The organism is Aeromonas sp. 3P, assembly GCF_051919745.1.
GTDB lineage: Bacteria > Pseudomonadota > Gammaproteobacteria > Enterobacterales > Aeromonadaceae > Aeromonas > Aeromonas veronii.
In genome coordinates, this window is record NZ_JBQBED010000001.1 from 2,340,001 (window position 1) to 2,397,671 (window position 57,671).

The 57,671-nt window shown below is 60.0% G+C and carries 48 protein-coding genes, 6 tRNA genes, 3 pseudogenes and 1 riboswitch (2 of these 58 only partly in view); of the genes and pseudogenes, 16 read left to right on the plus strand and 41 right to left on the minus strand.

The features are described from left to right. Positions 1-2,415: the 3' portion of an RNA polymerase-associated protein RapA gene (gene rapA, locus ACTG19_RS10675; RefSeq protein WP_113740418.1), read on the plus strand. 453 nt of this gene lie to the left of the window's left edge; only the last 2,415 of its 2,868 coding nucleotides appear in the window; its start codon lies beyond the left edge, outside the window; the stop codon is at positions 2,413-2,415. Positions 2,416-2,530: 115 nt separating this feature from the next. Next, positions 2,531-3,187 carry a bifunctional tRNA pseudouridine(32) synthase/23S rRNA pseudouridine(746) synthase RluA gene (rluA, locus tag ACTG19_RS10680; RefSeq protein ID WP_111809435.1) on the plus strand — a complete coding sequence of 219 codons (657 nt, stop codon included), beginning with the start codon at positions 2,531-2,533 and terminating at the stop codon, positions 3,185-3,187. Positions 3,188-3,259: 72 nt separating this feature from the next. On the opposite strand, the gene ACTG19_RS10685 is transcribed toward rluA, so the two are convergent. The 5 genes and pseudogenes from ACTG19_RS10685 to treR form a co-directional block, all read right to left on the minus strand. Further along, positions 3,260-3,448 carry a hypothetical protein gene (locus ACTG19_RS10685; protein ID WP_005336040.1) on the minus strand — a complete coding sequence of 63 codons (189 nt, stop codon included), beginning with the start codon at positions 3,446-3,448 and terminating at the stop codon, positions 3,260-3,262. A 120-nt stretch (positions 3,449-3,568) separates the two neighbouring features. Further along, the gene (locus ACTG19_RS10690; protein WP_113740417.1) at positions 3,569-4,168 is read right to left on the minus strand and encodes a sugar O-acetyltransferase; all 600 of its coding nucleotides are present in this window, start codon (positions 4,166-4,168) and stop codon (positions 3,569-3,571) included. A gap of 3 nt (positions 4,169-4,171) precedes the next feature. Then, complete coding sequence (gene treC, locus ACTG19_RS10695) at positions 4,172-5,833, minus strand: alpha,alpha-phosphotrehalase (protein WP_113740416.1); 1,662 nt, start codon at positions 5,831-5,833, stop codon at positions 4,172-4,174. Between the two features lie 66 nt (positions 5,834-5,899). Continuing rightward, positions 5,900-7,329 (minus strand): annotated as a pseudogene (gene treB, locus ACTG19_RS10700) (PTS trehalose transporter subunit IIBC). A 191-nt stretch (positions 7,330-7,520) separates the two neighbouring features. Next, positions 7,521-8,468 (minus strand): trehalose operon repressor TreR, encoded by a 948-nt coding sequence (gene treR, locus ACTG19_RS10705; protein WP_439989064.1) that lies wholly within the window; start codon positions 8,466-8,468, stop codon positions 7,521-7,523. 137 nt (positions 8,469-8,605) lie between these two features. On the opposite strand from treR, the gene ACTG19_RS10710 reads away from it, so the two are divergent. The 6 genes from ACTG19_RS10710 to pbpG all read left to right on the plus strand — a co-directional run bounded on the left by ACTG19_RS10710 (position 8,606) and on the right by pbpG (position 14,311). Further along, a complete protein-coding gene (locus ACTG19_RS10710; protein ID WP_439989599.1) occupies positions 8,606-9,556 on the plus strand; it encodes an AEC family transporter in 951 nt (316 codons plus the stop codon). Between the two features lie 164 nt (positions 9,557-9,720). After that, entirely contained in the window at positions 9,721-9,915 is a 195-nt protein-coding gene (locus ACTG19_RS10715) for a heavy-metal-associated domain-containing protein (protein WP_005357810.1), read from the plus strand. Between the two features lie 130 nt (positions 9,916-10,045). Further along, positions 10,046-11,104 carry an L-asparaginase 2 gene (ansB, locus tag ACTG19_RS10720; RefSeq protein ID WP_439989065.1) on the plus strand — a complete coding sequence of 353 codons (1,059 nt, stop codon included), beginning with the start codon at positions 10,046-10,048 and terminating at the stop codon, positions 11,102-11,104. 243 nt (positions 11,105-11,347) lie between these two features. Then, positions 11,348-12,640, plus strand: a complete 1,293-nt coding sequence (locus tag ACTG19_RS10725; protein WP_274161769.1) for a hemolysin family protein — start codon at positions 11,348-11,350, stop codon at positions 12,638-12,640. A gap of 18 nt (positions 12,641-12,658) precedes the next feature. Beyond that, the gene (locus ACTG19_RS10730) at positions 12,659-13,324 is read left to right on the plus strand and encodes a DedA family protein (protein WP_439989066.1); all 666 of its coding nucleotides are present in this window, start codon (positions 12,659-12,661) and stop codon (positions 13,322-13,324) included. Between the two features lie 159 nt (positions 13,325-13,483). Then, complete coding sequence (pbpG, locus tag ACTG19_RS10735; protein WP_005348750.1) at positions 13,484-14,311, plus strand: D-alanyl-D-alanine endopeptidase; 828 nt, start codon at positions 13,484-13,486, stop codon at positions 14,309-14,311. A 343-nt stretch (positions 14,312-14,654) separates the two neighbouring features. Here pbpG and ACTG19_RS10740 read toward each other — a convergent pair. From ACTG19_RS10740 to pncC, 12 genes are all read right to left on the minus strand, one after another. Then, positions 14,655-14,731: transfer RNA gene (locus ACTG19_RS10740), tRNA-Arg, on the minus strand. Between the two features lie 28 nt (positions 14,732-14,759). Then, positions 14,760-14,836: transfer RNA gene (locus ACTG19_RS10745), tRNA-Arg, on the minus strand. Between the two features lie 29 nt (positions 14,837-14,865). Further along, a tRNA-Arg gene (locus ACTG19_RS10750) sits at positions 14,866-14,942 on the minus strand. A gap of 25 nt (positions 14,943-14,967) precedes the next feature. Then, positions 14,968-15,044 (minus strand) — tRNA-Arg (locus ACTG19_RS10755). Between the two features lie 100 nt (positions 15,045-15,144). Further along, positions 15,145-15,221, minus strand: a tRNA-Arg gene (locus tag ACTG19_RS10760). 3 nt (positions 15,222-15,224) lie between these two features. Beyond that, a tRNA-Ser gene (locus ACTG19_RS10765) sits at positions 15,225-15,317 on the minus strand. Positions 15,318-15,532: 215 nt separating this feature from the next. After that, positions 15,533-15,721 carry a carbon storage regulator CsrA gene (gene csrA, locus ACTG19_RS10770; protein WP_005336053.1) on the minus strand — a complete coding sequence of 63 codons (189 nt, stop codon included), beginning with the start codon at positions 15,719-15,721 and terminating at the stop codon, positions 15,533-15,535. 103 nt (positions 15,722-15,824) lie between these two features. Beyond that, complete coding sequence (locus tag ACTG19_RS10775) at positions 15,825-17,063, minus strand: aspartate kinase (protein ID WP_206901015.1); 1,239 nt, start codon at positions 17,061-17,063, stop codon at positions 15,825-15,827. Positions 17,064-17,079: 16 nt separating this feature from the next. Continuing rightward, entirely contained in the window at positions 17,080-19,704 is a 2,625-nt protein-coding gene (alaS, locus tag ACTG19_RS10780) for an alanine--tRNA ligase (RefSeq protein WP_042033273.1), read from the minus strand. 295 nt (positions 19,705-19,999) lie between these two features. Beyond that, the gene (locus tag ACTG19_RS10785) at positions 20,000-20,509 is read right to left on the minus strand and encodes a regulatory protein RecX (protein WP_043822097.1); all 510 of its coding nucleotides are present in this window, start codon (positions 20,507-20,509) and stop codon (positions 20,000-20,002) included. 44 nt (positions 20,510-20,553) lie between these two features. Beyond that, positions 20,554-21,618 (minus strand): recombinase RecA, encoded by a 1,065-nt coding sequence (gene recA, locus ACTG19_RS10790; RefSeq protein ID WP_113740410.1) that lies wholly within the window; start codon positions 21,616-21,618, stop codon positions 20,554-20,556. An 80-nt stretch (positions 21,619-21,698) separates the two neighbouring features. After that, entirely contained in the window at positions 21,699-22,190 is a 492-nt protein-coding gene (pncC, locus tag ACTG19_RS10795; RefSeq protein ID WP_042052756.1) for a nicotinamide-nucleotide amidase, read from the minus strand. 250 nt (positions 22,191-22,440) lie between these two features. Between pncC and mutS the strand changes: the two are divergent. Continuing rightward, positions 22,441-25,031 (plus strand): annotated as a pseudogene (gene mutS / locus ACTG19_RS10800) (DNA mismatch repair protein MutS). Between the two features lie 76 nt (positions 25,032-25,107). Here mutS and ACTG19_RS10805 read toward each other — a convergent pair. The 4 genes from ACTG19_RS10805 to ACTG19_RS10820 all read right to left on the minus strand — a co-directional run bounded on the left by ACTG19_RS10805 (position 25,108) and on the right by ACTG19_RS10820 (position 28,306). Beyond that, a complete protein-coding gene (locus ACTG19_RS10805; protein WP_113740408.1) occupies positions 25,108-25,971 on the minus strand; it encodes a patatin-like phospholipase family protein in 864 nt (287 codons plus the stop codon). A 277-nt stretch (positions 25,972-26,248) separates the two neighbouring features. Continuing rightward, positions 26,249-27,148 (minus strand): hypothetical protein, encoded by a 900-nt coding sequence (locus tag ACTG19_RS10810; protein ID WP_113740407.1) that lies wholly within the window; start codon positions 27,146-27,148, stop codon positions 26,249-26,251. A 74-nt stretch (positions 27,149-27,222) separates the two neighbouring features. Then, positions 27,223-27,912 (minus strand): LrgB family protein, encoded by a 690-nt coding sequence (locus ACTG19_RS10815; RefSeq protein ID WP_005357793.1) that lies wholly within the window; start codon positions 27,910-27,912, stop codon positions 27,223-27,225. Further along, positions 27,905-28,306, minus strand: a complete 402-nt coding sequence (locus ACTG19_RS10820; RefSeq protein WP_113740422.1) for a CidA/LrgA family protein — start codon at positions 28,304-28,306, stop codon at positions 27,905-27,907. Before ACTG19_RS10820 ends, ACTG19_RS10815 begins: the two co-directional genes overlap by 8 nt. A 134-nt stretch (positions 28,307-28,440) precedes the next feature. On the opposite strand from ACTG19_RS10820, the gene ACTG19_RS10825 reads away from it, so the two are divergent. Next, complete coding sequence (locus tag ACTG19_RS10825) at positions 28,441-29,325, plus strand: LysR family transcriptional regulator (RefSeq protein ID WP_113740406.1); 885 nt, start codon at positions 28,441-28,443, stop codon at positions 29,323-29,325. On the opposite strand, the gene ACTG19_RS10830 is transcribed toward ACTG19_RS10825, so the two are convergent. The 4 genes from ACTG19_RS10830 to ybaK form a co-directional block, all read right to left on the minus strand. After that, entirely contained in the window at positions 29,319-30,203 is an 885-nt protein-coding gene (locus tag ACTG19_RS10830) for a hypothetical protein (protein WP_439989067.1), read from the minus strand. The two genes, ACTG19_RS10825 and ACTG19_RS10830, sit on opposite strands and share 7 nt — an antisense overlap. 112 nt (positions 30,204-30,315) lie before the next feature. Further along, complete coding sequence (locus ACTG19_RS10835; RefSeq protein ID WP_439989068.1) at positions 30,316-31,107, minus strand: substrate-binding periplasmic protein; 792 nt, start codon at positions 31,105-31,107, stop codon at positions 30,316-30,318. A 68-nt stretch (positions 31,108-31,175) separates the two neighbouring features. Next, entirely contained in the window at positions 31,176-32,069 is an 894-nt protein-coding gene (locus tag ACTG19_RS10840; protein WP_439989069.1) for a hypothetical protein, read from the minus strand. A 136-nt stretch (positions 32,070-32,205) separates the two neighbouring features. Then, positions 32,206-32,670: a Cys-tRNA(Pro) deacylase gene (gene ybaK / locus ACTG19_RS10845; RefSeq protein ID WP_005336092.1), complete on the minus strand. Its 465-nt coding sequence runs from the start codon at positions 32,668-32,670 to the stop codon at positions 32,206-32,208. A gap of 219 nt (positions 32,671-32,889) precedes the next feature. Between ybaK and ACTG19_RS10850 the strand changes: the two genes are divergently transcribed. Continuing rightward, complete coding sequence (locus tag ACTG19_RS10850; protein WP_439989070.1) at positions 32,890-33,324, plus strand: GNAT family N-acetyltransferase; 435 nt, start codon at positions 32,890-32,892, stop codon at positions 33,322-33,324. A gap of 130 nt (positions 33,325-33,454) precedes the next feature. On the opposite strand, the gene gapS4b is transcribed toward ACTG19_RS10850, so the two are convergent. The 11 genes and pseudogenes from gapS4b to ACTG19_RS10905 form a co-directional block, all read right to left on the minus strand. Then, a complete protein-coding gene (gapS4b, locus tag ACTG19_RS10855; protein ID WP_257725755.1) occupies positions 33,455-34,567 on the minus strand; it encodes a GapS4b family protein in 1,113 nt (370 codons plus the stop codon). Further along, on the minus strand, positions 34,560-35,507 hold the full coding sequence (gene gapS4a, locus ACTG19_RS10860) for a GapS4a family protein (RefSeq protein ID WP_199416171.1): 948 nt from the start codon (positions 35,505-35,507) through the stop codon (positions 34,560-34,562). The genes gapS4b and gapS4a overlap by 8 nt, the downstream gene beginning before the upstream one ends. 598 nt (positions 35,508-36,105) lie before the next feature. Further along, complete coding sequence (gene thiH / locus ACTG19_RS10865; RefSeq protein ID WP_439989600.1) at positions 36,106-37,326, minus strand: 2-iminoacetate synthase ThiH; 1,221 nt, start codon at positions 37,324-37,326, stop codon at positions 36,106-36,108. 20 nt (positions 37,327-37,346) lie between these two features. Then, on the minus strand, positions 37,347-38,114 hold the full coding sequence (locus ACTG19_RS10870) for a thiazole synthase (protein WP_024945667.1): 768 nt from the start codon (positions 38,112-38,114) through the stop codon (positions 37,347-37,349). Between the two features lie 85 nt (positions 38,115-38,199). Further along, positions 38,200-38,406: a sulfur carrier protein ThiS gene (gene thiS, locus ACTG19_RS10875; RefSeq protein WP_439989071.1), complete on the minus strand. Its 207-nt coding sequence runs from the start codon at positions 38,404-38,406 to the stop codon at positions 38,200-38,202. Continuing rightward, complete coding sequence (locus ACTG19_RS10880; RefSeq protein WP_439989073.1) at positions 38,403-39,197, minus strand: HesA/MoeB/ThiF family protein; 795 nt, start codon at positions 39,195-39,197, stop codon at positions 38,403-38,405. The genes thiS and ACTG19_RS10880 overlap by 4 nt, the downstream gene beginning before the upstream one ends. After that, the gene (gene thiE / locus ACTG19_RS10885; RefSeq protein WP_439989074.1) at positions 39,187-40,794 is read right to left on the minus strand and encodes a thiamine phosphate synthase; all 1,608 of its coding nucleotides are present in this window, start codon (positions 40,792-40,794) and stop codon (positions 39,187-39,189) included. Before thiE ends, ACTG19_RS10880 begins: the two co-directional genes overlap by 11 nt. Beyond that, positions 40,791-42,782, minus strand: coding sequence for a phosphomethylpyrimidine synthase ThiC (gene thiC / locus ACTG19_RS10890; protein WP_439989075.1), 1,992 nt, complete (start codon positions 42,780-42,782; stop codon positions 40,791-40,793). The genes thiE and thiC overlap by 4 nt, the downstream gene beginning before the upstream one ends. A 279-nt stretch (positions 42,783-43,061) precedes the next feature. Continuing rightward, positions 43,062-43,172, minus strand: a riboswitch (TPP riboswitch). Positions 43,173-43,443: 271 nt separating this feature from the next. Then, a pseudogene (aerA, locus tag ACTG19_RS10895) lies at positions 43,444-44,906 on the minus strand (aerolysin AerA). Positions 44,907-45,166: 260 nt separating this feature from the next. Beyond that, positions 45,167-45,652, minus strand: coding sequence for a hypothetical protein (locus ACTG19_RS10900; RefSeq protein ID WP_201992870.1), 486 nt, complete (start codon positions 45,650-45,652; stop codon positions 45,167-45,169). Positions 45,653-45,738: 86 nt separating this feature from the next. Then, the gene (locus tag ACTG19_RS10905) at positions 45,739-46,161 is read right to left on the minus strand and encodes a hypothetical protein (RefSeq protein ID WP_005340092.1); all 423 of its coding nucleotides are present in this window, start codon (positions 46,159-46,161) and stop codon (positions 45,739-45,741) included. Positions 46,162-46,249: 88 nt separating this feature from the next. On the opposite strand from ACTG19_RS10905, the gene ACTG19_RS10910 reads away from it, so the two are divergent. Both ACTG19_RS10910 and ACTG19_RS10915 read left to right on the plus strand, forming a co-directional pair. Continuing rightward, on the plus strand, positions 46,250-46,918 hold the full coding sequence (locus tag ACTG19_RS10910) for a response regulator transcription factor (RefSeq protein ID WP_111900303.1): 669 nt from the start codon (positions 46,250-46,252) through the stop codon (positions 46,916-46,918). After that, positions 46,915-48,159 (plus strand): sensor histidine kinase, encoded by a 1,245-nt coding sequence (locus tag ACTG19_RS10915; protein ID WP_439989076.1) that lies wholly within the window; start codon positions 46,915-46,917, stop codon positions 48,157-48,159. Before ACTG19_RS10910 ends, ACTG19_RS10915 begins: the two co-directional genes overlap by 4 nt. A 95-nt stretch (positions 48,160-48,254) precedes the next feature. Here ACTG19_RS10915 and rimK read toward each other — a convergent pair whose 3' ends face one another. Continuing rightward, positions 48,255-49,151, minus strand: coding sequence for a 30S ribosomal protein S6--L-glutamate ligase (rimK, locus tag ACTG19_RS10920; RefSeq protein ID WP_005340088.1), 897 nt, complete (start codon positions 49,149-49,151; stop codon positions 48,255-48,257). A 231-nt stretch (positions 49,152-49,382) separates the two neighbouring features. Beyond that, positions 49,383-53,078: a methionine synthase gene (gene metH / locus ACTG19_RS10925; RefSeq protein WP_439989601.1), complete on the minus strand. Its 3,696-nt coding sequence runs from the start codon at positions 53,076-53,078 to the stop codon at positions 49,383-49,385. A gap of 216 nt (positions 53,079-53,294) precedes the next feature. On the opposite strand from metH, the gene ACTG19_RS10930 reads away from it, so the two are divergent. Together ACTG19_RS10930 and ACTG19_RS10935 are read left to right on the plus strand one after the other, a co-directional pair. Beyond that, positions 53,295-54,572 (plus strand): cation:proton antiporter, encoded by a 1,278-nt coding sequence (locus tag ACTG19_RS10930; protein WP_021231596.1) that lies wholly within the window; start codon positions 53,295-53,297, stop codon positions 54,570-54,572. Positions 54,573-55,073: 501 nt separating this feature from the next. Beyond that, positions 55,074-55,250, plus strand: coding sequence for a hypothetical protein (locus ACTG19_RS10935; RefSeq protein ID WP_005340085.1), 177 nt, complete (start codon positions 55,074-55,076; stop codon positions 55,248-55,250). Between the two features lie 156 nt (positions 55,251-55,406). Here ACTG19_RS10935 and ACTG19_RS10940 read toward each other — a convergent pair whose 3' ends face one another. Next, a complete protein-coding gene (locus ACTG19_RS10940; protein WP_107682222.1) occupies positions 55,407-55,904 on the minus strand; it encodes a GNAT family N-acetyltransferase in 498 nt (165 codons plus the stop codon). 128 nt (positions 55,905-56,032) lie between these two features. Then, a complete protein-coding gene (locus ACTG19_RS10945; protein ID WP_005357745.1) occupies positions 56,033-56,854 on the minus strand; it encodes an HDOD domain-containing protein in 822 nt (273 codons plus the stop codon). A 169-nt stretch (positions 56,855-57,023) separates the two neighbouring features. On the opposite strand from ACTG19_RS10945, the gene ACTG19_RS10950 reads away from it, so the two are divergent. Continuing rightward, complete coding sequence (locus ACTG19_RS10950; RefSeq protein WP_005348674.1) at positions 57,024-57,290, plus strand: hypothetical protein; 267 nt, start codon at positions 57,024-57,026, stop codon at positions 57,288-57,290. Positions 57,291-57,362: 72 nt separating this feature from the next. Here the strand turns inward: ACTG19_RS10950 and aphA are convergent, their stop codons facing one another. Next, on the minus strand, positions 57,363-57,671 hold the 3' portion of the coding sequence (gene aphA / locus ACTG19_RS10955; RefSeq protein ID WP_113740388.1) for an acid phosphatase AphA. 411 nt of this gene lie beyond the right edge of the window; 309 of the gene's 720 nt are visible here — the last part of the coding sequence; the start codon falls outside the window, past its right edge — the gene reads right to left on this strand; it ends in the stop codon at positions 57,363-57,365.

A 57,671-nucleotide genomic window follows, 5' to 3' on the forward strand; every position in this document is an offset into this window, starting at 1 on the left:
AGCCTGATCCCGCACCAGCTCTATATTGCCCATGAAGTGGGTCACCGCTACGCTCCGCGTGTATTGCTGGCTGACGAGGTGGGTCTGGGCAAGACCATCGAAGCGGGCATGATCATTCATCAGCAGCTGCTCTCCGGCCGCGCCCATCGGGTGCTTATTCTGCTGCCCGAAACCTTGCAGCACCAATGGCTGGTCGAGATGTTGCGCCGCTTCAACCTGCACTTCTCCCTGTTTGACGAGGAGCGCTGCATCGAGGCGTTCGCCGATGCGGAGAACCCCTTCGAGACCGAACAGCTGGTGATCTGCAGCCTCGACTTCCTGCGCAAGAAGCGTCGTCGCTTCGAGCAGGTGCTGGAAGCCGAGTGGGATCTGCTGGTTGTCGACGAAGCCCACCATCTGGAGTGGAGTGAAGAGGCGCCGAGCCGGGCCTATGAGATGGTGGAAGCGCTGGCCGAACAGGTGCCGGGCGTGCTGCTGCTGACTGCGACCCCGGATCAGCTGGGCCACCAGAGCCACTTTGCCCGTCTGCGCCTGCTCGATCCCGAGCGTTTCTACGACTACGAGGCCTTCCTCGCCGAGGAGCAGGCCTATGGTCAGGTCGCCAGCGCAGCGCAAGAGCTGCTGGATGGCGAGACCCTGAGCGATGAAGCCAGACAGACCCTCGCCAGCCAGCTGGAAGGGTTGGACTTGAGCGATGCCGCCGCCCGCCAGCAGGCGGTCGCCAAGCTGCTGGACCAGCATGGCACCGGCCGGGTGCTGTTCCGCAACAGCCGCGCCAATATTCAGGGCTTCCCCGAGCGTCACCTCAACGTCTACCCCATGCCGCTGCCGGAGCAGTACAAGACTGCCATCAAGGTGATGGGCATGATGGGTGGCAACGGTGGCGATCTGCAGACCCGCGCCCTGCGCTACCTCTATCCCGAGAAGATCTTCCAGCAGTTCGAAGGCGACAACGCCACCTGGACCCAGTTCGACCCACGCGTTGAATGGTTGCTGGAGCTGCTGCTCTCTGCCCGTCAGCAGAAGGTGCTGGTGATCTGCTCCGAAGCAGCGACCGCCATCGCGCTGGAAGAGGCGCTGCGTACCCGTGAAGGGATCCGTGGTGCCGTGTTCCACGAAGGGATGTCGATCCTTGAGCGGGACAAGGCCTCCGCCTATTTCGCCCAGCAAGAGGGTGGCGCCCAGGTGCTGCTCTGCTCCGAGATCGGCTCAGAAGGGCGCAACTTCCAGTTTGCCAGCCATCTGGTGCTGTTCGATCTGCCCCTCAACCCGGATCTGCTGGAACAGCGTATCGGCCGACTGGATCGTATCGGTCAGCAGAATACCGTCGAGATCCACGTTCCCTACCTGGAAGGGACTGCCCAGCGCGCCCTGCAGCTCTGGTATCACGATGGTCTGGACGCGTTCGAGCAGACCTGCCCGACAGCTCGCCCGGTATTCGAAGCGGTACGTGAGGAGCTATTCGAGCTGCTGGCCGCCAACACCGGCGATCAGGCAGCCCTCGACGCCCTGCTGGTCAAGACCCGCGAACTGCACGAGCCGCTCAAGGCCCGACTGGAGCAGGGCCGCGATCGCCTGCTGGAGATCCACTCCAGCGGTGGCGCCGCCGCCCAGCAGCTGGTCGACAAGCTGGCCGCCGAAGATGACGACACTGGCATGATCTCCTTCGCTCTCAAGATGTTCGACGAGATCGGCGTCAATCAGGATGACCGTGGCGAGAACGCGCTGGTGCTGACCCCCGGGGATCACATGCTGGTTTCCAGCTTCCCGGGCCTGCCGCAAGACGGCATGACCATCACCTTCGATCGCAACACAGCCCTGTCGCGGGATGACATGGCGCTGCTCTCCTGGGATCACCCCATGATGCGCGGCGGTATCGACCTGATCCTGGGCTCCGAGATCGGTGCCACCTCGGTCGCACTGCTCAAGAACAAGGCGCTGCCCATCGGCTCCATCCTGCTTGAGCTGATCTTCGTTGCCGAGTCTGCGGCCCATCCCCAGCTCTACCGCTTCATGCCGCCGACGCCGATCCGTCTGCTGATGGACAAGAACGGCCAGAATCTGGGTGAGAAAGTGGCGTTCGATGCCTTCAACCGCCAGCTGACTCCGGTCAACCGCCACCTCGGCAGCAAGCTCGTGACTGCATCCCAACCGGTGATCCACGGTCTGATTGGCAAGGGCCAGGCCATTGCCGAAGAGCTGAAAGCCGGGATTGTCGACAAGGCCCGTGCCCAGATGGCGCAGACCCTGCAGCAGGATCTGGATCGTCTGGAAGCGCTCAAGGCGGTCAACCCGAACGTGCGAGACAGCGAACTGGATTATCTGCGCAATCTGCAGGCAGAATTGCACCACCTGATCGATCAGACCCAACTCAAGCTGGATGCCATCCGCTTTATCGTGGTCACCCATAACTGACAAGGTACCGACCGACAGCGGCCAGAACCAGCTCAAACTGGATACCCAAGGCCACTTTGTCGTGGTTACCCATAACTGATGGGGGCTTGCCCCCACCTTCTGATGCGAGACATTTATGTTTGAATACTCACCGCCTCTGGAACCCTGGCTCGATATCCTGTTCAAGGACAAGGACATCATGGTGGTCAACAAGCCCACTGGCCTGCTAAGCGTCCCCGGGCGCGGCCCCGAGAATGAAGACAGCGTCCTGCATCGGGTGAAACAGCAGCACCCCAAGGCGGCTGCTGCTCATCGCCTCGACATGTCCACCACTGGCGTCATTGTCATTCCCCTCAATCCCAACTCTCATCGGGAACTGAGCCGACAATTTCGCGAGCGGGAGACCGAGAAGCACTACCTCGCCTGGGTGTGGGGCGAGCCGGAAGCAGAGTCGGGGCAGGTTGACCTGCCGCTCTGCGTCGACTGGCCCAACCGCCCGAAGCAGAAGGTGGATCACGAGGAGGGGCGTCACGCTCTGACCCTGTGGCAGAAACTGAAAGTGGAGAACGGCAACAGCCTGATCAAGCTAACCCCCATCACAGGTCGTTCGCATCAGCTGCGCGTCCATATGCTGGAGCTGGGGCACCCGATCCTGGGTGACAACCTCTACGCCCATCCGGATGCGCTGGCGGCGGCACCGCACCTTTATCTGCATGCGGCCAGTCTGACCATCAGCCACCCCCGCAGCGGCGAGCGGATGACCTTCGAGGCGCCAGCCCCCTTCCCGCTCTGAGCGAAAGAGGCTCGCGCCAAATCGCAGAGATAAAAAAGCCCCCATCGCGAGATGGGGGCTTTTTCATTAGGGTCAGACGCGAATATCGATCTTGCTTCCCAGAGAAGCACTGGCCGATGTCGGTGCAACCGGCGCTGATTGCGCTGCGTTTTGCAGCAGCTTCAGCGCAGCTTCGCCCTCTTGGGTCTGCTGTTTCTTGGCCAGACTGGCCGTCATCAGAGCAGAACCAAACGACGCATTTGCAGAACTTGATATATCCATAGGGTTCCTCCTGCACTCAACAGTATCGGCCAAGCGGCCCCGAACATAAGCACTGAATGCAAAACAATCTGAAATTCGCTTTTCTATCAATCAGATAGCACTAGCATTCATGGCCCCTGTTCACTGCTGGATGGCGCCTTCAAGCTCCTGTGCCGTCATCGGCCGAAGCACCTTGCAAGGGTTGCCAGCCGCCACCACATTGGCGGGCACATCTTTGGTCACCACCGAGCCTGCGCCGATGACGCTGTTGTCACCGATAGTAACGCCGGGGCAGATGACGGCGCTGCCGCCAATCCAGACGTTGTGACCGATCCGCACCGGCTTGCCAAACTCCACCCCCTTGATACGTGGCGCCACCGCCACCGGGTGAGCGGCGGTGTAGATCTGCACCCCGGGCGCCAGCAGCACGTTGTCGCCGATGTGCACCTCGCAGACGTCGAGGATGGTGCAATTGACGTTGGCGTAGAAGTTCTCGCCGACGAAGATGTTGGCGCCATAGTCGCAAAAGAACGGCGGATTGATGGCGCACTCCTGGCAGCAGCTACCGAGCAGGTCGTGCAGCAAAGCATCCCGCGCCGGTTTCTCCTGCCAGCTGGTGTTGAAGGTGTGATAGAGCCGGCGGCAGCGCTCGCGCGCCGCTTTGAGCTCAGGGTCAGCCGCATCATAGGGCTCCCCCGCCACCATCTTCTGCCACTCGGTACCGCGCACCACCTTCTCCATTACCTACTCCATCAGCCAGATCAGGGATTCATAAGGGCGCAGCATACCCGATTGCGGTTGGGCCGGGCTATCGGGGTAGTTGCCGAGCAGCAGCCGACCTTGCCCGCTTTGTAGCTCGGCAGGCAAGGCAAACTCAACCGGCTCGCCGTAGAAGTTGCTCACCACCAGCAGGGTCTGACCGTTGGCACGGCGGGCATAGGCCCAGATCTGCGGGTGCCCGGTCAACAGCTCCTGATAATCCCCCTGAGTGAAGATGGGGTGCGCCTTGCGAAGGGCGATGAGATCCCGATAGTGCCAGAACACCGAGTTCTGGTCGGCCAGCACCGCCTCGGCATTGATCTCGGGATAGTTGGCGGCAGGCTTGAGCCAGGGCGTTCCTTGGGTGAAACCTGCATTGGCCGCTGCGCTCCACTGCATCGGCGTGCGCGAGTTGTCGCGGGACTTAGCGCCGAGAATGGCGAGGATCTCGGCCTCGCTCATCCCTTCCGCCTGCTTGATGGCGAAGATGTTGCGGCTCTCCACATCCTGATAGTCGTTGATGTGCTGATAGCCGGGGTTGGTCATGCCTATCTCCTCCCCCTGATAGATGTAGGGGGTGCCTTGCAGGCCATGCAGCGTGCTGGCCAGCATCTTGGCGGCGACCACCCTATGCTCACCCTCGTCACCGAAGCGGGAGACGATGCGCGGTTGGTCGTGATTGCACCAGAACAGCGCCGACCACCCCTTGCCGTGCATACCGCTCTGCCAGTGGTTGAAGATGCGCTTGAGTTCGAGGAAATCGAACGGCGCCTTGGTCCACTTGTCGCCGTTGGGGTAATCCACCTTCAGATGGTGGAAGTTGAACACCATGGAGAGCTCGGAGCCATCGAGGGCGCCATAGCGCTGGCAGTGTTCCAGACTGGTGGAGGACATCTCCCCCACCGTCATGGCGCCGACCGGGGCAAAGACATCGCGGCTCACATCCTGCAGGAATTCGTGGATGCGCGGCCCGTCGGTGTAGAAGCGGCGGCCATCGCCAATCTCGTCGTTCGGGAACGTCTGATCCTTGGAGATAAGGTTGATGACGTCGAGGCGGAAACCATCCACCCCCTTGTTCGCCCAGAAGTGGATGATCTTTTTGACCTCGGCGCGCACTGCAGGATTTTCCCAGTTGAGATCCGCCTGCTCGCGGGCAAACAGGTGCAGGTAGTACTGGCCGGTGGCGGGATCCAGCTCCCAGGCGCTACCACCAAACTTGGATTGCCAGTTGTTGGGCACGCCGCCATCTACCGGATCACGCCAGATGTAGTAGTCGCGGTAGGGGCTGTTCTTGTCCCCCAGCGCCGACTTGAACCAGGCATGCTCGGTGGAGGTGTGGTTCACAACTATATCCATCACGATACGGATGTCCCGCTCGTGAGCGGCAGCCAGCAGCTCCTCGAAATCTTCCATGGTGCCGTAGGCGGGGTCGATGGCGTAGTAATCGGCGATGTCGTAACCGTTATCCACCTGCGGGGAGACGTAGACCGGGGTCAGCCAGAGGGCATCGACCCCCAGCGTCTTGAGGTAGTCGAGGCGGGCCATGATCCCCTTGAGGTCGCCGGTGCCACGGGCCGCGGAATCCTGAAAGCTCTTGGGGTAAATCTGGTAAATCACGGCACTCTGCCACCAGGGTGTTTGGCTCATGGGTCTTTCTCTTGTCTCGAATAGAAAATGGAGAGGGCGACCCGCGGGTCGCCCTGATAATCAGTGTCAGGCGCTGGCTTGGGTCAACTTGCCAGCGGCTTGCTGGCGCTTGTAGACCAGCAAGGTCAGCACCACCGGCACCACAATGGCGACCAGCATGGCGATGGCAAACACCGCCCAATATTGCGGCTGGATGGAGAGGATGCCGGGCAGGCCGCCTACCCCGATGCCGTTTGCCATCACCCCGGCAAAGCCGCAGATGAGGGCCGCGAGGCTTGAGCCCACCATGGCGCACAGCATGGGAACTTGTACTTGAGGTTGATGCCGTACATGGCCGGCTCGGTCACCCCGAGGTAAGCGGAGATGGCGGCAGGTACCGAGATCTCCCGTTCGTTCTCCTTGCGGCTAATCAGAATGATGCCGACGACCGCAGAAGCCTGGGCGATGTTGGAGAGGGCGATCAGCGGCCAAATCGGGGTGCCACCCATGCTCTGCATCAGTTGCAGATCCACCGCGTTGGTGGTGTGGTGGATGCCGGTGATGACCAGCGGCGCATAGAGGAAACCGAACAGGGCGGCACCGATAGGGGCGAAGGAGCCGGTCATGGCGGCCTTGGCAGCGAAGCCGACGCCCTCACCAATCCAGCGGCCGAACGGGCCGATAAAGGCGTGGGCCACGATCACCGCCAGCAGCAGGGAGATGAAGGGGACTATGACCAGGTAGAGGTAGGCCGGGATGATGCGCTTCAAGTTAGTCTCGACCCAGGCGAGGAAGACCCCCGCCAGCAGAGCCGGAATGACCTGCGCCTGATAACCCACCTTTTGGATGACGAACAGACCGAAGTCCCACACCTCGGGGGTCTGTTGGCCGATGCCATAGGCGTTCATCAGCTGGGGCGACACCAGTGTGATACCGAGCACTATGCCCAAAATCTCGGAGCCGCCCATCTTCTTCACCGCCGACCAGCAGACGCCCACCGGCAGGAAGTGGAAGATGGCCTCACCCAGCAGCCAGAGGAAGGCGTGCACCTGGGCCCAGAACTGGCTGATCTCGGTGAGGGTATGAGTGCCATCGTCGAACATCTTGATGTCGCCGATGACGTTGCGAAAGCCCAGGATCAGACCGCCGGTGATGATGGCGGGCAGCAGGGGCACGAAGATCTCCGCCAGGTGGGAGATGCCCCGCTCCAGCGGATTCATGTTCTGGCGCGCCGCCTGCTTGGCGGTCTCCTTGCTGCCGCCGCTGACGCCGCTCTCTTCGGTCAGCGCCTTGTACCACTGCTCCACCTCGTTGCCGATGACCACCTGGAACTGGCCGCCCTGGGTGAAGCTCCCCTTCACCGCCGGGATGGTCTCGATGGCCTTGCTGTCGGCTTTGGCCGGATCGTTGAGGACGAAGCGCAGCCGGGTCAGGCAGTGGCTGACGGTGGCGATATTCTCCTTGCCGCCGATCTTGTCGATGAGCGTGGCCAGATGTTGTGTGTTGATCTTGGACATGAGCCTTCCCTCTGTGACTCCATTGATAGTGATCTGCCTCGCCCTTCTGAGCCAGTCTGCCGGCTCGAGCGTTATTGGTATCGTTCCCAATCAGCATGACGGCAATTTGGCCAGATCAAAATGGGAACGTTCCCATTTCGTGGTCAGCGTCACAAAAAGCGCGTTTTTTGTGCAGTGCTAAGTGATGGGGTTCACAGGGTATGACAGGGAGCTATGGTCGCCAGCGGGCAGCACTCCTGCTCGATCTGACCGAGCAACTGACGGGCCGCCTGCTCCCCCGCCCCCTTGTAACCCAGATCCAGGCTGAGGGCGTTGGGGAAGAGGAAGGTAAGCATGGGGTTGTTACCAAGACCGGTCACCAACACCTCGCAACGTCCTTGTTCTTGCAAGTATTTTGCCGCACCCATGGCGAGAGTATCGCTGGCACAGACCAGCGCCTGGGTGGTGGGAGTCAGCAGCTCAGCCGCCAGCCGGTAGCCACTTTGCAGGCTGAGGTCACCGAGGGCGCTGCGTGCCGCCAGGCCCTGTTCCCGGCAAAAGGCCAGATAGGCGTCGAGCCGGCGCTGACCCGTGGTGAGATCCGAGGCATCCACCCCGAGATAGGCGATATCACGGATATTACGCGCCACCAGCTGGGTCAGCATGGTGCGCACCGCACCGGCATCGTCGAAACAGACCGAAGAGAAGCCCGGATGCTCGCGCGCCACCAGCACCAGTTTCTCTTTCAGTGGTGCCATGGCGTCATAATCCAGATCGTTGAAGGCAAAGAGGATAATGCCATCCACCCCGCGCCGCTCCAGCACCGCCAGATGTTCCTGCACCTTGGCCGGGGAGAACTTGCTCTCCATCAGCACGGCGTCATAACCGCGCTGATAGAGGGTTTCCAGCATGCCGCGCACCGCCTGGTTTTCGGAACTTGAATCGAGCCGCGAGACGATGATGCCGACCACCTGCTGGCTCTGGCTGCGCATGGCCCGCGCCGACTTGCTCGGCACGAAGCCGTGCTCGGCGATGACCTGCTCCACCCGCTCGCGGGTCTCCTGCTTCACCTTGGGATCCTGGTTGAGCACCCGGGAGACGGTCGACTTGCCGACGCCACTCAGTCTGGCGATATCGAGGATGGTCAGTTTCTTGTCCATGAATTGGCTCACAGGAGGCTAGGCGGTGGAATTGCCCACATTGTTGTGATTAACCCCTGTGAATACAAGCCCATGGCGTTAGAATGCCCTTTTTGCCCCGCCGTCAGGGTGTGTGGGTACAGCACAGGATGCCCATCATGGATCTGCTGGCCAGTCTGCTCTTCTCCCTCTCAATCACAGGCCCCATCTGCGTGGTGTTGCTGCTCGGCATCTTGCTCAAGCGGTGGGGGCTGCTGCCAGATCCCTTTACCGAATCCGCCTCGCGACTGGTATTTCAGGTCACCCTGCCCGCCCTGCTCTTTCTCAGTATTCTTGGCACCAACTTCGCCACCATGCCGAGCCTCTGGTTTATCGGCTATGGCCTGCTCGCCACCGTTATCAGCTATCTGGTGCTGGAGCTGCTGGCCGGACGTTTTATCGAGGAGCAGCGGCTGCGCGGCATCTTCGTGCAGGGGAGCTTTCGCGGCAACAGCGCCATTATCGGGCTCGCCTATGTGCAGAACGCCTACGGCCACGAGGGGTTGGGGGCGGCGGCCTTCTATGTCGGCGCGGTGACCGTGCTCTACAACATTCTCGCGGTGATCACCCTCACCCGCAGTCTCGGCGGTGCCACCGGCATTCGCCCCATTCTGCTCGGCATCATCAAGAATCCGTTGATCATCGCCATTGTGGCGGCGCTGCCCTTTACCCTGCTCGGTATCAAGATGCCGCAACTGCTGCTCACCACCGGCAGCTACTTCGCCAACATGACGTTGCCGCTGGCGCTGATCTGCACCGGCGCCTCTCTCAGCCTCGATGCCCTGCGTGGTGGTGCAGCCATTGCGGGCTGGGCCAGCATCATGCGGCTCTGTCTCATTCCGGCTGCGTTCACTCTGGGGGCGGCCCTGCTCGGCTTCAGCCATCTGGAGCTGGGCATTCTGTTTCTCATCAGCGCTACCCCGACTGCCGCCGCCAGCTATGTGATGACCCGTGCCATGGGGGGCGACAGCGTGCTGGCCGCAAACATCATCGCCACCACCACCCTCGGTTCTCTGGTCACTACCAGCCTCGGGGCAACTCTGATGAATTATCTCGGTCTTATGTACTGACCCTGCCCGAGGAAACTGCCAACCTCATCGCCACCACGAACCTTGGCTCCCATACACCGGCAGGGAGCCATCCTGATGAACTATCTGGGTCTTATGTACTGACGGCTTGACCTTGCCGGAGGCGGCAGCTTTAGGCTGGCGCTCATCAACAAAGGAGATATCCCATGACCATCGAACTCACAGTGTCCGGCATGTCCTGTGGTGGCTGCGCCGCCAGTCTGCAAAAAGCGCTGCTGGCCCAGCCTGCGGTCACCACCGCAACCGTCGATTTCGCCAGCAGCAAGGCCGTCATTGAGAGCGAGCTGAGCAAGGCCGAGCTGATCGCCCTGATCGAAGCCAAGGGTTTCTCTGCGAGTTAAATTATCTCCATAGAGGTATAAAACAGGTTAAAAATCTGTACTCACCTGTCTTTTGGTGAGTTTTATCACAGACCCGGGTTATTAAACGGGCAAACTTGCTGCGATTATTCCAACCACAAGGATTTGCAGCATGACCCTACCGATCCGCAAGACCCTGCTCGCCGCCGTCGTCAGCCTGACCCTCTCCCCCATGGCAATGGCCCTGCCCAACGTCCATATTCTGGCAACCGGCGGCACCATTGCCGGAGCTGGCCAGTCCGCTACCCAGTCCAACTACGAGGCTGGCAAGGTGGCCATCGAAACCCTGATCGCCGCCGTGCCCGAGATGAAGAACGTGGCCGATGTGCAGGGTGAGCAGGTGGTGAAGATCGGCTCCCAGGACATGAACGACGAGGTGTGGCTCAAGCTGGCCAAACGGGTCAACGAGCTGCTGGCCAAGGATGACGTGGATGGCATTGTCATCACCCACGGCACCGACACCATGGAAGAGACCGCCTACTTCCTCAATCTGACCGTCAAGAGCGACAAGCCGGTGGTATTGGTTGGCGCCATGCGTCCCTCCACCGCCATGAGTGCCGATGGCCCGCTCAACCTCTACAACGCCGTGGTGACCGCCTCCGACCCCGCCTCCAAGGGCCGTGGCGTGATGGTGGCGATGAACGACACAGTGCTGGATGCCCGCGACGTCACCAAGACCAACACCACCGGGGTGCAAACCTTCGCCTCCCCCAACTTTGGCCCGCTCGGCTACATCCACAACGGCAAGATCGACTATCAGCGCAGTCCGGCTCGCCTGCACACCAGCAAGACCCCGTTTGATGTGAGCAAGCTCGACAAGCTGCCACAGGTCGGCATCGTCTACAGCTACGCCAACGCCACCGATCTGCCGGCCAAGGCGATGGTGGATGCCAAGTTCGACGGCATCGTCAGCGCCGGGGTGGGCAACGGCAACCTCTACCACACCCTGTTCGACACCCTGGCTAAGGCGAGCAAGGACGGCATCCGGGTAGTGCGCTCCGCCCGCGTACCGACCGGCTCCACCACTCTGGATGCCGAGATCGATGATGCCAAGTACGGCTTCGTCGCCGCCGAGACCCTCAACCCGCAGAAGGCGCGGGTGCTGCTGATGCTCTCCCTGACCCAGAGCAAGGATCCGGCCCAGATCCAGCGCTGGTTCCAGCAGTTCTGATAAGGGTTGTCTGACAAGTGATAAGCAAGGGCGGGACTTCCCGCCCTTTTCACTCCTGCAATGCTGCCTCGCCCATTACGCCGTTTGGCGGGGTCGTCCCTCTCTTTTCCGGCCATCTTTTTCAGCCATCGCAAAGCGCTGTCATCAAATTAGCGAGCCGGATCACCCGCTTTCACAAGCGCATCGCCGCCAAATTCATTACACTGCCAGCGATCTTATCCACTCAAGGAGTGCTGTTGCTGTATGGAAATATTGATCCTGCTGGGATTGATTTTGCTTAATGGCGTCTTCGCCATGTCAGAAATCGCCATCGTCACCGCACGCAAGGCTCGCCTCGGCAAGCTTGCCTCTGAAGGCAACCGCTCCGCCGCCATTGCCCTCAAACTGGGCGAAGACCCGACCCATTTTCTCTCTGCCGTCCAAATCGGCATTACCAGCATAGGTTTGCTCAACGGTATCTACGGCGAATCCCTGCTGGCCCAGCCCTTCTCCCTCTGGTTGCAGGAGTGGGGACTATCCCCCAAGAGCAGCGGCCTGATCGCCACCGTCATAGTAGTGGTGGTGGTTACTTACCTCTCCATCGTGGTGGGGGAGCTGGTGCCCAAGCGGCTCGGCCAGCTCAATGCCGAGCGCATCGCCTGTCTGGTCGCGCGCCCCATGCACTGGCTCGCCACCCTGACCCGCCCCTTCGTCTGGCTGCTGTCGGCCTCTACCAATGCCAGCCTGCGGCTGCTGCGGGTCAACCAGAACGGCAGCGCCAACGTTACCGAGGAGGAGATCCACGCCATGCTGGTGGAGGGCTCTGAAGCCGGGGTGATCGAGGATCATGAACACACCATGCTGCGCAACGTCTTCCGTCTCGACGAGCGCAGCCTCTCCTCCCTGATGGTGCCGCGCAGCGATATCTGCTATCTGGATCTGGCGCTGCCGCTGGAGACCAACCTGCAGCGGCTGGTGGAGTATCGCCACAGCTATTTTCCGGTCTGCGACGGCAACCTGTCAGAATTGGTGGGTATCATCAATGTCAGCAAGGTGCTGCACGCCTATATCAAGGGGGAGCCCATCGATCTGGTTGCCCTGACCCAGGAGGGCAGCCTGCTGCCCGAGACCCTCAACGGCGTCGAGCTGCTCAACCACTTCCGCACCCACAGCGAACAGATGGCGCTGGTGGTGGACGAATATGGCGAGTTGCAGGGACTGGTCACCCAGCAGGATCTGCTGGAGGCGCTGGCGGGGGATTTCCAGCAGGAGGATGGCGAGGACAACTGGGCATTCCGGCGCGCCGACGGCAGCTGGCTGCTCGATGGCCTGATCCCGCTGCCCGAGTTGAAGGACTGTCTGGAGCTGGTTCGTCTGCCAGAAGAAGAAAAACATCACTATCACACCCTCGGAGGGCTTATCATGCTGCTCCTTGGTCGTGTTCCACAAACCGGAGACCTGGTGACACTGGAACAGTGGCAACTGGAAATTGTTGACATGGATGGCCTGCGCATCGACAAGGTGCTCGCCATGCCCTTGACCGATCAACCCAGCTAACCTGCGGAGTTTGCAAGTATGGAGCAGTTTTACCAACTGGCTCACGCCTTTATGAATCACGATCTGAACACACTTTCCGATCCCAAGATGGCCTTCATGATCTGTGGTGTGATTCTGACGTTTCTGGTACTGGAAAACGGATTCATCCCTACCGCCTTTCTGCCCGGTGACAGCCTGCTGATCCTCACCGGCGTGCTCATCTATCAGGATGTATTGTCTCTCGGGGTGATCCCGCTGTTGATCATGGCTACCTTTGTCGGCACCTGGCTCGGTTACATGCAGGGGCGCTTTCTCGGCCACACCCAGCTCTACCACCGACTGATGTCCCATGTTGAAGAGCGACACCAGCAGAAGGTATACCATCTGCTGGACAAGTACGGGATCATCACCCTGATCACCGCTCGCTATATCGCCTTCGTGCGCACCGCCTACCCCTATATCGTCGGCGCCACCGAACTGCCCCAGGGACGTTTCCTCATCGTCAATCTGGTCAGCTCCATCATGTGGATCTGCCCGCTGGTCGGGTTTGGCTACTACCTTAGCCACACCAAGCTGGCCGCCGAATACCAGACCCAGTTCTTCAACATCATCATCTATCTGCCAGTGGCCCTGCTGGTGGGTGGCATGGTGGCGCTGGTCTGGCGCTGGATCAGCAAACGCAGGGCCGCGCAGCCGCGGGATTGACCCCTCGCCCAACGCCCGACCCGAAAGCCCTCGCCAGAGGGCTTTTTTGATCGCCAATTTTGCGCAAATAGCAGAAATAGTCCCGCTCGGCCCTTGTAAAGCCGGGGTAAAAATGAGTGAATCTAGCGCCTTTTTTTGGATGGGAATGGAGTCGGTTGTATGTGGTGTCGGATTCGCGCAGCAGCGCTGGTTGTCGGGTTGATGGGAATGCTGGGATTGCCTGCGGTCAGCGCGGCACCCAACCCTGCCAAACTGGAAGTACGCTCGAGCAGCGCCCTGGTCGTGGATGTAAAAACGGGCAAGACGCTCTACCAGAAGAATGCCACCAAGGTGCGTCCCATCGCCTCCCTCACCAAGCTGATGACAGCGCTGGTGGTGCTGGATGCCAAGCAAAATCTCAACCAGACCATCACGGTCGACAAGAACGATCTGGATCGGGTCAAACACACCCACTCCCGCATCCGCATGGGCACCAAGGTGACCCGCCGCGACGCCCTGCATCTGGCGCTGATGTCCTCCGAAAACCGGATGGCCTCGGCACTGGCGCGTCACTATCCGGGCGGTCGCAGCGCCTTCGTGCGGGCCATGAACAACAAGGCCAGACAGCTGGGTATGCGTAATACCCACTTCTACGACTCCACCGGCCTCTCCACCCGCAACGTTTCCACCGCCCAGGATCTGGGCAAGCTGGCCGCCGCCGCCTATCGCCAGCCGCTGATCCGTCAGTTCACTCAGGATGAGAACCGGGAGATGCGCTTCAGCGCCCCCGCCTACAGCCTGATGTTCAACAACACCAACCCGCTGGTGAAAAACCCGGATTGGGACGTGCGCCTCTCCAAGACCGGCTTCACTGACGAAGCGGGTCGCTGTCTGGTGATGCGCGCCAAACCGGACAGCCGCGAGCTCGCCATCGTGCTGCTCAACTCGGTGGGCAAACGCACTCCCATCGGCGATGCCAACCGCATTCGCAAATGGTTGAAAAGCTGAGTAAATATCTCGACACAAAAGGATGCTGCGGCATCCTTTTTTATTGCCCGCAGAACGCCTCTGCAGGCCTTGCAGGATGTTGATGAGCGAACCCTTAGGATGATCTGCGCGGCATCTTCCGTTGCAACAGCAGGCATACAGGGCGCCTATAGATGAGGCAAAGGGTGGTGAGGCGGGGCAACGATCAGAAGAGCTATGCGCAATCACAGAAAGGGGAAGAAATGAGTACAAGAACAGCCAGGTAAACGGGCGATCTACCCGCAACAGCGCACGGGGATCCGCACCAAAAAACTAAATATCGCCCATAAAAAAACAGCCCCGACCGAAGTCGAGGCTGTCTGTATGGTGCGCCCGAGAGGATTCGAACCTCTGACCACCTGGTTCGTAGCCAGGTACTCTATCCAGCTGAGCTACGGGCGCTCATAAACTTTTGGTACTGCTTGAAATATGGTGCGCCCGAGAGGATTCGAACCTCTGACCACCTGGTTCGTAGCCAGGTACTCTATCCAGCTGAGCTACGGGCGCTCACAAACTTTTGTGTACTGCTTGAAAAATGGTGCGCCCGAGAGGATTCGAACCTCTGACCACCTGGTTCGTAGCCAGGTACTCTATCCAGCTGAGCTACGGGCGCTCATAAATCGTTGTTTCGTTTTAAATGGTGCGCCCGAGAGGATTCGAACCTCTGACCACCTGGTTCGTAGCCAGGTACTCTATCCAGCTGAGCTACGGGCGCCCTGTTTTAAAACGATAAAAAAAGCTTACTTATCAGTAAGCCTTTTCCAAAGTGTCGACTTGCTGATGGTCAACACATGACTCTTGCTTGAGTCGTAATATGGTGCGCCCGAGAGGATTCGAACCTCTGACCACCTGGTTCGTAGCCAGGTACTCTATCCAGCTGAGCTACGGGCGCAAATGGCGGAGAAGGGGGGATTCGAACCCCCGATGCGGGTATAAGCCGCATACTCCCTTAGCAGGGGAGCGCCTTCAGCCTCTCGGCCACCTCTCCGTTTGCGGGGCTGATAATACTTCACAGGGATTTTTAGTCAAACACTTTTTTGGAGAAAAAAGTGCGTTCGCTCAGCATTTGGTCAAAGCGTGGAATATTCAAACAATATCGGCACTTATCCCGCAGTTTCGCGCCCTGCAGGGCGAATTTCCGGGGGCCGGAAAAAACAAAAGGCGACACATAAGGTGTCGCCTTGTCACAGCCATGAAAGTGGCTTAGAAGCCCGGTTGGCCCGGAACTTTCTCGGCCTGGATGCGCTGGTAGATCTCTTCGCGGTGAACGGAGACCTCTTTCGGCGCGTTAACACCGATACGGACCTGGTTGCCTTTAACGCCCAGTACGGTGACAGTCACTTCATCACCAATCATCAGGGTTTCCCCAACACGACGAGTCAAAATAAGCATTCGCTTGCTCCTGTATCCTGTTTTGTTTTTATATCGATATGCGACATTATCTAACAAAGATACCGATATGGTAAATGGTTGAAACTAAATCAATCAGAGATTGTTAGCCCAAGGGCTGCTCTTGCGGTGCCTGATCCAACCCGAAAGCCGCGTGCAGGGCTCGCACCGCCAGCTCCAGATACTTCTCGTCAATCACCACAGAGATTTTGATTTCAGAGGTCGAGATCAACTGCATGTTGATCCCCTCCTCGCCCAATACCTTGAACATGGTGCGCGCAACACCGGGATGGTTCCACATGCCGACACCGACAATGGAAACCTTGGCAATTTCGCCATTTCCCTGCACGCAGGAGGCGCCAAGTTCGGTGGCGGTCTCCTCCAGCAGTGCCCGGGCGCGGCGATAGTCGTCACGATTCACCGTGAAGGTGAAGTCGGCGGTGCCATCTCCCAGGGTGTTCTGCACAATCATGTCGACATCAATGTTGGCGTCGCTGATCGGATTCAGGATCTGCGCGGCAACGGTTGGTCTGTCCGGCACGCCCAGAATGGTCAGGCTGGCCTCGTTGCGGTTAAAAGCGATCCCGGATACCAGGGGAGCTTCCATCCTATCACCTCCATATGTGATTAAGGTTCCCTCTCCATCGATAAAGCTCGACAGCACCCGCAGCGGGACGCGGTACTTGCCCGCAAACTCCACCGAGCGGATCTGCAGCACCTTGGCGCCGAGACTGGCCATCTCCAGCATCTCCTCGAAGGTGATGGTGTCGAGACGACGCGCCTTGGGCTCGATGCGCGGATCCGTGGTGTATACCCCATCCACATCGGTAAAGATCTGGCACTCATCGGCCTTGATGGCCGCCGCCACGGCAACCGCCGTGGTATCCGAACCGCCGCGGCCCAGCGTCGTGATGGCGTTATGCTCGTCACGGCCCTGGAAACCGGCGATCACCACCACCTTGCCTGCAGCCAGTTCGGCATGAACCAGCTCGGTGTCGATGTGGGTGATGCGCGCCTTGCCATAGGCGGAATCGGTATGAATCCGTACCTGATCACCGGTCATCGAGACCGCAGGACAACCGCGTTTGTTCAACGCGATGGCCAGCAGCGCTATGGTGACCTGCTCACCGGTGGAGACCAGTACATCCATCTCGCGCCGGTTGGCATCAGGATCCAGTTGCTGGGCCATGCCCAGCAGCCGGTTGGTTTCGCCCGACATGGCGGAGACAACCACCACCACGTTGTGTCCCTGGGCGCGGGTCTGCTCGACCCGCTCAGCTACCGCCTCGATCCGCTCCAGTGTGCCGACCGAGGTGCCGCCGTACTTCTGTACATAGAGTGCCACAGATCACCTCGCCCGATTACAGGCGCTCTTCCAGCCAGGAATGAACGGATTGCAGCGCTGCCGGCACCGCCTCAGGCTGGGTACCACCCGCCTGTGCCATGTCCGGACGGCCACCGCCCTTGCCACCCACCTGCTGGGCAACCAGATTGACCAGCTCACCGGCCTTGACCTTGCCGGTCAGGTCGTTGGTGACACCCGCGATCAGGTTGACCTTGCCATCGGCACAGGTGGCCAGCAGCACGACACCAGACTTCATCTGGTTCTTCAGCTCGTCCAGCATGCCGCGCAGGGATTTCGGATCGGCCCCTTCCAGCGCTGCAACCAGCACCTTCTGACCGTTGATCTCGATTACCTGGCCCAGCAGGTCGTTACCGGCCTGAGCGGCCAGCTTGGCCTTAAGCTGCTCCAGCTCGCGCTCCATCATCTTGGCCTTGTCCAGCATCTGGCGAACCTTGTCGGCGATGCAGAACTGGTCACCTTTCACCAGAGCGGCAGCCTCTTCGATCTGCTCGCCAACCTGATGCATGAAGTCGATGGCCGCTTTGCCGGTCACCGCTTCGATACGGCGCACGCCAGCAGCGATACCGCTCTCGGCGATGATCTTGAAGAAGCCGATATCACCGGTGCGCTTGGCGTGAGTACCGCCGCACAGCTCGGTGGAGTAGTCCCCCATGCGCACAACACGCACGTCGTCTTCATATTTTTCACCAAACAGGGCCATGGCACCGGCGGACTTGGCCGCTTCCAGATCCATCAGCTGGGTGGTGATTTCGTGGTTGGCGCGGATCTGGTTGTTGACCAGCTCCTCGACCCGGCGAATGGTCGCCATGGTCAGCCCCTCGAAGTGGGAGAAGTCGAAACGCATGCGCTCGGCTCCAACCAGAGAACCTTTCTGGGTGACGTGCTCGCCCAGAGCCTGACGCAGAGCTGCGTGCAGCAGGTGAGTCACTGAGTGGTTCAGGGCGATGGCCTGACGACGGTCAGCGTCTACCACGGCCTCGACCTCGGCCCCTTTCTCCAGGGTGCCCAGCTCCATGTAGCCCTTGTGGATGATCGCCTTGCCCGCTTTCAGGGTATCGGTCACGGCAAAGATGCCGTCGTCCACTTTCAGGGTACCGCTGTCGCCAATCTGGCCGCCGGACTCGGCGTAGAAGGGGGTCTCTTCCAGCACGATGACTGCTTCGTCACCGGCGATCAGACCGCTCACCTCTTCCACACCCTTGTAGATGCCGACCACGCGAGTGCGCTCGCTCAGGGTCTTGTAACCGGTGAAGGGGGTCTCGAAGTCGAGCTTGAGCATCTCGTTGTAGTTCACGCCGAAGCTGGACGCTTCCTTGGCACGAGCACGCTGCTTCTCCATCTCGGCCTTGAAGCCCTCTTCGTCGATGCCGATCTCGCGCTCGCGCACCACGTCGGCAGTCAGGTCGGCCGGGAAGCCGTAAGTGTCATAGAGCTTGAACACCACTTCACCCGGAATAACCTTGGCATCGCCCAGGTTGGCCAGAGCGTCTTCCAGCAGCAGCAGACCGCGATCCAGCGTGCGGACGAACTGCTCCTCTTCGATGCGCAGCACGCGCTCGACCAGCGGCAGCTGGGCGATCAGCTCGGCAGCGACATCCTTCATCTGCACTGCCAGCTCGGCAGCCAGTTTGTAGAAGAAGACATCGGTAGCGCCCAGCTTGCGACCGTGACGCACGGCGCGGCGGATGATGCGGCGCAGCACATAGCCACGACCTTCGTTGGACGGCATCACGCCATCTGCCACCAGGAAGGCGCAGGAGCGGATGTGGTCAGCGATGACGCGCAGGGACTGGTTGCTCAGATCGGTGGTGCCGACAATCTCGGCCGCTTTCTTGATCAGCGCCTGGAAGATGTCGATTTCGTAGTTGGAGTGGACACCCTGCATGATGGCGGAGATACGCTCCAGACCCATGCCGGTATCCACGGACGGACGGGGCAGCGGCTCCATGGTGCCGTCAGCCTGACGGTTAAACTGCATGAAGACCACGTTCCAGATCTCGATGAAACGGTCGCCATCCTCTTCCGGTGAGCCGGGACGGCCACCCCAGATGTGATCGCCGTGGTCATAGAAGATCTCGGTGCAGGGACCGCACGGGCCGGTATCGCCCATCGCCCAGAAGTTGTCGGAAGCGTAAGGGGCCCCTTTGTTGTCACCGATGCGCACAATGCGATCGGCCGGGACACCGACCTCTTTTTCCCAGATATCGAAAGCTTCATCGTCAGTCGCGTAGACGGTCACCAGCAGGCGATCTTTCGGCAGCTGCAGCACCTCGGTCAGGAAGCCCCATGCAAACTTGATGGCATCCTGTTTGAAGTAGTCACCGAAGCTGAAGTTGCCCAGCATTTCGAAGAAGGTGTGGTGACGAGCGGTATAGCCGACGTTTTCCAGATCGTTGTGCTTACCACCGGCACGCACGCAACGCTGGGAAGTCGTCGCGCGATTGTAGGCACGCTTGTCTGCGCCAAGGAACACGTCCTTGAACTGGTTCATACCCGCGTTGGTAAACAACAGGGTCGGGTCGTTATGCGGTACCAGCGAGCTGGAGGAGACAACCTGGTGCCCCTGGGAACGGAAATACTCGAGAAACGCAGCGCGAATCTCTGACGTGGACATATACATGGAAAATCCTGCTTGATTCGAATACGGACTTTTAACCGCATTAATGTAAGTTTTCTGCGGGGTAAAGTAAAACGGACAGGGCCGCCACGGGCGAAAAAGCGCACATAAACGGGCCAGAAAAGAGCGCCACTGCCTACAGTGGCTTTTTTCACTGTCGAGAGGCAAAAAAGCAGCGCATAAAGAGGGATGAGATGAACAAAAGGCCGCTTTTTCGGGATTGTGCGCGCAAGCTACTGAACGGGCAGGAAAAACCTGCCATAAGGAGAGGTGAAACAACGTTTGCCACGCAGTGGCGTTACTCCTCCCGCTCCTGCAGGGCAGAGATGGCATAACGGGCCTGATCCTGGGTAAAGCCGCGCCCCAGCAGATACTTGAGCCACTTCATCCGCAGCTTGAAATCCGCCAGATCGGCCACCCGGGCGCGCCGTTCGAGCAGGGCAAACGCCAGTTCGAACCAGTCCAGCTCCGGCTGATCGAATGCGGCATCAATCTGCATATCGTCGAGCCCCTTGCGGCGCAGATCGAAACGGATCTTGATGGGGCCATGGCCCTTGGCGGCACCGGCCCGTACAGCCATACCGCCGTAACGTTCGTCATTGACCCAGTTGTAACCGCGGCAGTAGTCGACCACCGCCTCGATCACCTCTTCATTGAAGCCCTGCTGGCGCAGCCGGTTGGCCAGCTCTGACTCGGCACTCTCGCGACGGGCCAGACTGCGCATGGCATAAGCACGGGCAGCGGCCAGCTGCTCGGCAAAGGTCGGTTCGGCAGGCTCGACCGGTTCGGTAACGGATTCATCAACCATCATAAATAACAAGGCCGGGTATCTACCCGGCCTTCCTTTGTTCCTTATTCGAACTCTTGTTCGCTTTCGGCATCGAACTCGTCTGCCTCAACCGATGCAGCCTTGTCATCGACTGGCACGGCACCGGAGAGCAGCAGCTCGCGCAGACGGGCTTCCACTTCACCAGCCATCACCTTGTTCTCGGCGAACAGCTTCATCACGTTGGCCTTGCCCTGACCGATCTTCTCGCCGTTGTAGCTGTACCAGGCACCCGCCTTGTCGATCAGCTTGTGCTTGACGCCGAGATCCACCAGCTCGCCCTCTTTGGAGATACCGGCACCGTAGAAAATCTGGAATTCAGCCTGCTTGAAGGGCGGGGCAACTTTGTTCTTGACCACTTTGACGCGAGTCTCGTTACCGACCACTTCGTCACCTTCCTTGATAGCGCCGATACGACGGATATCCAGACGCACGGAGGCGTAGAACTTGAGCGCGTTACCACCGGTAGTGGTCTCCGGGCTACCGAACATGACGCCGATCTTCATCCGGATCTGGTTGATGAAGATGCACAGGCAGTTGGCGTTCTTGATGTTGGCAGTCAGCTTGCGCAGCGCCTGGGACATCAGACGGGCCTGCAGGCCAACGTGGGAGTCACCCATCTCCCCTTCGATTTCCGCTTTCGGCGTCAGGGCCGCCACGGAGTCGACGATGATGACGTCAACCGCGTTGGAGCGCACCAACATGTCGCAGATCTCCAGCGCCTGTTCACCGGTATCCGGCTGGGAGATGAGCAGGTCGTCGACGTTGACGCCCAGCTTGGCAGCATAGATAGGATCCAGTGCGTGCTCCGCATCGACGAAGGCACAGGTTTTGCCCTTCTTCTGGGCTTCCGCGATCACCTGCAGGGTGAGGGTGGTTTTACCGGAAGATTCCGGGCCGTAGATTTCGACGATACGGCCACACGGCAGACCGCCGATCCCCAGCGCCACGTCCAGCGAGAGGGAACCGGTGGAGATGGCTTCGATATCCATGGTCTTGCTGTCGCCCAGACGCATGATGGAACCTTTGCCGAACTGCTTTTCAATCTGACCCAGCGCAGCCGCCAGTGCCTTCTGTTTGTTCTGATCCATGCCAATCTCCGCTGGAAATCGTGAGTAAAAAGTGAAGTTGGGCTAAGTATACTGTCTATTCATACAGTATCAAGCCCAATTTATCTGAGCAGGGCCAACAGACCCGACAAGGCCTGTCTCACCGCCTGCTGGCGCACCTGTCGGCGATCCCCGTCGAAGCGGGCGAGCAGGGAGTGGTGACGGCCGTTGCGGTCGGCCCAGGCGAACCAGACGGTGCCGACCGGCTTGCCCTCGGTGGCGCCGCCGGGGCCGGCGATGCCACTGATAGCAACGCTGATGGAGGCAGACGAGTGCGCCAGCGCGCCGCGGGCCATCTCCAGCACCACGGCTTCGCTCACCGCACCGTGCTGCTCAAGGCTCTCACTGCTCACCCCCAACATCTGCTGCTTGGCTTCGTTGGTGTAGGTGACAAATCCGCGATCGAACCAGCCGGAGCTGCCCGCGATGTCGGTGATGGCGCTGGCCACCCCGCCGCCGGTACAGGATTCGGCAGTCGCCGCCAGCCAGCCCCGCTGGCCAAGGGCCCGTCCCAGCTCGATGGCAAGGTGCTCTATCTCTGCATCCAGTTTCATCACGACTCCTTCTGATCCGCTCAAGGGGCACATTATGCGATCCCGCTAGCGCCGCCCGCAACCACGGCAGACCGCCATTGCCTGCCGCAATGTGAGGTGCTGCACCGGAGTCATACCTTCAATAGCGCAGAGCAGCTGCGCCCGGAACACCCGCTCCCCCGTCGCGGCGCTTATGTGTAGAATGGCGCCATCAAGCTCAAGGCTCATCACCGCAGACACTGGCCCGCAGAGGCCCCTTCTGGAACAGAACATGACCGCACAACACCAAGCCAGCGGCGCCACAAGCTCCGCTCCCGGCGCCAATCTGAGCGCCCACACGCCCATGATGCAGCAGTACCTTGGCCTCAAGGCCGAGAATCCGGAGATCCTGCTGTTCTACCGGATGGGCGACTTCTACGAGCTGTTCTATGACGATGCCCGCAAGGCCTCCCAGCTGCTCGATATCTCCCTGACCAAGCGCGGCCAGTCGGCCGGCAGCCCCATCCCGATGGCGGGGGTGCCTTATCACGCTATCGAGGGCTATCTGGCCAAACTGGTACAGCTCGGCGAGTCGGCCGCCATCTGCGAGCAGGTGGGGGATCCCGCCACCAGCAAGGGGCCGGTGGAGCGCAAGGTCATTCGCATCATCACCCCGGGTACCGTCTCCGACGAGGCGCTGCTCAGCGAGCGACAGGACAACCTGATCGCCGCCGTCTATCACGATGGCCGCCGCTTCGGCTACGGCACCATGGACATCGGCTCCGGCCGCTTCTTCATCAACCAGTTCGAGAAAGAAGAGACCCTGCTGGCAGAGCTGCAGCGCACCAATCCGGCCGAACTGCTCTACCCGGAATCCTTCGAGTTTCTGCACCATATCGAGGGTCGCCGCGGCCTGCGCCGCCGTCCGGAGTGGGAGTTTGAGCTGGGCACAGCTCGCAAGCTACTCTGCCAGCAGTTCGGCACCCAGATCTGGTGGGCTTTGGCGTCGACAAGAGCGAGACCGCCCTGTGCGCCGCTGGCTGCCTGATGCAGTACGTCAAAGATACCCAGCGCACCGCCCTGCCCCACATCCGCAACGTACGCCTTGAACAGCCAGATCATGCGGTCATCATGGATGCCGCCACCCGCCGCAATCTGGAGCTGACCCAGAATCTGGCCGGTGGCTATGAAAATACCCTGGCCGAGGTGCTGGATCGCACCGCCACCCCCATGGGCAGCCGCCTGCTCAAGCGCTGGATCCACCAGCCGATCCGCGATCGGGTGATCCTGAAAGGTCGCCAGAGCACCATCCATACGCTTATCGAGCAGAACCTCTACGATGAACTGGGCAGCCTGCTGCGTCAGGTAGGGGATGTGGAGCGAGTGCTGGCCCGTCTCGCCCTGCGCTCGGCCCGTCCGCGCGACCTCACCCGCCTGCGTCAGGCCTTCGCCCAGTTGCCCGAGCTACAGCGCCTGCTGGCGGACAACGAGCACGAAGCGGTGCAACAGCTGGCCGAGCGGGCCAGCACCTTCCCCGAGCTGCTCGACCTGCTGGAACGTGCGGTGATGGAGGTGCCGCCGGTGCTGATCCGCGATGGGGGCGTCATCCGTGACGGCTTCAATCAGGAGCTGGACGAGCTGCGGGATCTCGCCAACGGCGCCACCGCCAGCCTCGCCCGCATCGAGGAGCGGGAGAAGCTGCTGACCGGCATCAACACCCTCAAGGTGGGTTACAACAAGGTGCACGGCTTCTATATCGAGGTGAGCCGCGCCAACAGCCATCTGGTGCCGGCCCACTACATCCGCCGCCAGACCCTCAAGAACAACGAACGCTACATCATCGATGAGCTGAAGAAGTACGAGGACAAGGTACTCACCGCCCAGTCCCAGGCGCTGGCGCTGGAGAAACGGCTCTACGAAGAGCTGCTCGACGCCCTGCTGCCCCACCTCGGCGATCTGCAGGATTCCGCCGCCGCACTGGCGGAGCTGGACGTGCTGGCCAACCTGGCCGAGCGGGCCGAGACCCTCGACTACCGCTGCCCGACCCTCATCGATGAGGATCAGATCCTGATCGAAGCGGGCCGCCATCCGGTGGTTGAGCAGGTGATGACAGATCCCTTTATCGCCAACCCTATCCGGCTGGAGCGGGAGCGGCGGATGCTGATCATCACGGGTCCCAACATGGGCGGTAAATCCACCTATATGCGCCAGACCGCGCTGATCGTGCTGCTGGCCCATATCGGCGCCTTCGTCCCCGCCGACAGCGCCCGCATCGGCCCCATCGACCGCATCTTCACCCGCATCGGAGCGTCAGACGATCTCGCCTCCGGCCGCTCCACCTTTATGGTGGAGATGACCGAGACCGCCAATATCCTCAACAACGCCACCGCCCGCAGTCTGGTGCTGATGGACGAGATTGGCCGCGGCACCAGCACCTACGACGGCCTCTCGCTGGCGTGGGCCTGTGCCGAGCAGCTGGCGAGCAAGATCGGCGCCTACACCCTGTTCGCCACCCACTACTTCGAGCTGACCCGTCTGCCCGAGCTGATGAGCGGGCTGGCCAACGTCCACCTGGATGCGGTAGAACACGGCGACACCATCGCCTTTATGCACGCAGTGCAGGAAGGCGCGGCCAGCCGCTCCTACGGCCTGCAAGTGGCGGCGTTGGCTGGGGTGCCGAAATCGGTGATCCAGCAGGCCCGTCACAAACTGCATGAGCTGGAGAGCGCCACTCCGGTCCCCGCAGGTGAAAGCCGCCCGGCTCCGGTGACTCTCGCCCCGCAGCCTCATCCGGTGGTGGAAGAGCTGGAAGCGCTGCGCCCCGACGAGCTCACCCCCCGTCAGGCACTGGATCTGCTCTATCGCCTCAAGCAGATGCTGTAAGCACTGGCTGCCGTGCAAGCATGCAAAAGGGGAACCGCGAGGTTCCCCTTTTTATATTCAGCCCCCGGCAAACCAGTCAGGCCACCGCCCGCACCTCTCCACGGGACCGCAACAGACTCTGGCGCCCCTGCCAGTAGCCCTGCAGATAGCCAGACTCCAGCTTGACCGGGTCCTGGGTAAAACGGGAGACCATGAAATCGGCCGGTGGCGCGATCACCTCAATCTCGCAATCGGCAGGGGGATTGGCGATGAAATCGAGCGCTTGGTTGTAGGCGCGATCCCGCTCAAGCATGGCTTGTGCCAGTGCAGGCTGGGTTTTCAGCAAGGCTTTGACCATCCAGCAGAAACGGGCCGGCTTCTTGCGATAGCCCCAGGGCTCCGAGAGCACCACCGTCATCCGCCGCGCCCCGCGCCGATAGGCCTCGATCACCGGAATGGAGTCGCTGATCCCGCCATCGGCCATCGGGCGACCATCGACGCAGGGGGTATAGTGCTGCACCACCGGCAGAGCGCAGGTGGCAGTCAGCACCTCATCCATGTTGTCGGGCCGCACCGGCAGATAGATGGCCTTGCCGCTCGCCACATCGGTCGCCACCGCGTAGAAGGGAATGTCGCGGGCGCAGAAAGTGTCGAGATCGAGCGGGAAGCGATGGCGACTGGCTTGCCACAGCCAGCCGATGTCCACCAGATCGCCCCCTTTGACGAAACGCAGGGGATCGAGAAACCGGGAGCTGCAAGCCAGCTCGGTGATGATGTGGTGACTGCGGCGCGGCTGCTCGCTCAGGTAGGAGACCAGATTGGTGGCACCGGCCGAGACGCCCATGACGAAATCGAACGGATAGTGATGGCTTTCCACGAAGGCATCGAGCACGCCGCTGGCAAAGATGCCGTGCATCGCGCCCCCTTCGACAATCAGGGCGCAAGAGTGGGGATTAAACATAACAAGGCTCCGTCAGCTGTAATACCTGCCGGGATCGATCCCGGCCCAGTGATGGACGCCTTCATGCAGAACATCAAGACGCCGCAGCAGGACGATTCAGGCTCACTCCCACAAGCCAGAAGCAGGCAGGAGCAAACCTGAACCGTGAAGCGACCCCCAGTATATGCAGCGCACCAACCTTCAAAAAATGAATTTAAATAATAAAAAACATGCCTTTTTGGCATGATTTAGCACATCGGCAGATACGGCCCTTTATCCGGTAACAGCATCATCAGGATCAAGGCAGCCCGGGCCCGAACGTCCCATCGACGGGGTTGTAGTGGTAGGCCCGATAATCAAAGTCCACCTGATCAAGGCGCGGATTGGCCAACTCGAACAACAGGCGCCTGGGGAGCTGCGCCTGCTCGAGGGAAGGTTTGAAGTGGCGCAGCCAGAGCTGTTGCAGCGAGCCATCGCGCCACGCCAGCTTGAGGCCGACCGAGAGGCGGCGGATGGCGGCCTGATTATCCTTGTGGGTGTAGAAGAGGTGGAGGAAGGGATAGTGCAGCGCCACTCGCCGATCCACGGTGAGACCGAGCAGATCACTGTGCTGTTCCTGCTCGATAAAGAGCTCGTTGGCCCCGCGGCAAAACAGATCGATGCGACCGCGCGCCACCAGCTTGAACAGCCGCTCGTAACCGTCGATCTCCTGCACCTTGAATCCCCCATGACGCAGGATCTCCGCATCCTGCCAGCCACGCCCCTGCCCGTGCAGAAATTGCTGCAGCTCGGTCAGGGTATTGACCCTTGCCACCGCGTCGGCCTGCTGCGGACTGACAAAGCAGATGCGATAACCGAGGATGCCCAGCTCCACCGGAAAACGGACGTAATCCAGCGCTCCGCTCTCTGCGGCCGGGCGCAGACTGTCGGCCACAAACAGATTGGGGTATTGCTGAGTCTGCACAATCTGTCGCATCCGGATACGGTTCATCGGCGGTGCGGTCCGCAGCTCGTAGTCACCGAAGCTATCGCGGGTCTTCTCCAGCGCCAGCTGCAACAGATCGCGAAAATAGAGGGTACGCAAGTCCCGATCGCTCTCGGGGCTGATATGAGTGATGACGTCGCTCGCCCGAAGGGGAGTGGCAAGGAGGGAAAGGCTGCACAGCAGCAAGCAGGAAGCGAGGCGATGAAAGGTCATACTGCTCATCCCGGAAATACAGGCTCACTAGAGTGTAGCGCCGGGACGAGCCGCCTTCTAAAGGGAAGCCAGGCCTACCAGAACATCCGGCCCAGCAGGGGCGCCAGCAGCACGGTCACCATACCGGCGATCATCATCACCATGCTTGAGACCACTCCCTCCTCATTACCCATCTGATAAGCCCTGGCAGTACCGGCACCGTGGGCCGAGGCGCCAAACCCCGCCCCCTTGCCGAGGCGACTGCGAATGGCCAGCACGGTGAGCACGCTCTCCCCCACCGCCATGCCGATGACACCGGTCAGCACAACAAACAGCGCAGTGAGATCGCTCTGACCGCCGATGGCGCGGGTCGCCTCCACCGCAAACGGCGTGGTGATGGAGCGCATCGCCAGACTGCGTTGCAGCATGTCGGAGAGATCCAGCCAGCGGGCCAGCAGCACGGTACTCCCCACCGCCATGATGACCGATGCGACCACCCCTACCGACAGCGACAACCAGTGGCGACGAATGAGCTGGCGGTTCTCGTAGACCGGCACCGCGAAGGCGACGGTGGCGGGGCCCAGCAGCCAGAGCAGCCAGTGGGATTCCGCCATGTAATCCTGATAGGGGATGTGGAACAGCAGCACCACGGCCACCAGCAGGGTCGGCGCCAGCAGCAGGGGCATCAGCGGCAGAATGCGCTTTTTGCCATAGAGCCATTTGCTGGCGTAGTAGAAGATCAGGGTGAGGGCGAAACAGATCAGCCCGAGCAGGGTATCAGACATGACGGCGACTCCGGCGGGCCAGTTTCAGTTCGAGACGGTAGACCCGGTCCACCACCAGCGCCGTGGTACCGAGCACCAGCGTAGTGCTCACCAGCAGCACCACCATGATGCGCCACCCCTCCTGCAACAGCAGATCCTGATAGTTGACCACCGCAACCACGGCGGGCACGAAGAAGAGCAGCATCTCGGCCAGCAGCCAGCGAGCCCCCGCGCTGAACCACTCGGCCTTAACTACCCCGAGCAGGATGCAGACCAGCAGCAACAGCATGCCGGTGAGGTTGGCGGGCAGCGGCAGATGGAGGGTACGCACCGCGGTATCGGCCAGCAGCCAGATGGCTGCCAGCAACACAATCTGGAAGGGAGTCTGTAACCAGCGCAAGCAGAGGGCTTTCATGATCATCGTCTTTCTGTGAACCGGCTCACAGTATAGAGTTGAGCAAAACCTGCCAGAAATGAATTAAAATTATCAAATTCATGCCGCATAGGCATACTTCATCCCGTACCCGCCAACACGAGTCGAGAGAGTCCATGGATATTCGCGCCCTGCGCTATTTTGTCGAACTGGTGCGGGAAAAAAGCTTCACCCGCGCCTCTGAAAAGCTGTTCGTCACCCAGCCCACCATCAGCAAGATGATCCGCAATATCGAAGAGGAGCTGGGCCAACCCCTGCTCAACCGGGAAGGGCGCCGCTTCACCCTGACCGACAGCGGCCAGGTGCTGTTCAACCGGGCCCAGACCATCTTGGCTGAGATGCAACAGCTGGAGGCCGAACTGGCGGATCTGCAGAGCCTGCAACATGGTCGCCTCACCCTCGGCATTCCCCCCATGGTGGGTCACGTCTATGCGGACCTGATCCGCGCCTACCGCAGCCGCTATCCCAAGGTGGAGCTGACCCTGGTGGAGTACGGCGGTCGCCGCATCGAACAGGCGGTGCTGGAGGGGGAGCTGGATCTCGCCATCACCATGCTGCCGACCAAAGAGGGGGGCGCCCTCAGCGCGCTGGAGCTGGATCAATACCCGATCCGGGTGGTGCTGCCTGATCAACCGCGCTGGCATGGCGATGCACCGCTGCGGCTGGAGTCTCTGCAGGAGGAGCCCTTTCTGCTCTATACCCAGGCGTTTACCCTGAGCGAGCGACTGGAGCAGGCGTGTCAGGAGGCGGGCTTTGTGCCGCAGGTGGCGGCGCGCAGCAGCCAGTGGGATTTTCTCACCGCCATGGTACGCAGCGGCATGGGGGTCGCCTTCTTGCCGGAGCCGGTCTGCAACCGGCTGACCCCGGATGGTCTGGTGCTGCGGCCACTGGAGCCCGAATTGAGCTGGCGACTCGGGGTGATCTGGCCGAGCGAGCGCTATCTGTCGCGCACCGCCGAGGCCTGGCTGGCCCTCTGCCGCCAGCGGCAGGCACCTCAGTAATCGCCGAAGCGATCGGTCTGCGGATTGTAGAAGTAGGGGCGGTAATCGAAGCTGATCCTGTCGAGGAAGGGGTTATCCAGTCGCAGCAGTCGGCGCTGGGAGAGCTTGGCAAAGGCGATGGCCGGGCCAAAGCTCTTGCGCCACAGAGCCTGTAGCGAGCCATCCTGCCACGCCAGCTGCAACCCCCGCTCGACCCGCTGCAGTGCCTCGCGATTGTTGGGATTGGTGTAGAAGACCCGGGGCAGCGGGTAGTAGATCAACAAGGCGTCATCCACCAGCAGATCCGTCATATCCTTGTGGGTAAGCTGCTCGCTGCGCAGCTCGCTCACCCCGCGGCAGAAGAGATCGAAGCGGCCCCGCGCCACCATCTTGAACAACTTCTCGTACCCCTCCACTTCCACCACCTCCATCCCGGCGTAACGCAGGATATCCACATCCAGCCACCCCTTGCCCTGACCGAAAGTGAACTGGCGCAGCCCCTTGAGGTCGGTCACTTTGCTCACCGCCGCCTTTTGCTGCGGACTGACAAAACAGATGCGGTAGCTGACGATGCCCAGATGGATGGGAAAACGGACATAGGCGAGCCCCAGATCCTCGCGGGTGCTGCTGTAGCTGTCCATCACAAAGAGGTTGGGATAGCTGTCGAGCTGCATGCTGAGCCGCTCGCGCGCCTTGGTCATGGGCGGCGCAGACTCCAGCAGATAATCGCCAAACTGGTCGCGGGTCTTGTCGAGGGCGAGCCGCAGCAGCTCCCGATCATAGGTGGTACGCGGATCCCGCTCGCTCTCCGGGCTGATATAGGTAAACCGGGTGGCCGCCTGTCCGGTCAGCGACAACATGCAGAGCAGAGCGGTGGCCAGCAGATGCAGGGGTGACATAAACCGCGCCTTGGCTGAAGGGGGTACTTTCAGTGTAGCCCTGAGCGTGGGCACTCGGCCCTGCCACCACCCCACGCTCTCCTCCCCTTTTCGGCCAGTCGCATCCATCAGCCTACTCCCCCACCGGAGGTGTGCTTCTGAGCGCTGTGGCATAACGCTGATAGGCAGCAGAGTCGCGCACCTGCTCGATGGTATCCCACACCTGCCGGCTTTGTCGGGGATGAGATTGATAAAAGCGGTGAGAGAAGACCAGATAGTAGGGCTTCTCCACCAGCACCGGCGACAGCCGCTCGATGCGAGTCTGCAACGCGGGATGGGCCGCCAGAATGCTGTCAGCCACCTCGGTCTGGATGGCGGTCGCCTGCGCCCGATCCATCACCAGCTTTTTCAACATGATCAGCGGGTCACGGCTGGAGTCATCCACCTCGGCTCCCGCAGCCTGCAACAAGTCGACGATGGAAAATCCTGACTGGGCCGCAACCACGCCATTGACCCTGAGGGTGGTGCCATCCCACTGGCTCTTGCCCCCCTTGAGTTGGTAGAGGCTGTAGCTCTCGGTCAGCAGCCGCTTGGCGGGGTCGGGTTTGCCCTCACGCATGGGATAAACCCCCACCCTGGTCGCCCGCTCGACGCTGTAACTCATCTTGATGGCCGCATCCATCTGGCCACTGCTCACCCGAGAGAGGCAGCGCTTCCACGGCAGCGGCGTCAGCACGATCTCGGCATCAAGAGCGGTAGCAACCGCCTTGAGGTGATACTGCACAACCCCCTCCCCCGATTGCAGCAGCCAAGGATAGGAATCACTGTTTTCAAAGCAGGTACGCAGCGTAAAGGCAGGGGCCGCACCGCCGGTCGCGGGCAGCAGCAACGCAATAAAGAGCAGATAGCGGGCAGATGCGCGCATGGGCCATATCCTTGGCGACAATGATCTCTCCCTTACTCTATCAGAGCCTGCGCACCTGATAATCCGGCTCAGGGTTGTGAACCGAAATCATCCGTCAGCGGGTTGTAAAGGTAGGGGCGATAGTCAAAACCGTCCTTGGGTAACTGCGGATTGCCGAGCCGGACAATCTGGCGAGCCCCCAGATTGGCAAACACCAGCGAGGGTTGGAAGTGATGGCGCCAGAGCCGTTTGAGCGAACCATCCTGCCAAGCCAGTTGCAGACCGCGCGCAAGGCGCTCGCGCTCCTGAACGTAGCGGGCATTGCTGTAGAACACATGGATCAGCGGATAGAAAAGGGCCAGATGGCGATCGACCGTCAAACCGGCCACCTTGCCCTGATGAGATTGCCACTCCGGCAGGATCTCGTTGGCCCCACGACAGAAGAGATCGATGCGCCCTCGTGCCACCATACGAAACAGCGACTCGTAGTTATCCACCTCATGTACCGTCAGCCCGCCGTTGCGCAGGATCACCGCATCCTGCCAGCCGGTGCCCACCCCTTGAGTGAAGTGGCGCAACTGATCCAGGGTGTTTACCCGCGCCAGCTCGGCAGCACGAGCCGAGCCGACAAAACAGACCCGATAGCCGAGGATCCCCATATCGATCGGGAACGGGATCGATGCCACCTGATCCGCCACCGCCTCCCCCTGATAAGGCCAGCTGTCGACAATAAAGAGGGCGTTTTTGCCCTGCTCCTGCACCTCGATCCGCATCCGCGCCTTGTTCATCGGCAGGGAGTCCAGCAACTCGTAGTCGCCATATTCGGGGCGAGTTTTCTCTAGCGCCAGCTGCATCACCTCACGGTAATAACGCATCCGCATGTCCTGACTGTTTTCAGGACTGAGCAGGGTAAAACGGGTGGCAGCCAGCAAGGCAGAGGGGAAGGATAAACAGAGGCAAAGCAACAGAAGTCGGTAAATCATGGCTGAACTCATACAACGGGGTTCACCCATTATAGACTGGCACGCACCCCGTTGAGCACAGGGCACGCGCCCGCTCACAGGTGGGGCTATCCGGGCCACCACAGGCCCGGATAGCAGGTTCACACCTTGCCCGGCACTACTCTTCGCCGATGGGAGCTGCGATCCACTTCATCAGCGTCAGCATATCCTGCGGCGCCACGCCGACCGAGAGGCCGCGCTTGCCGCCGCTCACCAGGATCTCGTCAAACTGCAGTGCCGACTCGTCGAGCACGGTGGGCAGCAGTTTCTTTTGGGCCAGCGGGCTGATGCCACCCACCTTGTAACCGGTCAGCTTCTCCGCTTCCGCCGGTTTCATCATCTCCACCTTCTTGAGGCCAGTCGCCTTGGCCAGCTGCTTCAGACTGCACATGCCGGATGAGGGAACGATGGCCACCACCGCCTGCTTGTCGTGATGGGCGACCAGGGTCTTGAACACCTGCGCCTCCGGCAGCCCGAGCTGGGTCGCGGCATGCTTGCCGAAATCGTCGTGGGCTTCGCACTCGTAGGGGTAGAGCTTGTGGGGGATTTTGAGCTTCTTCAGCAGGTTGATGGCAGGAGTCATGATGGTTGCCTTGAATCGAATCGCATAAAAACAAGGCCAAACAGTCTGCGCCTCACTCTGGGGTGATGCAAGGGGGGGATGGAAGTTGCAAGGGCCATTGACTGGCCGCCATGCCATGCACGCTGGTGGCGAGCGACCAGAACACTTGACCAAACAGAGCCCAAACGGATATTGCTTTAACCCTTTGACGCCGCCACAACCCATACCGCAGGAGCCCATATGCAACTCACCCCACCTCAACCGCCTCAGGACGATGATGTTGAAGCGCTGCGCATTGGCCTGACGGGCTACAACGTAAGCCAGGCAGGCCCTCAACTGTACGAACTTCGGCGCGAGCGGATCGCCAGCTTTATCAAGGATAAAGAGGGCAAGGTACACGGCGGCATCATCGCCGACATCAAGTGGGGCTGGCTGCATGTCGACTGGCTCTGGATCGATGAAAGCATCCGCCGTGATGGCTGGGGCGGCCGCCTGCTTGGCGCCATGGAGCAGTACGCCCAAAGCAAGGGCATCAGCAACTACCACTTGGAAACCACCAGTTTTCAGGCCCTCCCTTTCTACCAGAAGCAGGGTTACGTAGTCTTTGGGCAGTTGCCCGATATGCCGCCGGGGCATATCAGTTACTTTCTGAAAAAGCAGTCAATAGTTCAGTAACAGAGTTGTTTTTCTCTGTCATTGGAATCGGGCATCAGGAATAACCTGCATGCCCACATCCAGATTTAAAGCAACGATCTTTATTAATAGCCAAGTATACATCTATAAAGTCTATGAACCCCCCAACACTTTATTTTTCGCTAGCCAACTCTTCATAATATTTTAGTTTGGCGACATCTAGTTGAGATAATAATATTTCTTTGACCTTACCCATTGAGATATCATTTTTATCACCAAACCTTAAGCCACTAATTTTTATCGACAACTCGGATGAAATATCGCCTTTTGTAATATACTCAGGAAATTCAAATATGATATTACAAGTACCATTGAATGAGCTGTGATCAAACGTATAAGCTGCCTCAAGCCTATGCATCTTTATATACTTGTGATAACTTTTATTCTTCACAAAAAAAGTTGAATGCAATCCAACACCTTGTAAAACAAGATTCGATATGGTTTTTTCCATCCACGCTATATCTTTAGGTAAGGTCTGAGTATCATCCGGACTAAAACCAATATCTTTAGTATCTTTGAAATAGAGTTCATTTGTTATTTGCTCTTGACTAACCATTTTCAAGAATAAGACTCTATTTTCGTTTGTAAAATCTGAAAACTGTATCTTCTTTATTTGCTCACGCTCAGATATGGCGCCTGAAGACTTCATTTCCTTGATCAGCTTTGATGTTATTCCATTAGCAACCTCTTTTGTCTCAGGAGATGTATGTGACAAGGTTATATTCATATCTACAGATGAACCAACCTTTTTCAATTTTACTTTACCTGAAAATTGAGATGTATTCTTATCCCAGCTCTTTGTATAGTCGAAGCGTTCAATAGTAAATTCCAACTCTAAGTGGTTATTATCCCCACCTACACTCTTAAATGATGGTATACCCAACAACCGATAGTTTGAAAAGGGTTTGTTAACGACACTTTCAATATTAAAATTGGAGGGAATCATGGCCTTTAGTGTTAAATTATTATCAGTACACTTAACTGTTTGCGTATGTATCTTCGGATTATCTTCCTTTACTCTTAATCTATCCAGTAAGATACCAAGCTCTGGTGGGGTTATACCTGTCCGAACTAGAATAGGAACTTGTTCAGATTTTTCATCGCTTGCTGTAAAAACACCTCTTCGTCTGAGAATAGACCGTAAATCACTCTTTGTAATCCCCTGATTATTTAGAAAATCACGTAAGGCGTCACCATATGGAAGCAGGTATTTTTTATTAACCATGGATCAAGCCCTCAAATGATTCATTAAAAGAGTAAACCTCGACATTTAACTTATTTAATAACTCTTCTTGCATTCTCCCTGCACCACTAACTATAGATTGATGTTTTAAATGATCGTAATCTGGGAATAAGAACACAAAGTCATCAGTAAAGTCTTGTGATACATCACTCGCAAGGTAAATCAGTCTGTTAATTGACTCCTCGGAGAACCCGTCTCGACAAACCAAACAAAATGAAACTTTACCTGTAGTGCTTTCAACTAACCGGAAGGGGATTACATTTGATGTCAAATATTCAACCGGCATTATCTTTCCATATTTCTTGATAGTCGGATCACTATAATTTGATGAACTAAATGCATAATGAAAATTTATATCTTTTTCTGAAAACTTTTTCTTTACGTATGAAATGGAATCATAAATAAACGATGCTCTAGAGTTATCTATAACATGCATGCTCGAGAATATAAGTGTTTTATCAAGCTCAACATTAAAAACTTTACTAATTACATCTTGCTGTGATTCTCGATCACTCGTCAACCAAAATAAAACTCCAATATCCCTTGCTGATTTTATTCCTGTCATTTCATATCGTTGATTATTTTCCGTTCTAAAGTCGGAATGCATAAAACATTCTAATGTGTTGGCCAAGTCCTTTAAATGGCTTTTGAATTTTGTTGAAGGTGCATTTGGATAAGGCTTGGAAGTATATTTAACTGATACGACGATATTATCCAAGGTGAAGTCTTGAAGTTGAGATTTCACTGAATAAAAGGCATCTATTCCATGAGTTGTCTTTGCATTTGAGCTTTCTTTATGTTTTTCACCATGCTCACACGGGATAGTCTCACCTTCTTGAACCGAGAGCCATCCAATCATAGATAGAAAATTTTTAACAATGAGCTCCCCATGCTCACCCACCTTTTTAGAAAACTCACCCATTACCTAATCCCTTAAAAAATTAAAATAAAAACTTTATGTTTTATATCATGCGTCAGTTGGAGCTCTCAAGAAATAAGGAGCAATTATTAGAACAGTCGCACAATTAGTGCATAGACATATACATCCCACAGATGCGAGAAGATAGGCTGGAGATGCTCTGTTTTATCCCCCTCTTATTCGCTGAGGCGAGCCCGCTTGTCCAGGCCGCGAGACAGGATGTCGAGCGAGCGGCGCCGGGCCATGGATGGCCCGTCGCCGCGTGCCGTCGGACAAGCGGGTGAGCCGAAGGAACCCGACGTAAGTCGGGCGAATAAGTGGGGGAGAAGACCTTTGGTGACTTTGGGTCTTTCCAAAGTCACTCGCCCCGGCCCGAAGGGCGGGTGAAACCCCTTCGAGGCCAGCGGCCTCGCGTCCTGCACGGCAAAGCCGTGCCACCACACAACGGCCCCTGCCGCCAGCGCCATACCTCGGAACGGACGATTACGCCTATCGGCTAATCGACCCTACGATTACTCGGCGCAGCCGTGCCTGCTTGCCACAGGCACGGAGTCTGGCTGGACGCCGGGATGCCACCGGCAAAGGGGGGGCGTGGCCGCCCCTATCGGCCCAAGAAGGGTTCCCAGTCCTTGAACACCGGCTGCAAACCCGCCTGCCGCACGGCGGCGGCCACTTCCCCCACCGGGCGGTCGTCGTGGATGGCGAACTGCTCCAGCTCCTCTGCATCCCCCTCGGCATAGCCCCCCGGCTGGGTGCGCGACTCGGCCGACATCTGGGTGATGCCAAGGCGCACCGCACCATTGCGGAAGGTGGCCGACTCGCGGGTGGAGAGGGACAAGTCCAGCGTGGGCGAGAAGAGGCGCCAGGCGCAGATAAGCTGGGCCAGCTGGCGATCCGACATGACTACGGCAGGTTCCAGTCCGCCGGTGCAGGGGCGCAGGCGCGGGAAGGAGAGCGAGTAGCGGCTCTGCCAGTGGTGGCGCTCAAGCCAGCTCAGATGCTCGGCGACAAAGTAGCTGTCGGCGCGCCAGTCCGCAGAGAGACCGATGAGTGCCCCCAACCCGATTTTGTCGATACCGGCGCGGCCCAGCCGATCCGGTGTGGCGAGGCGCCATGCGATATCCCGCTTGTTGCCGCGCAGGTGGTGGCGGGCGTAGGTGGGGGCGTGGTAGGTCTCCTGATAGACCATAACGGCATCGAGGCCGAGGGTTTTCAGCTCGGCATATTCGGCTTGCGAGAGGGGCTGCACCTCCATCCCTACCGTGCTGAAGTGGCGGCGGATGATGGGCAACACCTGCCGAAAATAGGCGAGCCCCACCTTGTGCTCGTGCTCGCCAGTCACCAGCAGCACGCTGTCGAAGCCACGCGCCTTGATGGCCAGACACTCGCACTCAATCTCCTCTGTATTCAAGGTCTTGCGCTTGAGGCGGTTACTCATGGAGAAGCCGCAGTAGGTGCAGTCGTTGGCACAGAGGTTCGACAGATAGAGCGGCACATAGAAGCCGATGGTGTTGCCAAAACGCTGGCGGGTAAGCCGCTCGGCCTCGGCCGCCATCTGTGGCAAATACGCCTCGGCGGCTGGGGAGATCAGCGCCATAAAATCGGCCAAGGTACGGCGGGGTGAACCCAGCGCCCGCTCTACATCGGCGGCGGTCTTGGCGCGGATCTGCATGCCGATATCGTCCCACTCCAGCTCCTGCCAGCGGTCGATAAAGGAAGGCTCCTTAGCCCTTACACCCAGTGCCCTCACCCCCAACCCCTCTCCCAGAGGGAGAGGGGAGCAAACCTCTGGCTGCCCTTGGGGCAAGGGGGAGATGTTCATGGTCGCCCCTGTTTCATGACTCATAACGCCCCCAGAAAATCGGTGAGCGGGCTGGAGGCTTGCGCCTGCAGGGCGCGGGCGCCAAGGCCTGCCTCATAGGCGCTGCGACCGGCAGTGCAGGCCAGCGCAAAGGCGCGGCCCATGGCGACCGGGTCGCCACTCACCGCGATGGCGGTGTTGACCAGCACGGCATCGGCGCCCAGTTCAAAGGCAGCGGCCGCATGGCTCGGCGCACCGATCCCCGCATCCACCACCACGGGCACATTGGCCTGCTCGACGATGATGGAGAGAAACTCCCGGGTCACCAGCCCCTGATTGGAACCGATGGGCGCGCCAAGCGGCATCACGGCGGCGCAGCCCACCTCTTCCAGCCGTTTGCAGAGCACGGGGTCGGCCCCGCAGTAGGGCAGCACCACAAAGCCCTCTTTCACCAATTGCTCGGCGGCTTTCAGCGTCTCGATGGGATCGGGCAGCAGATAGCGCGGGTCGGGGTGGATCTCCAGCTTGAGCCAGTTCGTCCCCAGCGCCTCGCGGGCGAGATGGGCGGCAAACACCGCCTCGGCAGCGGTCTTGGCGCCGGAGGTGTTGGGCAGCAGCTTGACCCCGAGTTGCAGCAAGGGGCTCAGGATATCGTCGTGGGCCTTGCCCGGTTCGAGCCGCTTGATGGCCATGGTGACCAGTTGGGAGCCACTCGCCTCGATGGCGGCGGCCATCAGATCCGGGCGGGCAAACTTGCCGGTGCCGGTAAAGAGGCGCGAAGAGAAAGTGTGATCGGCAATTTTCAGCATGTCAGCCTCCGGCCACAGTGGTAAGAAGAGATGAAGTTCCGCCGCAAGGCAGAACGCTCGAAGATGGGGCTGTGAGCATCATGGGTCAGCCTCCCGCAATGGCGGTAAAGAGGTGAAGTTCATCTCCGTCATTGAGACAGGTCTCGGCCCAGCGGCCACGGGGCAGCACGGCGCCGTTGAGGGCCACCGCTACGCCCTGTGGATTAACGTCTTGCGCCACCAGCAGGTCGGCCACGCTCTGCCCTGCCGCCAGCGGCTGGGCTTTATCGTTGAGTCGAATGGTCAAGGTCATGGGGTGATCTCCTTATCGTGTGTCGGGCATCGGCGCTGTCCGCAAACCGGGCAATCGGGATCGGGGGCCAGAGTGAGGGTCTGCCACTGATGGGTCAAAGCATCGAAGCGGCGCAGTGTGCCGGCGACCGGGCTTGGCATCCCGAGCAGCAGTTTCAGTGCCTCCAGCGCCTGCAAAGAGCCCATCACCCCGACCAGCGGGCCGGTGACGCCGCTGGTCTCGCAGCTCTGACTCACCTTGGTATCCAGCGGATAGAGGCAGGCGTAGCAGGCGTGCTCACTGCTGGTGCGCGCCATCAGCTGCCCCTGCCAACCCACTGCGGCGGCGGAGATCCAGGGCTTGCCCTGAGCCACGCAGGCGGCGTTGATGGCCTGGCGGGTGGCGAGGTTGTCGCAGCAGTCGATCACCAGATCTACCTCGGCCACAAACTCCGGCAGGCTGGCGGCATCGAGCCGCTGGTTGATGGCGATCAGCTCCACCAGCGGGTTGTGGGCCGCCAAGCGCTCGCGGGCCAGCTCCGCCTTGGAGTGGTTGACTGCCTCGCTATCGAACAGGATCTGGCGCGGCAGATTGCTGGAATCGACCGTATCGCCATCGGCCAGCCACAAGGTGCCCACCCCGGCCCCGGCGAGATAGAGGGCGAGCGGCGAGCCGAGCCCCCCGAGGCCGACGATCAGCACGGATTTATCCCTGAGCCGTGCCTGACCGGCCTCCCCCACTTCCGCCAGCATCAGCTGACGGCCGTATCGCAGATACTCTTTGTCACTAAGAGACGCCTCATCAGAGCGCATGTTCTGCCTCCCGTATAACGGTGGCCGAGCGTGGCTCATCCCCTGCCCCCACGGCCGCGAGCAGCCGTTCGGTCGCCCCCTGCCAGTCGTCGCTGGCAGTGATGGCCGAGACCAGCGCGATACTGCCGACCCCGCTTGCCTTGACCGCCGCCACCCGCTCCTCGCTGATGCCGCCGATGGCCACCGTCGGCCACTCCGCCATCAGGGCGTGGTAGCGATGCAGCCGCACCAGCCCCTGCGGGCGCGAAGGCATCGCCTTGGTGTTGGTCGGGAAGATATGACCCAGCGCAATATAGGAGGGCGCCAGCTCGCGGGCCCGCATCAGCTCGAAGTAGCCGTGGGTGGAGATGCCAAGGCGCAGTCCGGCGGCCTGAATGGCGGCGAGATCGGCGGTTTCCATATCCTCCTGCCCCAGATGCACGCCCCAGGCGCCCGCCTCGATGGCCTGTTGCCAGTAGTCGTTGATAAAGAGCCGCGCCCCATGGCGGCGACCAAGCTCTACCGCATCGCGAATGGCCGGTGCCACCTGAGCGGCGGGCAGATTCTTGATCCGCAGCTGAATGGTCTTGACCCCCTGCCCCAGCAGGCGGCGCAGCCACTTGACCGAATCGACCACCGGATAGAGACCGAGGTTGTGTTCAGTCGGCGCGAAGGGGCCCTGCGGCAGGCGGGCGCTGCTTGTCTCATAAAGGCCGAAACGACGATCGAGCATTGAGCCCGCCAGCACGGCACGGGGGAAGTGGGCCAGATCGGCTGGCCAGCCGAGATGGGCGATGGGCCCCGGGCCGGCCCCCACTCCCTGCGCCGCCGCCAGCCCCTGTTGCAGGTAGGCACGCGCCAGGGTGATGGCGTCCTCTACCGGATAGTCCTGCGCCACCACGGCGGCAATGGCGCTGGCGTAGCAGCAACCGGTGCCGTGACCGTGGCGGGTATCGAGGCGCGGCGCGGCGAGCCAGAATTCGCGGGTCTCATCCTGGTAGTAGTCCAGACACAGCTCCCCGCTCCACTCAAGATGGCCCCCCTTCACCAGCACGGCGCGGGCGCCGAGTTCGCGCAGGCGGCGGGCGGCGAGGCGCACCAGCACAGGGCTGGTCGCGGGAATGCCGGTCAGGGCTTCCAGTTCGGGGCTGTTGGGGGTGATGAGTGACAGACGCGGCAGCAGCTGTTCGCGCACCGCCTCCAGCATATTGGGCTCCGCCATCGGGGTACCGCTGCTGGCGATGGCCACCGGGTCGTAGACCACGAAGGGGGCCTTGATGGCCGCCAGTCGACGGGCCAGCACCTCCACATGGAGCCGGGTCGGCAGCAGGCCAATCTTGATGGCGGCGGGCGGCAGATCGACGCCGAGGGCGTCGATCTGGGCGGTGAAGGTCTGCATCAGCACGGGGTCGACCATCTTCACCGCCACCGAGTTCTGGGCAGTGATGGCGGAGATGACGGAGCAGCCGTGCACGCCGAGGTCGTGCAATGTGTGCAAGTCGGCCTGAATGCCGGCACCGCCGCCGGAGTCGGAACCGGCGATGGTCCAGACCACAGGTAGCGAGTCCGTCATGGGCAACAGATCGGCGGGGCTGACAGCCCCGCTTGCGCTGCTCACGCCTCCTCCCCTGCGGCCTGTTTCAGCGCCGCCGCCTGATGATAGATCTCGCCACCGGTCTCCTTGAAGGTTTCCGCCATGCGGGCCATGCCGCTCTCCACCTGAGCCACCACCTGCTCCTGCTGGCCGTCCATGCCGACCAGCTTGATCTCAACGGCTTCAAGCTTCGCCGCATAGTCACGCACGTCCTGGGTGATCTTCATGGAGCAGAACTTGGGCCCGCACATGGAGCAGAAGTGAGCCACCTTGCCGGACTCCTGCGGTAGGGTCTCGTCGTGATAGGCGCGGGCAGTGTCGGGGTCGAGGGCCAGATTGAACTGATCCTCCCAGCGGAACTCGAAGCGCGCCTTGGACATGGCGTTGTCGCGGATCTGGGCACCCGGATGACCCTTGGCCAGATCGGCGGCGTGGGCGGCGATCTTGTAGGTAATCAGCCCCTGTTTCACATCCTCCTTGTTGGGCAGGCCCAGGTGTTCCTTGGGGGTCACGTAGCAGAGCATGGCGCAGCCGTACCAGCCGATGAGCGCCGCACCGATGCCGGAGGTGAAGTGATCGTAACCCGGTGCGATGTCGGTAGTGAGCGGGCCCAGGGTGTAGAACGGTGCTTCGTGGCAATGCTCCAGCTGCTCAGTCATGTTGCGCTCGATCATGTGCATCGGCACGTGACCCGGCCCCTCGATCATCACCTGCACGTCGTACTCCCACGCGATTTTGGTCAGCTCACCCAGGGTGCGCAGCTCGGCGAACTGGGCCTCGTCGTTGGCGTCATAGACGGAGCCCGGACGCAGACCGTCGCCCAGCGACAGCGCCACGTCATAGGCGGCGCAAATCTCGCAGATTTCGCGGAAGTGCTGGTAGAGGAAGTTCTCCTTGTGGTGGGAGAGGCACCACTTGGCCATGATGCTGCCGCCGCGCGAAACGATGCCGGTGAGGCGCTTGGCGGTCATCGGCACGAAGCGCAGCAGGACGCCGGCATGGATGGTGAAGTAGTCCACCCCCTGCTCGGCCTGCTCCAGCAGGGTGTCGCGGAACAGCTCCCAGGTGAGGTCTTCGGCAATGCCGTTGGTCTTCTCCAGCGCCTGATAGATGGGCACGGTACCGATGGGCACCGGGCTATTGCGCAGGATCCACTCGCGGGTCTCGTGGATGTAGCGGCCAGTGGAGAGATCCATCACGGTGTCGGCGCCCCAGCGGGTGGACCAGACCAGCTTCTCTACCTCCTCCTCAATGCTGGAGGTGACCGCCGAGTTGCCGATGTTGGCGTTGATCTTCACCAAGAAGTTGCGGCCGATGATCATGGGCTCCGCTTCCGGGTGGTTGATGTTGCTGGGGATGATGGCGCGACCGGCCGCCACCTCATCGCGCACAAACTCGGGGGTGATGTTCTGGGGCAAACGGGCACCAAAATCGCGGCCCGGATGCTGGGTACGCAACAGTTCAGAGCGCACCCGCTCGCGGCCCATGTTCTCGCGAATGGCGATAAATTCCATCTCGGGGGTGACGATACCGGCGCGGGCGTAGTGGAGCTGGGTGACCCGGCGACCCGGCTTGGCGCGGCGCGGCTTGGGCAAGTGCTCGAAGCGCAGGTGATCCAGCCCCTCGTCGGCCAGACGCTCCTGGGTGAAGGTGGAGCTGAGCCCCGGCAGTTCGTCGGTGTCATCCCGCTCCAGCACCCAGTTTTCCCGCAGGCGCGGCAGGCCACGGCGCACGTCGATGGCGACCCCCTCCTCCCCGTAACGGCCAGAGGTGTCATAGACCGGCACCGGCTCGTTGGGCTCGAACTTGGGATCTTCTTTGGTGCCGCCGACGAAGGTGTCGGCCAGCTGGATCTCCCGCAGGGGAACACGAATATCGGGGCGGGAGCCTTCGATAAAAATGCGACGGGAGTTGGGGTGAGCCATCCCCTTGAGGCTGTCGATAAAGGCCTGAGCGCTGGAGCGCAGCTCGCGACGGCTGGATTTGGTGGTATCAGATACAGAAGTAGACATAGCAAAACTCACATTAACTGGTTGAAGTTATGGGTATTTGCTTGTCTGGAGTTCGAGGAGAAGATGAACTTGCGGCGGGGTGTTTATCTCAGGAGGGAGTGCGCGCGGGATGGATCTCCGCGCTGCTGTTCTGCCGCTTCCCGCTCTCTGCACGCTGTGGGCAAGGCGCCCCACGTGCTGGACAACCGGACGGGACAGACTCCCTCCTGTGCGCCCTGACCCATCAGGGTTACCCCTTCGATGAGCGGAAGAGGCTTGTTCCTCCTCCGGCGCGGTAACCCGCAAGTTACCCTTGTTCCCTTCGCAGGTTTTAACCTGATCAGGTTCCACGGATCCCGAATTAACGGTCTCAGTCGCGTCGTTCGACGGTCAGCACTCCGACAAGATGGCGCCAGTATAAGGGGGAAAATCTAAAGCACAAGCCGTTAACAATCTGGCCAACACGCCTCTTTCAACAAATGAGTGAACAATGCCTCGCTCACGGGGCCACCCCAAACAGAGGTCAAACCTGCCTTGGCATCACCTTGGCAAGCCATAGCTTCCCGCAGTGATCATTCAGGGAGAAGAGGAGAAAAAGAGGGAAAATCGAGGGACGCAGGGCAAATGCATCGTCTTGCGCGGAACAGAAACAGGCCCCTGTGAAAGGGGCCTGCGAGTGAGGTTATTGAACCGGAACTATGGTCAGGGATACGTTGCCAAACCCTTCGTTGGCAAGGGCCTCCTGATCCAGATCCACACCAGTCAGAGCCACACCTTCAGCAGAGGCGTTACGCAACTGAGCAGAGGCCGCGGAACGGGTCTGGGGCTGACCGATTTCGATATCGCCGGCAAACTGGCTCTCGGCATAGAATCACCGGTCACTGCCGAACGGATCGGGCGCAGCACACGACCCAGGTTATTCTGCATGGTCGACAAACCATACTCGCTGATGGTCCAGTTCCAGTCCCACCACTTCACTTCACCCGGGATATAACGCTTGTCCCACTGGTAGCGGATGCTGCTCGCCTTGTCGCGGAACGGGCCGACGGCAAAGGTGTGCTCCCAGGTGGGGCGATTCTCCGGATGGGTATACCAGGCATTGCCGCCCCAACGCAGGAAGCCCCTCATGGTCAGGTCATAATTGACCTCGGCCTTGAACTCGTAGGGGTAGGAGATGTTGGACTTGTAGAGGGCAACCCGCACCGGCAGGCTGGAGTGAGGTGGCACCGTGGGGCGCGCTTCAACCGAGACAGTCTCGGTGGTCGAGCCCCCGTGTTGGGAAGCCCAGCTCTGGCTCGCGGCGATCTCTATGGCCAGTTCGGTTTCCCCCACCAGCGGCCACTGAAACTTGTTCTTGGTGGTCACCTTCTCGCTCAGGCTGTAGGTGTCGGTCTTCGACCAGTTGGTGGCCTTGTCGTACTTCAGGGTCACCACCACCTGCTGGGGCAGATCCGTGTAGTTGGTCGCATTGGCCGTGATGGTCTTGACCAGCTGCTTGCCGCTCTCGGTGACCTGACCATGGCTGAAGGAGTCGGGTTCCAGGGTATATGAGAAGTTGCTTACCTTGATGGAACTCTTCTCCCCACAACGATATCCGGAGCAGCCGCCGTCATTATTTCCCTTTATCAGCCAGCCATCGCCAACCCGGGTAACATCCATATCTTCCCCGACATAGGGGCTATGATTTCCACCCACCCAGGCGTATCCCAAATAATGGGCGAGATAACTGACTGGCTTGATAAAATAATCATTGTCGTGGACAAGCCGCCATTGCACATCGACCTCATCACCCGCCGGAATATTCCAGTCAGAGAGTGTTGGTATTTCTCCGGAAACCGGTGAATTGGGATAGCACCAGGTTTCTCCGGCAGTGCCCTGTTTGATTTCACCATTATATCCCGGCCCCATAATCACCCAGCGATCAGCCAGCCCGGTTATCTGCCACTGCCCCATGCGGCTGACCAGATTACCCTTGATACTCATGGCTTCATCGCGGGTCAGAGGACGGTAACCACTGGCACAGACGCCCGTGCCAAGGCCCGCCCACTTGACCTGATCAGGGTAGACAGGTTCAGCCGCCTGCACCTGAGCGAGCATCAATGAAGACGCCAAAAACGCCAGATTGGCGGTAATTATTCTATTCATCATTTATCCCTCTTTCAGACATACGATAATTGTTATTGTGTAGAAATATCCTTTTTCATTTGACAGGTATGGACTCCGACAAAACCTGACACAAATAAAATAAACCACCAAAAAACATCCATGACAAACAAAATAATGGTGATACAGGAAAATAATTAGAGCGATGACTTTATTGAGGAATAAATCATAAATATTGTGGCAGCCATTATTTAATGGCTGCCACAATATGGTGAAGCTATATTAAATAAGAAGATGCTGAATTACTCTCCCGGATTGATCACTTCAATTCCCTGCAATATTCCATCCACCGAACGGATCAATACCAGCTCGCTCCCGGCATGCAGGTCGGCGGCCGAACCGTTGACCCAGCGCACCTGCGGATTGAGTCGCACAGTGCCCAGGGTGGCCAGCGTGAGCTGCCGATCATCGAAGGATTGCAGGCGATCTTGCGCCCGCTGCCAGGGCTGATTGGCCAGCGGAGCTCTGGCGGCCAGCAGCTCAATCCGGGTGGCAACGCCGTCAGCCACCAGCAGAGCGAGCTGGTCGCCGGGTTTGAGTGGCTGCGGCCAAATCTCCCCCTGCCGCCAAACGGCGGCACTGCCCTGCTCCACTTCGGCCCCCTGAAATTGCAGGCGGATGCCGTCGCTGTGCTCCAGCTCCACCAGCCACAATTCGTCGGCTCCCGCCTGCGCCGCCCAGAGCGGTACACCCAGCATCCATGCACACCACTTTCTCGATTGTTCCATCTTCGTTCGTCCCTGAACAAAAAGCCCATGCTGGACAAGCATGGGCTTCATTCGGGAGCATTTCTAATCGGAACGCAGAGATCGGATCAGTCATCCTCGCGGCAGCGGCTCAGGCGCATGCCGTCAAACTTGCACTCCAGCTCGAGCCAGCGCCCTTCAAACGGCGCCAGACTGTTATCCGAGGTGGTGTAGCCCCAGATCCGCCCCCCTTCCACCGGCCCCTCCAGATCCATTTCGTCCTTGTCATCTTCGTCGAGGGCCTCGACCTTGCGCACATAGCGCACGCCGTTCTCCACCACCCCCTTCATCTCGACCCAGGTACCGCCGAGGTCATCCTCGTTGAGCCAATCCTTGAAGCGAGTCTGGTCGTCGATCACGAACGGCATGCCGTTGACCATCAACTGGCCAAGCTGCCAGGTGGTGCGGCCGGTCAGTTTGAATTCGGTCGCCTGTGCGGTGCCAAGTGGCAACAAGATCAGCAACAGGAGGGCGCAGAGAGACTTCTTCATCAGGGATCCTCGGGGTTACACTGGCAAACAGGATGCCGAATCCGGTGTGAAAAGAGCGTGAAACGCTCGCCAACCAGGAGAGCAAAGCATGAAGATTTTGGTAGTGGAAGACAATCCTCAGGTGGCGGAAACCATCATGGATTATCTGGAGCTGGCCGGTCACCGCCTCGATTGTGCCTATCACGGTCAGGCGGCGCTGCAACTGCTGGAGGATCAGCGTTTCGACGTCATCATCATGGATGTGATGATGCCGCGCCTCGATGGCCTCAGCACAGTGGCGCGCCTGCGCGAGCAGGGGATTGCCACTCCCGTACTGTTTCTCACCGCCCGCGACAGCCTGGAAGACAAGCTGGCAGGCTTCAAGGCGGGAGGGGATGACTATCTGGTCAAGCCGTTCGCCATGGAGGAGCTGGAGGTGCGGCTGCAAGCCCTCAGTCTGCGCGGCCCGCGCGGCGATGTGGGGGCAATCAGCTTTGGCGATCTGACGGTCGATGTCGCCAGCGGCCGTGCCACCCGCGCCGGTGAACCCCTCAAGCTCGGCAAGATCCCGTTCCAGATCCTCGCCCTGCTGGCCCGCCGCGCCCCCGCCATCGTCAGCCGTCAGGAGGTGCTCGACACCGTCTGGGGCGATGAGGAGCCCGACTCCGATGCCCTGCGCAGCCATATCTACGCCCTGCGCAACGCGCTCGACAAGCCCTTCCCCACTCCCATGCTGGAGACCCTGCACGGTCAGGGCTATCGACTGGTGAGCGCATGAGCCTGCCGAGCCTGCGCCGCCGCCTGATCATGGCGCTCGGCGGCGCCGGGGTGGTGCTGCTGATCCTGCTCTCTGGCTTGATGCTGGTGGCCGAAGACAAGATGGAGGAGCTGAGCCTGCGCCACTGGCTGGAGGCGGAAGTGACCCGCTACAGCGATGACTGGCTGCGACTCGGCCCGGTGGCGGCCGCCCCGAGCCCCAGACAGTTCTCCAGCTACTGGACCGAGGCAGGCCGCTTGCCCAAGTGGTTGAAGCCCTACCAGACTCCCGGCTTTTTCGAGCATCAGCTGGGCAAGGAGGACAAACACTTTCTGGTGGCCCGTCACCCCTCCGGCGAGGGACTGCTCTATCTGGTCTTCAACGACGACGCCGACGACTACCTAGACCCCTACGAAGACAAGCTGCATCTGGCGACCCGGCTGATCGGGGTGACCCTGCTGCTGGGCTGCCTCGGCTTCGGCATCTGGCTGGTACGCCATATCACAGGGCCGCTGCAACGGCTGCAACAGAGGGTCGCCCACCTCACCCCGGATCAGGCGGATTTCGAGCCCGTTGCCCCCTGGCAGGAGCTGCGGGACATCGAGCTGGCGCTGCTGGCCGGCAAGCAGGAGGTGAGTGCAGTGTTCGCCCGCGAGCAGGAGTTCAGCCGCTTCGCCAGCCACGAGCTGCGCACCCCCAACATGGTGATCCAGGGCTCGGCCGCGCTGCTTGGCAAGGTGACAGATCTGCCCGCACCGGCCGCCCGCGCCACCACCCGCATCCGCGCCGCCGCCGACGAGATGGCACTGCTCACCGAGACCTTCCTGCTGCTGGGCCGCAAGGAGGCAGTGGAGCGACCGCTGCAGCAGGTGACCCCGCTGATCCGTCAGGAGCTAGCCCGCCTCGCTCCGCTGTTGCAGCGGGAGGCCCTCGATATCCGGCTTAATCTGGACGAGAGCTGCGAAGTAAACACCCCCCTCTCCCTGCTCGCCATCGCCCTCGGCAACCTGCTGAAAAATGCCCTGAGCTATGCCGAGGGACATATCGACATCGAGCTGTGTGGCCCGGTGCTCACCATCAGCAACCCGACGGCGGCGGCACCGGACCAGATCCTCGGCTACGGCTGTGGCCTCACCATCATCCAGCGCATCTGCGAGAAACTCGGTTGGAAGATCGATACCCGGCTGAAGGACGGAATTTTCAGCGCCCGGCTGGCGATGATCACTGCCGAACAGTTCCCTCTCCCTTTGGGAGAGGGCTAGGGTGAGGGAACTGCGGCACCGCCAACCCACCAGCCAGATAGCAACAAGGCGCCCGAGGGCGCCCTGTTTCTATCTGACAGATGCAAGCCTGAGGCTCACTCCGCCGGTTTGTTCTTGCGGCTCGCCTTGAGTTCGAGGAACTCGATGATCTTGCCGGCCACATCCTTGCCGGAGGCGGCTTCCACCCCTTGCAGGCCGGGGGAGGAGTTGACCTCCAGCACCAGCGGGCCACGGGCGCTACGCAGGATATCGACCCCCGCTACATCCAGCCCCATGATCTTGGCGGCCTGTACGGCGGTCGCGCGCTCTTCCGGGGTGATCTTGATCGCCTCGGCGGTGCCGCCACGGTGCAGGTTGGAGCGAAACTCCCCCGGCTGGGCCTGACGGCGCATGGCGGCAACTACCTTGCCGTTGACCACCAGACAGCGGATATCGGCGCCATTGGCCTCGCGGATATACTCCTGCACCAGAATGTTGTTATTGGTCTGGATAAAGGCCTCGATCACGCTCTCGGCGGCTTTCTGGGTCTCGCAGAGCACCACGCCAATCCCCTGGGTTCCCTCCAGCAGCTTCACCACCAGCGGCGCCCCGCCCACCATGGTGATGAGGTCGGGCACGTCGTGGGTGCTGTGGGCATAGCCGGTGATGGGCAGGCCGATACCGTGGCGGGAGAGCAGCTGCATCGCCCGCAGCTTGTCGCGGGAGCGGCTGATGGCCACCGAGCTGTTGAGGGCCATGGTGTTCATCATCTCGAACTGGCGCAGCACGGCGGTGCCGTAGGCGGTAATGCTGGCACCGATCCGCGGGATCACGGCGTCATAACTTCCCAGCTCCCCACCCTCGTAGTGAATGGATGGGTTGTGGGAAGCGATATTCATATAGCAGCGCAGGGTGTCGAGCACCTCTACCTGATGACCGCGCGCCTGCGCCACCTCGACCAGACGGCGGGTGGAGTAGTTTTTCGGCTCACGGGATAAAATGGCGATCTTCATGACAATTCCGCTAGAAGGCTATGCCTGGGCAGGATGGGGCGGGAGAGTATAAGGTGCCACAGCGCCAAGACAACGCCAATTGTTTATCCTGACAACAAGACAAACCACACCAAACCGCACGCTACCACATCACTGTGACCAACAGGTTAAACGGCGGCTCTGCGCAGGTTGTTCAACCCGAGCAAGGATGCCGCCGTTTCTCGTTAAAGATCAACCGGTGTCACGCGGGAGTCAGTTCAGGTTTGGCCCCAGCCAGCGCTCGGCCTCTGCCAGCGTCATCCCCTTGCGGGCGGCGTAATCTTCCACCTGATCTTGCTGGATCTGCGCCACCGCGAAGTATTTGCTCTCGGGGTGGGAGAAGTACCAGCCCGACACCGCCGCCCCCGGCCACATGGCGTAGGATTCGGTGAGCTGCATGCCGATAGCCTGCTCCACCTCCAGCAGCTCCCAGATGCTCCCCTTCTCGGTGTGCTCCGGGCAGGCCGGATAACCGGGGGCCGGGCGGATGCCCTGATAGTTCTCGCGAATGAGCTCCTCGTTGCTGAGGGCCTCGTCGGGAGCATAACCCCAATGTACCTTGCGCACCTGCTCGTGCAGATACTCGGCAAAGGCTTCGGCCAGACGGTCGCACACCGCCTGAATAAGGATGGCGTTGTAGTCGTCGTGCTGCGCCTTGTAGGCCTTGGCGATGGCCTCCTCACCGATACCGCCGGTCACCGCGAAGGCGCCGATCCAGTCCGGTTTGCCGCTCTCTTTCGGCGCCACATAGTCCGCCAGACAGTAGTTGGGGAAGCCCTGCTTCTCGCTCTGCTGGCGCAGGTGGTGCAACACCTTGATGACCTCGGTGCGGGACTCGTCGCTGTAGACCTCGATGCTGTCCCCTACCGCGTTGGCCGGGAACAGGCCGATCACCCCGGCGCAGCGCACGCTCTGATCCTTTTCCAGCTGGTCCAGCATGGCGTTGGCATCGGCAAACAGTTTGGTTGCCTCCTCGCCAATGATCTCGTCCTCGAGGATGCGCGGATACTTGCCCGCCAGCTCCCAGCTGAGGAAGAACGGCGTCCAGTCGATGTAGGGGCGCAGCACCGAAATGGCCACATCTTCGAACTTCTGCACCCCGAGCTCGCGGGGCTTCGGCGGCTGGTAGCCAACCCAGTCCAGCTGATGCCGGTTGGCGCGGGCATGGGCCAGACTGACCGGGCGGGAGCGCGGCTGCTTGCGGGCATGCTGATCCCGGGCGATCTCGTACTCCTTGTCGATGCGGGCGACAAATGCCTCCTTGAGATCCGGGCTGAGCAGGCTCTGGGCCACCCCTACCGCACGGGAGGCGTTGGAGACATAGACCACTGGCTCCGAGTAGTTCTGCTCGATCTTGACCGCAGTGTGCGCCTTGGAGGTGGTGGCACCGCCGATCAGCAGCGGCAGCTTGAAGCCCTGACGCTCCATCTCCTTGGCCACGTGCACCATCTCGTCCAGCGACGGGGTGATGAGACCCGACAGCCCGATGATATCGGCGCCGACCTCCCGCGCAGTCTTGAGAATGGTCTCGCAGGAGACCATGACCCCGAGGTCGACAATCTCGAAGTTGTTGCACTGCAGCACCACCCCGACGATGTTCTTGCCGATGTCGTGCACGTCCCCCTTCACGGTCGCCAGCACGATTTTGCCGTTGCTGGAGCCGCCCGACTTTTCCGCCTCGATATAGGGCTGCAGATAGGCCACCGCCCGCTTCATCACCCGCGCCGATTTCACCACCTGCGGCAGGAACATCTTGCCCGCGCCAAACAGGTCGCCGACCACGTTCATGCCATCCATCAACGGCCCTTCGATGACGTGCAGCGGCTTCTCGGCGCCAGCGCGTGCCTCTTCGGTATCCTCTTCGATAAAGTCGGTGATCCCCTTGACCAGTGCGTGCTCCAGCCGCTTGCCCACCGGCCAGCTGCGCCACTCCTGATCCCGCGGATCCTCCGCCTGGGCACCGGCACCGCGATACTTCTCGGCGATGGCCAGCAGCTCTTCGGTGGCGTTGTCATTGAGGTTGAGCACCACCGCCTCGACCTTCTCTTTCAGCTCGGCCGGAATGTCTTCATAGATGGCGAGCTGACCGGCGTTGACGATCCCCATGTCCATGCCGTTCTTGATGGCGTGGTAGAGGAAGACGGCGTGAATGGCTTCGCGCACCGGCTCGTTGCCGCGAAACGAAAACGAGACGTTGGAGACGCCGCCGGAGATCATGGCGTGGGGCAGGTGCGTTTTAATGTCCTTCACCGCCTCGATGAAGTCCACCGCGTAGTTGTTGTGCTCGTCGATGCCGGTCGCTACCGCGAAGATGTTGGGGTCGAAGATGATGTCTTCCGGCGGGAAACCGACCTGATCCACCAGGATCCGGTAGGCACGCTGGCAGATCTCGAACTTGCGGGCGCGGGTGTCGGCCTGACCCGCTTCATCGAACGCCATCACGATGACGGCTGCGCCGTAGCGACGCAGCAGTTTCGCCTGCTGGATAAACTTCTCCTCCCCCTCTTTCATGGAGATGGAGTTGACCACCGGCTTGCCCTGCACGCACTTGAGGCCCGCCTCCAGCACCTCCCACTTGGAGGAGTCGATCATCACCGGCACCCGGGCGATATCCGGCTCACCGGCGATGAGGTTCAGGAAGCGCACCATGGCCGCTTCGGCGTCCAGCATCCCCTCGTCCATGTTGATGTCGATGATCTGGGCGCCGCTCTCCACCTGCTGCTTGGCAACATCGAGCGCCTCGTCGTAGAGCCCCTCCTTGATCAGCCGCTTGAACTTGGCTGAACCGGTAACGTTGGTGCGCTCCCCCACGTTCACGAACATGGACTCAGGGGTGATGATCAGCGGCTCGAGGCCCGACAACCGGCAGGCCACCGGCAGCTCGGGCAGCACGCGCGGCTTGATGCCCGCCACGGCGTCGGCCATGGCGCGGATATGGGTCGGGGTGGTGCCGCAACAGCCACCGACCAGGTTGAGAAAGCCGCTTTGGGCCCACTCGCGGATATGCTCCGCCATCTCGACCGCGTCGAGGTCGTACTCGCCGAACGCATTGGGCAGACCGGCGTTGGGGTGGGCGCTGACGCAGGATTCGCTGATGCGAGACAGCTCCTCCACATACTGGCGAAGCTCGTCCGGGCCAAGCGCACAGTTGAGGCCAAACGATACCGGTTTGACGTGGCGCAGCGAATGGTAGAAGGCTTCGGTGGTCTGGCCGGAGAGGGTACGGCCGGAAGCATCGGTAATGGTGCCCGAGATCATCACCGGCAGGCTGTAACCCAGCGCCTCGAACACCCCTTCCACCGCGAAGGCGGCGGCCTTGGCGTTGAGGGTATCGAAGATGGTTTCGATCAGGATGATGTCGGCGCCGCCCTCGATCAGGGCATGGGTCGATTCGGTATAGGCGGCCACCAGCTGGTCATAGGTGACGTTGCGCTTGCCGGGATCGTTCACATCCGGCGAGATGGAGGCGGTACGGTTGGTGGGGCCCAACACCCCTGCCACGAAGCGCGGCTTGGCGGGATCTTTTGCCGTCCACTCGTCGGCCACGGCGCGGGCCAGACGGGCGGCTTCACGGTTGATCTCGGCGGAAAACGCTTCCATCTCGTAATCGGCCATGGCGATGCGAGTGGCGTTGAAGGTGTTGGTCTCGAGAATGTCGGCCCCGGCAGCGCAGTACTGCTCGTGGATCTCGCGGATCACCGCCGGACGAGTCAGCACCAGCAGATCGTTGTTGCCCTTGATGTCGGTATGCCAGTCGGCAAACCGCTCACCCCGATAATCCGCTTCCCCCAGCTTGTAGCCCTGGATCATGGTGCCCATGGCCCCGTCGATGATCAGGATCCGCTCCCTGAGGCAGGCTTCCAGCTTCTTTGTTACGTCCGACTGCTTGCTCGGCTCTCTGCTCGACATTACGTTCGACACCGCGTGTTCCTCTTACATCCATGCAACTGCGTAAACAGCATCCTAACAGCAAACAAATAAAATGGAAATCTAGCCGTCTATCAGTCCAAATACGCCACCATATACTCATTTATGGGTAATGAGTAACATAGGGCCCGAGAGTAACCTATGCCCGTCCTGCATAGGGATACGTGCTTGCTGTCTACCAACGAGAAAAAAATAACTATGAGCGTCTACTACACACTCTGTTTTCTGGCAGCGTTGGCGATTTTTATCGCCTTTGCCAACCAGTATGTTGTGAAGATCCAGACCACCATCGCCATTACTGCGGGCTCTATGCTGATCTCCGCACTGCTGGTGCTGTTTGGCAAACTGGGCTGGTTCAACCTGGAACCTCTTGCCGTCAAGACCATGGAGAGCATCGACTTCCAGAACTTCCTGCTGAAGGGGATTCTGGGCTTCCTGTTGTTCGCCGGTGGCCTTGGCATCAACCTCAAGGCGCTGCGTAGCCAGAAGTGGGAGATCACCATTCTGGCCATCATTGCCACCCTGCTCTCCACCTTCCTCATCGGCTACGGCTTCTGGTTTATCGCCAAGCTGCTGGGCTGGGAGTTGCCGCTGGTCTACTGCATGCTGTTCGGCGCGCTGATCTCCCCCACTGACCCGATTGCCGTACTGGCTATCGTCAAGAAGATGAAAGCGCCACCCCAGATCGCCATCCAGATCGAAGGGGAATCCCTGTTCAACGATGGTGTTGGCCTCGTCATCTTCGCTACCGTGTTTGCCGTCGCCTTTGGCGGTGTCGAGCCCACCTTCGGTAGCGTGGCCGGTCTGTTCCTGCACGAAGCCCTCGGTGGCATCCTGTTCGGCGCCGTGCTGGGCCTTATCGCCCACGTGATGATCAGCGCCACCGATGACGGTTCATTGGAGCTGCTGCTGACCCTCTGCATCCCGACCGCCGGTTTTGCCTTTGCCAACATGATCGGCGTCTCTGGCGCACTGGCCATGGTGGTCACCGGCATCATGATCGGCAACTGGACCCGTCACTCCGGCTTCTCCGAGCAGAGCAGCCATCACCTGGATCACTTCTGGGAGTTGATGGACCAGTTCCTCAACGCCCTGCTGTTCCTGCTGATCGGTCTGGCGCTGGTACTGCTGGATCTCGCCTGGCGTGACTGGATCCTGCTGGTCATTGCGGTGCCGCTCTGCCTGGGTGCCCGCTTTATCAGCGTGTCGCTGCCCTATGTGGCTTTCCGCCGATTCCGCAATTACAACACCTTCTCGGTGCGGATCCTCACCTGGGGTGGCCTGCGCGGTGGCCTGGCGATGGCGATGGCACTGGCACTCCCCTCCGGCGTCATGATGATCCCGGAACATGGCGTCGACCTGCGTCAGGTCATCCTGGTGATGACCTACTCGGTGGTGATGTTCTCCATCGTGGTGCAAGGCATGACCATCACCCCGATGATCACGGCTGCCAAGAAGGCCTGTGGCGACTACTGAGTCGGCCCACTGTGCTGATTGCAGAATGAGAGAGGGCTCCCGTCAGGAGCCCTCTTGTTATGGCGGATAGTTGCGAATATTTGCTGCTGATAGCGTCTTGATTACACAGAGGAAAAGCGTACTGACTTCAACATCGGCAAATTATTGTTTGCTTTTTATTCATTTCGAGGAGAGAATGCGCGTCGGCTAGTTAATCAGCCCTGTTTATGTTCGCAATGCTTCAACGTTAGATGAATCCTGCCAGTACACACATAACCTCCCTCTGATTTACTCGCCTTGAGAACCGTCAGGCTGTCTGCCTGCGTTGCCCGGCTCTCACGGTGCAGATCCGATCTGCCCACCCAATTTGATTTATGCATCAGCATATTCCTTGAAAGTGCAGACGCCCCTTAACCGGGCTGGGTATTCCTGCGCGCTTGTCGTTCACCCAATCGACCGCGCCCATTGACCTGACATTTGCCAATACAAGGAGCAAACACCTAATTTATATAGAGAAATACCATGATGAAAGCAGTACAAACACACAAGCCCCTGCGTCGCAGCAAACCCATCAACCTGCCTGTGCAAGAGCACGACAATGATGCGTTTCTGATCCAGTTCAGCACCCGCTTCAGCGGCGGTTTCGCCATCTCCTGTGATGGTATCGCTGGCGAGTTCTCCATCGAAGACCTCAACTGATCCTGCCTGCCCTCCGGCAGCGCCCGATGCAGATAGGCCGCAACTCACGGCGGCCTCTTTGCTTATCCCCCTCCGCCTTTAGCCAGCTCCAGTCTCTTGCTTGTCACTCAGCCTGACCGCTACCTCGCCATTCGCTTTTCAGCTCTCTGACCTTGATCACTGCTCCAGCAGCAGGCACTCATCGGCATCTTCGCTCAGCTTGACCAGCCGACTGCGCACCAGCCCCAGCTTGGCCAGCAGGCCGATGGATCGCTCGTTGCCCGGAGTGACGATGGCAACTACCTGCCCAATCCCCAACCGGCTTTTGCCATCGGCAAGGGCGGCCTGCGCCGCTTCAATAGCGTAGCCCTGACCGCGATATTGCGGCAGGAAGGCGTAACCGATATCGACCCGCTCCAGGGTGTCGCGCTTGATCAGACCGCAGATACCGAGGCTGGCACCGTCCTCCTTGCGCTCCACCAGATAGAGTCCGTGACCATAACGGGCATAGCTGACCGCCGGCCCCTGCTGGATATACTCCTGCGCCTGCTCCAGGGTGCGAATGCCCCGATCACCGATGTAACGATAAAAGTCGCCGTCATTGAGCAGCTCAAGGATGAAGGGGGCATCGGTGGCGATCATTTCGCGCAGGATCAGGCGGGAGGAGGCAATCATGGCAAGGGCTCTCAAACGGAAAGTGAAGGGCAAAGAGTGCCCCGTCACTCCCGGGCTGGCAAGCCTGTGGCACCATCGGCCATAAAAAAGGGGCCATATTGGCCCCTGATGAGATGGGATAAACGGGCTCAGGCAGCCAGTAACCCGGCGTAGCCATTACCCTGTTCGCGCAGCGCAGTAAACTGGGCGGCGCAATCGGCCCAGCTCAGCCCCAGCGCGTCTGCCACCTTGTGGGGCCACTCGGGTGGCGCCTCTTCACCCACATCGGATTGTGCTGCCAGTACGATCGCCAGATGGATCAACCCTGCCTCGGCGGAGAACTCCTTGGCCAGCATGGGGTTGTAGTGATACTCCACCGCATTGCTGATGGTCTCGGGGAACTTCCAGTAGCGTGCCATGGCCGCCCCGACCTGGGCATAGTTGAAGCCGACCACCAGCTCTTCCGCCTTGGCCCGTCCCTTGTGCAGCTCCAGATCGTGAATGTGGTGGACGGTGTTTTCCGGCAGGCCTACGTGCATCACCAAGCGGCCAAGATCGTAGAGCAGGGCGCAGGTAAAGACCTCATCCCCCTTCATCCCCTTCTTCACCGCCAGACGACGGGCCAGCTCGGCCACGTTGAAGACGCAACCCCAGAAATGTTTGAGGTCAATGCCGGGCACCGCAGTGACCGATTCGGTGAGCCCGCAGGCCAGCACCATGTTGCGCACCATCGCCAATCCAAGCCGCACCGCGGCCTCATTGACGGTGCCGATCTGACGGCTGCTGCCGAATTTGGCCGAGTTGGCCAGACGCAGCAGCTTGGCGGAGATGACAGGGTCCTTGTTGATCAACTTGCTGATCTTGAGCAGATCCGGATCCTTTTCATTGAAGGTCTGGATCAAATCGCGCATCACTTCCGGGATCTGGGGCAGTAGCTTGGGCTCGGCCAGCAGGGAATCTATCGTGGGCATAGGCGTGTCCATCCATGTTATCTGTGTTCCAACCTGTTTGCCTTGGCAAACTCCTCCTAATTATGGGTAACAAATGGCCTCCCCATCGGATTGTTTATTCGCTGGTCATTCAAGGTGTTAGTCACATTCAGGCTATACTGGCCGCCACATTCACTGTTGCGGATATCCCATGAACGACACTCAGGAATTTTTTGATGAAGACGCGCTGCTGGAGATGGTGGAGAACCAGCTCAACGACGGTCACCCGCCCCATGTGAAGGCGACCCTGATGCGGCTGGTAATGAAGGGCACCCCGCGAGAAGAGGCGCTGCAATATATCGCCTGCGCCCTCGGTGCCGAGCTGATGGCGATGGAGGCAGATCAGGGCCCCTTCAATCTGACCCGTTACGGCGAGTTCCTCGACAGCCTGCCCGAGATGCCGTGGGCAGACGACTGACCCGAGCTGGATGACGGATGCAAAAAGGGCGGGTGCCAATGGCCCCGCCCTTTTGCATGGATCCGCTCCGGATCAGAACTGGGAGTTGACGATCACCTCTTCCCCCAGCGCCCCTGCCAACGGCAGTGGCCGATAGCTGGAGTTGGCGGCCCGCAGCAGACGAATGCCGCGAATGCCGACCTCCTGCGCCGCCTTGATATCCCCATCGGCGTCGCCGTAGAACAGCTTCATCTGCTTATCCTTGAGCCACTGCACCTTGGTGTTCTGACCCGGCTGATCACCCGCGAAGATCACCGGATTGAGCTGGTCGGCCGGAATATTCATGGTCTGCTGCAAGGTCTGGCTCACTGTTTCGGTCTTGGTGGCCGAGCGGCCGGTGAC

Bases quoted from the DNA above. Each gene is read 5' to 3' on its own strand.
- rluA (WP_111809435.1), top strand. From the start codon at position 2,531: ATGTTTGAATACTCACCGCCTCTGGAACCCTGGCTCGATATCCTGTTC.
- ACTG19_RS10685 (WP_005336040.1), bottom strand. From the start codon at position 3,448: ATGGATATATCAAGTTCTGCAAATGCGTCGTTTGGTTCTGCTCTGATG.
- ACTG19_RS10690 (WP_113740417.1), bottom strand. From the start codon at position 4,168: ATGGAGAAGGTGGTGCGCGGTACCGAGTGGCAGAAGATGGTGGCGGGG.
- treC (WP_113740416.1), bottom strand. From the start codon at position 5,833: ATGAGCCAAACACCCTGGTGGCAGAGTGCCGTGATTTACCAGATTTAC.
- treR (WP_439989064.1), bottom strand. From the start codon at position 8,468: ATGGACAAGAAACTGACCATCCTCGATATCGCCAGACTGAGTGGCGTC.
- ACTG19_RS10710 (WP_439989599.1), top strand. From the start codon at position 8,606: ATGGATCTGCTGGCCAGTCTGCTCTTCTCCCTCTCAATCACAGGCCCC.
- ACTG19_RS10715 (WP_005357810.1), top strand. From the start codon at position 9,721: ATGACCATCGAACTCACAGTGTCCGGCATGTCCTGTGGTGGCTGCGCC.
- ansB (WP_439989065.1), top strand. From the start codon at position 10,046: ATGACCCTACCGATCCGCAAGACCCTGCTCGCCGCCGTCGTCAGCCTG.
- ACTG19_RS10725 (WP_274161769.1), top strand. From the start codon at position 11,348: ATGGAAATATTGATCCTGCTGGGATTGATTTTGCTTAATGGCGTCTTC.
- ACTG19_RS10730 (WP_439989066.1), top strand. From the start codon at position 12,659: ATGGAGCAGTTTTACCAACTGGCTCACGCCTTTATGAATCACGATCTG.
- pbpG (WP_005348750.1), top strand. From the start codon at position 13,484: ATGTGGTGTCGGATTCGCGCAGCAGCGCTGGTTGTCGGGTTGATGGGA.
- csrA (WP_005336053.1), bottom strand. From the start codon at position 15,721: ATGCTTATTTTGACTCGTCGTGTTGGGGAAACCCTGATGATTGGTGAT.
- alaS (WP_042033273.1), bottom strand. From the start codon at position 19,704: ATGTATATGTCCACGTCAGAGATTCGCGCTGCGTTTCTCGAGTATTTC.
- ACTG19_RS10785 (WP_043822097.1), bottom strand. From the start codon at position 20,509: ATGGTTGATGAATCCGTTACCGAACCGGTCGAGCCTGCCGAACCGACC.
- recA (WP_113740410.1), bottom strand. From the start codon at position 21,618: ATGGATCAGAACAAACAGAAGGCACTGGCGGCTGCGCTGGGTCAGATT.
- pncC (WP_042052756.1), bottom strand. From the start codon at position 22,190: ATGAAACTGGATGCAGAGATAGAGCACCTTGCCATCGAGCTGGGACGG.
- ACTG19_RS10805 (WP_113740408.1), bottom strand. From the start codon at position 25,971: ATGTTTAATCCCCACTCTTGCGCCCTGATTGTCGAAGGGGGCGCGATG.
- ACTG19_RS10810 (WP_113740407.1), bottom strand. From the start codon at position 27,148: ATGACCTTTCATCGCCTCGCTTCCTGCTTGCTGCTGTGCAGCCTTTCC.
- ACTG19_RS10815 (WP_005357793.1), bottom strand. From the start codon at position 27,912: ATGTCTGATACCCTGCTCGGGCTGATCTGTTTCGCCCTCACCCTGATC.
- ACTG19_RS10820 (WP_113740422.1), bottom strand. From the start codon at position 28,306: ATGAAAGCCCTCTGCTTGCGCTGGTTACAGACTCCCTTCCAGATTGTG.
- ACTG19_RS10825 (WP_113740406.1), top strand. From the start codon at position 28,441: ATGGATATTCGCGCCCTGCGCTATTTTGTCGAACTGGTGCGGGAAAAA.
- ACTG19_RS10830 (WP_439989067.1), bottom strand. From the start codon at position 30,203: ATGTCACCCCTGCATCTGCTGGCCACCGCTCTGCTCTGCATGTTGTCG.
- ACTG19_RS10835 (WP_439989068.1), bottom strand. From the start codon at position 31,107: ATGCGCGCATCTGCCCGCTATCTGCTCTTTATTGCGTTGCTGCTGCCC.
- ACTG19_RS10840 (WP_439989069.1), bottom strand. From the start codon at position 32,069: ATGATTTACCGACTTCTGTTGCTTTGCCTCTGTTTATCCTTCCCCTCT.
- ybaK (WP_005336092.1), bottom strand. From the start codon at position 32,670: ATGACTCCTGCCATCAACCTGCTGAAGAAGCTCAAAATCCCCCACAAG.
- ACTG19_RS10850 (WP_439989070.1), top strand. From the start codon at position 32,890: ATGCAACTCACCCCACCTCAACCGCCTCAGGACGATGATGTTGAAGCG.
- gapS4b (WP_257725755.1), bottom strand. From the start codon at position 34,567: ATGGTTAATAAAAAATACCTGCTTCCATATGGTGACGCCTTACGTGAT.
- gapS4a (WP_199416171.1), bottom strand. From the start codon at position 35,507: ATGGGTGAGTTTTCTAAAAAGGTGGGTGAGCATGGGGAGCTCATTGTT.
- thiH (WP_439989600.1), bottom strand. From the start codon at position 37,326: ATGAACATCTCCCCCTTGCCCCAAGGGCAGCCAGAGGTTTGCTCCCCT.
- ACTG19_RS10870 (WP_024945667.1), bottom strand. From the start codon at position 38,114: ATGCTGAAAATTGCCGATCACACTTTCTCTTCGCGCCTCTTTACCGGC.
- thiS (WP_439989071.1), bottom strand. From the start codon at position 38,406: ATGACCTTGACCATTCGACTCAACGATAAAGCCCAGCCGCTGGCGGCA.
- ACTG19_RS10880 (WP_439989073.1), bottom strand. From the start codon at position 39,197: ATGCGCTCTGATGAGGCGTCTCTTAGTGACAAAGAGTATCTGCGATAC.
- thiC (WP_439989075.1), bottom strand. From the start codon at position 42,782: ATGTCTACTTCTGTATCTGATACCACCAAATCCAGCCGTCGCGAGCTG.
- ACTG19_RS10900 (WP_201992870.1), bottom strand. From the start codon at position 45,652: ATGGAACAATCGAGAAAGTGGTGTGCATGGATGCTGGGTGTACCGCTC.
- ACTG19_RS10905 (WP_005340092.1), bottom strand. From the start codon at position 46,161: ATGAAGAAGTCTCTCTGCGCCCTCCTGTTGCTGATCTTGTTGCCACTT.
- ACTG19_RS10910 (WP_111900303.1), top strand. From the start codon at position 46,250: ATGAAGATTTTGGTAGTGGAAGACAATCCTCAGGTGGCGGAAACCATC.
- ACTG19_RS10915 (WP_439989076.1), top strand. From the start codon at position 46,915: ATGAGCCTGCCGAGCCTGCGCCGCCGCCTGATCATGGCGCTCGGCGGC.
- rimK (WP_005340088.1), bottom strand. From the start codon at position 49,151: ATGAAGATCGCCATTTTATCCCGTGAGCCGAAAAACTACTCCACCCGC.
- metH (WP_439989601.1), bottom strand. From the start codon at position 53,078: ATGTCGAGCAGAGAGCCGAGCAAGCAGTCGGACGTAACAAAGAAGCTG.
- ACTG19_RS10930 (WP_021231596.1), top strand. From the start codon at position 53,295: ATGAGCGTCTACTACACACTCTGTTTTCTGGCAGCGTTGGCGATTTTT.
- ACTG19_RS10935 (WP_005340085.1), top strand. From the start codon at position 55,074: ATGATGAAAGCAGTACAAACACACAAGCCCCTGCGTCGCAGCAAACCC.
- ACTG19_RS10940 (WP_107682222.1), bottom strand. From the start codon at position 55,904: ATGATTGCCTCCTCCCGCCTGATCCTGCGCGAAATGATCGCCACCGAT.
- ACTG19_RS10945 (WP_005357745.1), bottom strand. From the start codon at position 56,854: ATGCCCACGATAGATTCCCTGCTGGCCGAGCCCAAGCTACTGCCCCAG.
- ACTG19_RS10950 (WP_005348674.1), top strand. From the start codon at position 57,024: ATGAACGACACTCAGGAATTTTTTGATGAAGACGCGCTGCTGGAGATG.